The organism is Williamsia soli, assembly GCF_017377795.1.
Taxonomy (GTDB): Bacteria; Actinomycetota; Actinomycetes; order Mycobacteriales; family Mycobacteriaceae; genus Williamsia; species Williamsia soli.
On record NZ_JAFRDR010000004.1, the window covers coordinates 340,756 to 398,426 of the forward strand.

Here is a 57,671-nt window from a genome sequence, read left to right on the forward strand (position 1 = left end):
TGCTGCCCGCGATCACGATGACCGCGACCACCACCAGCTGCAATACGAACGCCTGACCGGCCAGCGAGCGGGGCACCAACTTCGTCATGAACAACTCCGTCTGAACGAAATGAACTAAAGCGTGACCTGGCTCACTTTGGGGAACACCATTCTTTCAGACCCGTTCCTTCCGCATTCACAAAGGAAGTCGATCATGACTACAGCAGAAGATCGTTCGACAGCCGAGCAGCCGCCGGCTCCCAAGAAGCGAGACCGTACGCACTGGCTCTACATAGCGGTGATCGTCGCGGTCGTCGCCGGTGTGGTGGTCGGCCTGGTGGCTCCGGGTGTGGGCGAAGACCTCGGCGTCCTCGGCACCATGTTCGTGAGCTTGATCAAGATGATGATCAGCCCCGTGATCTTCTGCACGATCGTGCTCGGTATCGGGTCGGTGCGAGCGGCCGCAACGGTGGGCAAGGTGGGCGGACTCGCCTTCGGTTACTTCCTGCTGATGTCGACCGTCGCCCTGGCAATCGGACTGGTGGTTGGCAACCTACTCAGCCCGGGCAGTGGACTCACGATCGACCCGTCCAAGATGGGCACCGGCGAAGAGCTGGCAGACAAGGCCCATGAGGCCGGCGGCACCCTCGACTTCCTTCAGGGGATCATCCCCACCTCGATGTTGTCCGCATTGACCGAGGGCAGCGTGCTGCAGACCCTGTTCATCGCGCTGCTCGTCGGGTTCGCCATCCAGGCCCTGCCGACCAAGAGTGGCGACCCCATCCTGCGAGCGATCGAGCTGATCCAGAAGGTCGTGTTCAAGGTCCTCGGTATGATCCTGTGGCTCGCGCCGATCGGTGCCTTCGGTGCCATCGCCAACGTCGTCGGGCAGACCGGCTGGAGCGCGATCACCGAATTGCTGACGCTGATGCTCGGCTTCTACGTGACGTGCGCGATCTTCGTCTTCGTGATCCTCGGGCTGTTGCTGCGCTTCGTGTCGGGCGTCTCGATCTTCAAGCTCGTCCGGTACCTGGCCCGCGAGTATCTGCTGATCTTCGCGACGTCGTCGTCCGAGTCGGCTCTGCCACGACTGATCGCGAAGATGGAGCACCTCGGGGTCGAGCGCACCACCGTCGGTGTGGTTGTGCCGACCGGATATTCGTTCAATCTCGACGGCACGGCGATCTACCTGACCATGGCCTCGCTGTTCGTCGCCGAGGCGATGGGCGACCCGCTGTCGCTGGGTGAGCAGATCTCGCTGCTGGTGTTCATGATCGTCGCCTCCAAGGGTGCAGCCGGCGTCAGCGGTGCCGGACTGGCCACCCTGGCAGGCGGCTTGCAGAGTCACCGTCCAGAACTGCTCGACGGCGTCGGTCTGATCGTCGGCATCGACCGGTTCATGTCCGAGGCCCGTGCGGTCACCAACTTCTCGGGCAATGCCGTGGCCACCATGCTGGTGGGTTCCTGGACCAAGACCGTCGACATGGACAAGGTCAACGGCGTTCTTGCCGGCAAAGATCCGTTCGACGAGCTGTCCATGGTCGATGACGGAGATGACCGGTGGGACAAGGTCGAGACCGACGACAGAAAGCCTGTCGCCACGTCCTAGTCGAACGACTCGCTGCGCCGCGGATTCCCTCGGGTCCGCGGCACAGTGCTGTCTGCGGTTACGTGAGTTCGCCGATCACCGCCAGATGACGCCTGAGCTGCGGTTTACTGACCATCTGGCAACCGAGGGGAAGATGATGAGCACCGACACCGACCGTGTCTCGCACACGAAGCCGGCGATGACGCAGGAACGGTGGATCACCGCCACCGAGTGGCCGATGGCCGTCGTGGGGGTCGTGTTCATCACGGCGTACGCCGTCGAGGTGCTGGACGAACCGGTCGGTGTCTACAGCCGACTTCTCGAACTCACCATCTGGTTGTCTTGGGCGGCCTTTGTGGTCGACTACGTGATCCGATTGATTCTGTCGGACAACAGAAGCCGGTGGTTCGTTCGACATCTGCCGGAGCTGTTGATCGTCGCCCTGCCGATACTGCGTCCGCTTCGGCTGTTGAGGCTGCTGGCGGTGCTGGCAGTGTTGCATCGGGTAACCGGACGCGCAATTCGTGGCCGAGTCCTGATGTTCACGGTGGTGACGGTCCTCGTGTTGATCTTCGTCGCGTCGCTGGCAATCCTCGATACCGAACGCGACCGGGCAGACGCGACCATTCGGACGTTCGGGGATGCGCTGTGGTGGTCGATCACGACGATCACCACGATCGGATACGGCGACTACTCGCCGACGACTATGACCGGTCGGTTCATCGCGGTCGGGTTGATGATCGGTGGGATCAGCCTCATCGGCGTGGTCACCGCGACGATCGCAACCTGGATCGTCGAACGGGTGAGTGAGGACGACGAGGCCAACATGGTGGCGACCCGCAAGCAGATCAACGCGTTGCATGCAGAGATCAGAGAGTTGCGCGCTGACCTCGCCCGCGGACCAGACGCAGGCTCGGCGACGGACGGATCCGCTGCGTCGGTTGCAGATGGTCCCGCGACGTAGTGCGCCGTCGCGGTTTCGACCCGCACGTCTGCGGGTAAGGCTCCCTGGAGCGGCGGCTGTGCCTGACTTTTTTGTGCGCACGGTCGGTGCGCCCGCGGGGACGTCGGCCACAGCCCGAGGACCGGCGGTTCCACCTGAACAACGACGGTCGGAGGCCGATATGCCAGACGAGCAGATTTACACCACCACGGACGCCGGAGCGCCTGTAGGGAGCGACGAGCATTCGTTGACCGTGGGTGCCGGTGGGCCCATCGTGCTGCACGACCATTATCTGATCGAGCAGATGGCACAGTTCAACCGCGAGCGGATCCCGGAGCGTCAACCGCACGCGAAGGGCAGCGGCGCCTTCGGTTCGTTCGAGGTGACCGGAGACGTATCGGGCTACACCAGTGCCGCTGTGTTCCAGCCGGGGACCACCACCGAGATGGCCGCGAGATTCTCCACCGTCGCCGGCGAGCGCGGTAGCCCCGACACCTGGCGTGATCCGCGCGGTTTCGCGCTGAAGTTCTACACCACCGAGGGTGTGTACGACATGGTCGGCAACAACACGCCGGTCTTCTTCATCAAGGATCCGCTGAAGTTCCAGCACTTCATCCGATCCCAGAAGCGTCGCGCCGACAACAACCTTCGCGATCACGACATGCAGTGGGACTTCTGGAGTCTGTCGCCTGAGTCGGCACACCAGGTCACCTGGTTGATGGGTGATCGCGGAATCCCGCGCACCTGGCGGCACATGAACGGCTACAGCTCGCACACCTATCTCTGGGTCAATGCCGAAGGCGTCAAGCACTGGGTGAAGTACCACTTCATCACCGATCAGGGTCATCAGTTCTTCACGCAGGACGAGGCGGATCAAATGGCCTCGGCCGATACCGACTATCACACGCGAGATCTGTACGAGCACATCGACAAGGGCGAATACCCGTCGTGGACCATGAAGGTGCAACTCATGCCCTTCGACGACGCCGCCTCGTACCGATTCAATCCCTTTGACCTGACGAAGGTCTGGCCGCACGGCGACTACCCGCTGGTCGAGGTGGGAAAGATGACGCTCGATCGGAACCCGACCGATCACCACACCCAGATCGAACAGCTTGCCTTCGAGCCGAACAATCTGGTCCCGGGAATCGGGCTGAGCCCCGACCGGATGCTCCTGGCCCGCGGATTCGCGTACGCCGACGCGCACCGGTACCGCATCGGTGTCAACTACAAGCAGATCCCGGTCAACGCCTCCAAGTCTCCGGTGCATTCGTACTCCAAAGACGGCGCGATGCGGGTCCAGAACGTCTCCGATCCGGTGTACGCACCGAACTCCAAGGGGGGTCCTGCCGCCACGCACGCATTCCAGGTCGATCCCGGCTGGGCCGCCGACGGGCAGATCGTGCGCAGCGCGTATGTCGACCACCCCGAGGACGACGACTTCGGGCAGGCGGGCACCATGGTGCGGGAAGTGCTCGATGATGGTGAGCGAGAGAGGTTGGCCGACAACATCATCGGCCACCTCCTGAACGCTGTCAGCGAGCCGGTGCTCGAGCGGGCCTTCGAGTACTGGAACCGCGTCGACCCCGATCTCGGCAAGACGATTCAAGAAGGCGTCCGGGCCAAGGCCAACGAGACCGATCCGAAGGCAGCGGATCAAGGGAACTCGGCACGGAGCAGCATGCAAGAGAAGGCGTAGTAGTGGGCGAGCAGGTCGCGATTCTCTTCGATGTCGATGGCACACTCGTCGATTCGGTGTACGCGCACGTGATCGCGTGGCGGGATGCCCTGTCCGATGTCGGCTTGACCGTACCCCTGTGGGAAGTTCACCGGCGGATCGGTATGGACGGGTCGCTTCTCATCGACGAACTGCTGCAGATCGCCGGGGTGAACGACGATGCCCCCGGGCGTTCGGACATCGCGGATGCGGCGTCGTCGAAGCACAAGGAGTTCTATCTGGCCCACGGCGACACTCTCGCGCTCCTACCCGGAGCGCGAGAGGTGGTTCGGCGTAGCAAGGAACTCGGATTCGTCACGGTGCTGGCCACCTCGGCGCCGGAAGACGAGCTCAAGCTTCTTCGGGACCTGCTCGATGTCGAAGAACACATCGATGCAGTGACTTCGGGAGAGGATGTGGATACCGCGAAACCTGATGCGACCGTCGTGAAGATCGCGATCGAGCGCGCGGGCGTCTCACCCGCGAACGCCGTCATGGTGGGCGACGCGACCTGGGACTCGATCGCCGCCACGAAGGCTGGGGCACGGTCGGTGGCGGTACTCACCGGCGGGATCAGCGGCGACGCATTGCGCGGCGCCGGAGCAAAGCGGGTATTCCAGGACAGCCTGCATCTCGCGCACGATCTCGAGGCGACAGTGGAAAGCCTGACCGGTCAGCCCGGACGAAGTTCGCGCTGATGGACAAGGGTCGAAGACCTGAGAAGATCGTCGTCGTGGTGCCTGCTCACAATGAGCAGGCACTACTGCCCTCCTGCCTGGGGTCGATCGCGGCCGCCTCCGCTGAGATCAACTGCCCCGTCGAGGTGATCGTCGTGCTCGATGACTGCACCGACGACACCGCGGCGTGCGTGTCACCGCCGATGACTGCGATCGCGGTGTCGGGACGATCGGTGGGACAGGCCCGGAAGGTCGGCTTCGAGTCGAGCACATGGGATGAGTCGACATGGTTCGCGACCACCGATGCGGATTCGGTTGTTCCGGCCGATTGGCTCGCCATCCAGATCGCCGCGGCGGACGGCGGTGCTGACGTGTTCGTCGGCACCGTCGTCGGTGACGACTGGGCGCGGTGGCCCGCCGAAGTGGCGGAACGCTTCTCAGCGGAATACCAGGCGAGCGACGGACACCGCCATGTCCACGGTGCCAACCTCGGCATGTGGGCGGCGGTGTACTTCGGTGTCGGCGGTTTCGCCCTCGTCGACCACGACGAAGACGTGGACCTCGTGAACCGGTTGCGTATTGCCGGGATGTCGATCGAGTGGAGCGCACGGGCGCCGGTGATCACCTCGACGCGTCCGTACGGTCGCCTGACCGGTGGTTTCGCGGACCATCTGCGGGGTCTGGAGAGAGGTGAGGCATCGTGACACCGTCGGCGGCGTACCGGGCCCTGCAGATCGTCGACTCGGGCGAGCTCGCGGCACCCCTGCCGGGTCATGGTGACACCGGGACCCGCTTCCGCACCCTGGCAGGTCTCACCCGATCGGACATCAGCGTCGGGCGGATGGTCGAAGCCCATCTCGACGCCGACGCAATCCTCGCCGAGATCGCCGGGGCCAGGACCGGCAGCGGCGAGTTGTGGGGTGTCTGGGCCGCAGAGCCTCCGTCTCACGTGCTCAGCGCTCATCGATATGGCGACCGGTGGCAGCTGTCGGGAACCAAGCCGTGGTGTTCAGGAGCTGTCGGCTGCACACACGCGCTGGTGACCGCCCGCGACGGTGAGCGACGTCGACTCTTCGCCGTGGACTTGGCCCAGCACGGCGTCCATCCACAATCCGGCGGCTGGCAGAACGTCGGTATGTCCGCAACCGACACCGAGACAGTCGAATTCGAGAACGCGGCTGCACAGGCAATCGGTGAACCGGGCGACTACCTCGAGCGCGCAGGGTTCTGGCACGGCGGAGTAGGCGTCGCGTCCTGCTGGCTCGGAGGCGCGGCGAAGGTCGCAGATACCCTTTATGACAAGGCCGATCCCGACAGCGACGACATCCTGATGATGCACCTCGGTGCGGTCGACGCACTGCTCGCCGACGGCTGGGCACAGTTGCTGTGTGCCGCTGATGCCATCGACAAGGCCCCGACTGACGCCCCCTTGGCGCAACGTCGGGCTTTTCGCGTGCGGTGGGGCATCGAGCAGATCGCGACGGCAGTGATCGATCGGGTGAACAGGGCGCTGGGACCGGCGCCGCTGGTGCGCTCTCGTGACCACGCGCAGGCGGTCGCCGATCTCGCTGTGTACATCAGACAATCGCACGCGGACCACGACCTCGCCGCGCTGGGTCGGCTTGTCGCAGGCAGCACGCCAGACGTCTTCGGAGACCGAACATGACCAGTACCGAGCGATTCGGGGCTGCCCCCGTAACCGACGTCGGCACCAGCGAAACGCACTGGCAGCAGTGGTTCTCGAGAGGCGCTGAGATCCCGGGGCTCGAGACCGACGTAGAACGGCTCGTGGTGCTGGCCGCGCACCCGGACGACGAGATCCTGGGTGCGGGCGGCATCATGATCGCCGCTGCCGCGGCCGGTATCGAGGTGGTCACCGTGTGCCTGTCCGATGGCTCGGGATCGCACCCGGGGTCGCCTACCCACTCTCCTGAGGATCTGGCGACCATCCGACGCGGCGAATTGGACGCGGCCACAGACATCCTGGGGTTGGAGCGTTCGGTCTGGGGCGGGTTGCCCGACGGCGCGCTCACCACCGCGGATGCCGCGATGACGCGTATCGTCGAATCGGTGCTCGACGAACGGCCGGAGATGATCAGCGGGGTGTTGTCGGTCTGGGAGCACGACGGCCATCCCGATCACGAGGCGGTGGGGCGGTGTGCCTCCCGGATCACCGCGCAGCGTGGGTTGCCGCTGTGGCAATACCCGATCTGGATGTGGCACTGGGCGATTCCCGGCGAGGACACGATCGACTGGGACGCGTTGCGCTCCCATCGCCTCGACGACGGCGCGATGGCCACCAAAAAGGCAGCGGTGGAAGCCTTCACATCGCAGATCCACCCGCTGTCCGACGCAGCGGCTGATCAGGTGGTGCTGCCCTCGCACATACTCGAACGGCTGCTTCGTCGCGACGAATACGTGTTCACGCGGTGACGCAGATGGAGGAGAGCTACTTTCACGAGATGTATCGCGACAGCGACGATCCATGGGGTTTCACCAGTCGGTGGTACGAGCAGCGCAAATATCAGATGACATTGGCGGCCTTGTCAGCTCCGCGGTACGGCGCGGCGTTCGAGGCGGGGTGTTCGATCGGGGTGCTCAGTGAGCAATTGGCGGCTCGATGCGACCAGTTGCTCGCGGTGGACCTCAGCGACAAGGCAGTGCAGATCGCCGCCGAGCGCCTGGAGCCGTTGGGCGGACGAGTAGTCGTCGAGACGCGGGATTTCGTAGCCGACTGGCCAACCGGAACGTTCGACCTCATCGTTCTCAGCGAAGTCCTCTACTATCTCGACCCCGCACAACTCGACACCGTCATCGCGAATGCGACGGCAGGGCTGTCCGATGACGGTGAGTTGATCGCGGTGCATTGGCGCTGGCCGGTCGAGGAGTATCCGCAGACCGGCGACCAGGTGCACAACCGGCTGCGAGACTCGGAATTGGCCCACACAGCCGGATACCTCGACACCGACTTCCGTCTCGATGTCTTCTCGCGGGTGTACCGACAATCGGTGGCGCAGCGCGAGGGTTTGGTCTGACCGGTCGGCAAAGATGGCGGCGGCAGAGGGGAGATCTCAGGCGTTGCGGTAGCGGTCTGCGATCTTGAGGTGATGGTCGGCCAAACCGGCGCATTCCTCGCGGAGTTCGGCGGGCCCGATCACGGTGAAGTCGGCGTCGAATGCATAGAGCCACCGCGCTATCGAGCTGACGGATTGCCCGAAAAGTGACACTTCGCAACTGTTCACATCACCCGACTCGACCACACCCCAATCCGCGTCGACCATCTCGGCCACCCGTTCGAGCGGGCTGTGGATCTCGACGCGCGCCGTGGCCTGCCGATACACCGAACCCAGGCTCCGGGCGACGTACGCAGCAGCGCCACCGTCGGGCAGCTCCCGTGGAACGAATCGGGGTCCGGTTGGGGTCTTCGGCGTGAGTCGGTCGACGCGGAACGACCGCCAGTCGTCGCGACCGAGATCCCACGCCACGAGGTACCACCGTAAACCGCTGCGCACCAGTCGATATGGTTCGACCTCGCGGCGACTCTCCGCGCCACCGCGTGCCCGGTAGTCGAAGCGAAGTCGCTCGTGCCGGTGGCAGACCGCAGCGACGTCCGACAGCACCGCGGCCTCGACTTGGGAGACCGGGGTCCGCGTCGGGGTGGCGTCGACCTGGAGTGAGTCGAGCCGGTGCCGCAGGCGCGACGGCATCACCTGACGGAGTTTGGACATGGCTCGCACCGATGCCTCGTCGAGTCCGGCCACTGAACCGGTGGCTCCTGCACCCAGCCCGAGGGCGACGGCCAGCACCTCCTGGTCGTCGAGCAGCAGCGGCGGCATCTCGGCGCCGGCGCCCAGCTGATACCCGCCGCCGACTCCGACGCTCGCCTCTACGGGGTACCCGAGCTCGCGTAACCGGTCGATGTCGCGGCGCACCGTTCGCGTCGTGATGTCCAGTCGCTCCGCCAGATCTGCGCCTGACCAGTCCTTGCGAGTTTGCAACAGGCTCAGTAGGCGGAGCAGTCGCGCTGAGGTGTCCAACATGTTTTCCACAATGTCAGAGATTGAGGACGGAATCTGTCCTCAATGGGTCATAGCTTCATGTCAATGCATTTCACGGGCACCTAACGGAGGGAAATCATGACAATCACATCCAGCACCACCACACCTGCCATCGAGGTCGCCGGACTGACCAAGACCTTCAAGCAGGGCAAGAACACGGTGGAGGCCGTGAAGGGCATCGACCTGGCGGTGGCGGAGGGGGAGTTGGTGGCATTCCTCGGCCCCAACGGCGCCGGTAAGTCGACCACACTTCGGATGATCACCACGTTGCTCCGGCCCACCTCGGGGTCAGCGTGGCTGGCCGGGCACAACATTGCGGAGGACCCCGATGCCGTCCGCCGCAAGATCGGTTACGTCGGCCAGGGTAACGGCGGCGGAAACAATCAGCGCGTTCGCGAAGAGTTGGTGACCCAGGGGTTGTGCTACGGCATCAAGAAGTCCGAAAGTGCCTCGCGTGCTGACGAACTCATCGCCGCGCTGGACCTGACGGGGATGGAGAGTCGCAAGGTGAGCACGTTGTCGGGTGGTCAACGTCGCCGCCTGGACATCGCGCTCGGCATCGTGCACCGGCCACCGGTGATCTTTCTCGATGAACCGACCACGGGAATGGACCCGCAGAGTCGGGCGAACCTGTGGACCCACATACAGCGACTGCGCACCGAGACGGGCGCAACGATCGTCCTCACCACCCACTACCTCGATGAGGCGGACGCGATGGCCGAACGGGTGGTGGTCATCGACAAGGGCACGGTGATCGCCGACGACTCCGCGGCAGCGCTGAAGGACAACCTGGCGGGCGACCGCGTCGAATTGTCTGTGGGCTCGGTCGCCGACGCCGACGAACTGGTGCGTCTGACCGCCGGCTTCGACAATGTCCATGGCGCAGACATCACCGGAACCTCGGTGGATCTGCAGGTGGCAGGCGCCGATATCATGCTGCCGATCCTGATCACCGCGGCTGCGGAGCGGGGTATCACCATCAGCTCTGCCCGGTCGTCGCGGCCGACTCTCGACGATGTCTTTCTCACCCTCACCGGTCGCAGTCTGCGTGAAACCGCAGTGGCCTGACCACCCACCCCATTCGACCCCAAAGACTCAGGAGAGCCCCCATGGCAACCACCCTTGTTCGAGACAGCTTCATCGTCCTGGTCCGCGAACTGCGGCCCACCATCCGCGACCCGTTCACCGTCATCTTTTCGCTGGTACAACCGCTCATCCTGCTGGCACTGTTCGGCCCACTACTCAAAGATGTTCCCGGCGCCGGTGATTCAGGCAACGTCTGGAACTGGTTCATCCCCGGAGTCCTCGCCATGATCGCGATCTTCGGGACCTCGATGACGGGCGCGAATCTCCTGGACGAGATGCACACCGGGTCGCACGAACGCATGCTGGTGACACCACTGAGCCGCAGTTCGCTCTTGCTCGGCCGAGCCCTCAAAGAAATGGTGCCGCTGGCTGCCCAGGCAGTGATCATCCTGCTCATCGGACTACCGCTGGGCTTCGACATCAACCTCGGCGGCGCGGCGATCGGCATCATCATCCTCGGAGTGTTCGGCGTCGGCCTCGGCGCCTTGTCGTACAGCCTCGCACTGGCTGTCCGCGAACAGGATTGGGTGTTCTGGACCGTCCAGCAGACCCTGATGTTCCCGCTCCTCATCCTCTCGGGCACGATGTTGCCGCTCGATGACGCGCCGCGGTGGATGCAATTCCTCGTCGACATCAATCCGCTTCACTACGTCGTGGAAGCCGAACGAGTCCTGTTCGTCGGAGACTTCGACACCCAGACGGTACTGAGTGGTGTGTTGGCCGCGGTGCTGATGGCGTGCGGCGGCCTCGCGGTCGGTGTCCGAGCGATGGGCAAGGCGTCCCGCGCCTGACCCCGTCCCCCGATAGTGGGGCCTTTTGGCGAACAAATGCCCAGGTGGGCGTCGCCAAAAGGCCCCATTATCGGTGTCAGGGGAGGATGTTCGCGCGTCTGGCTGCGGTGAGCCAATCGGGGAACTCAGAGAGCAGGCGTTTGTAGAGTTCGTCATCGGATACCTGATCGATGTCGTCGAGGGCAAAGAACCCGGCGTTGTCGACGGCGCGGCCCTCCATCTCGTCGAGTTGTTCGAGCACACCGTAATTGGCTCTGCCGATACCGACGAACTGCCAGAACACCGGAGCTGTCGACGCCGCGCGCATCAACTGACTGATCGGCCCCTTCTTGCGGAAACCGCCATCGGTGAAGAAGAGAACAAGCATGGGTCGACCGGGAACCGCCGAGTTCAAGATCTCGTTCATGATCGGCAGCTCATCGTTGGAGAGACCGATCGAGTCATAGTCGAATCGCCCATGAGTGCCGGACAGGTGCAGATATTCCTCGGTCCACGACTCCACGTTCTCCACGCTGATGTCGGGCACCTTCGCGAATCCGCGGGCGTACATGTACGGCTCGAGTTGACCGTCGTCGTCGATCTGGGTGGCGACGGCCAGCATGCGCTCGACCACCCGGTGCACCACCTTGCGGGAGTACTGCTGGGTCATGCTGCCGGTCTTGTCGATGACGATGATCACCCGGGCGCGCACTCCGGTCGCATTCTTGCTCAGCAGGACCTTATGGACCTCACGCTTCCGCATGTCGAGGCGCTGACGCTTCTCGAGGGAGAGTTTCTCCTCTCCGGCAACACTTCTCACTGCCGGTTCAGATGACGGCGACGCTGCCGCGGCAGGCGCTGGGTCGTCATCGACGCTGACACCGTGCTCACGCACCAAATCCGCGAACCCCCGATCCCACCCGGCGCTGACGTTGCGGACCTTCCACTCGCCGCCACGCCGGTAGATCTCACCCAGCACCGCTGCCCGCTCGGTGGTCAGACCGCCGGCCGGCAACTCGACCGCCACGCCGCTGCCACTGAGCGACGCGCCCAGCCCCGGGAGCGCCGCCAACGTCGAGCTGAAGCCCTCGTCGCAGGCGACCGCGAACGCGATGCAGTCGACGTCCGCAGGGACTCGCGCGAGATCGACCGCGAGCGTGGTCCCCGAGGACAGCACGACGCCACCCTCCGGCGACCGTGGCTGATTGAAGAAGATGAAGTCGGCGTCGGTGCGAGTCTTGCGGTTGCCCGCCAACTGGAACGCCATCACGTCCACAGAACCAGGCGCGGCGCCCGACACCGCGACACTGAGCAAACCGGTGGGAATGGTGGCGTTGGCGCCGCGCGTCAGTGAGACCATCGCCCCATTATCTATCGGACGTCGGCCGCCGCACCGGCGATGTCATTCAGGCGGCAGGCAAACCCGCGAGCGGTTGCACCGTCTTCGCGATGCCGTAGCCCGCGCTCCACGGATAGTGGCCCGCAGCATCCGGCCACACCAGCTGCAACGCAGACACCGACCCGTACACGGAATTGGCAACCCGTAGATCGGACGTGGTCAGGGCTTCGATGACCATCAGATCCCGCTCATCATCGATGAACCCGGCGAGTAGCTCACCGACCGCAAGACGTCCACCGGCACGGGCGATCCGATGCCCGACCGTGTTGAGGATCGACCCGGCGACACCGGGCTCGAGACCATAGATGATCAGCTCGGGATGACCGAGTGAGGTCAGCCCGGTGGTGTAGGCAAACGACGGGAACCCGACCCGCTGAGCCGCGCGGACAGCGGTGACGGTCCAGTAACGCTTGGCGATCGCCCGATGAGCGAACTCGACCGGGTCGGACTGTGTGCGCATGATGCCCCCTTGTGGCTGGTGGTGCAGAAATCGATTGTGACGGGACCCTAGCCAACGGCACCGACAGTGTTTGATTGTTCGCTCCGTCGTGGGCCCTAGTGCGCGTTCTTCGCTCGTCACGTGGCCGCTTCGCGTCCGCGTTCCTCTCTGCATCACGCGCGGCCCACCCCTGCGCTCACGAGCGCTGCGCGTCCGCGTTCCTCTCTGCATCACGCGCGGCCCACCCCTGCGCTCACGGGCCTATACAGTTTTCTGATGCGCGATGTGGCGGTGGTGGTCGGGCTGCTGGCACTGATCAACGTGCTGGCGCACTTCACCGTCGAGCATGCGATCTCGGTCGTGGTGCCGCTAGGGGCACTCGTAGCCCTGCTTTACGCACGCCGGCGCGGGTTCTCGTGGGCCGAACTCGGTCTCGCGCGCAGTCAGCACCGCCGAGGCCTGAGGTACGCGGCGGTGATCCTCATACCGGTGGCGGTCATCGCTATCGGTGGTGCGCTGCTGCCGCTGACCAGATCGCTGTACCTGTCCGACCGGTACGACAGCGTGTCGGTCGCATTGTGGGGCGCGCTGGTGATCATCCCGCTGCAAACGGTGATACCGGAGGAACTGCTCTTCCGCGGTGTCCTCAACGCGACGCTCGTCCGCGTGGCGTCGGTACGGGTGGTCTACCTCGCGGGCGCCGGCCTGTTCGGGCTCTGGCACGTTGCGTCGTCCCTCGGGCTCACGGCGGGAAACGGTGGTCTGACCGATCTGCTGGGCTCGGGGATCGCTGCCCAAACCGCGGGGATCGTGGGGGCGGTGGTGCTGACAGGCACGTCCGGCCTGCTGTTCATCTGGCTCCGACGACGCAGCGACAGCTTGCTCGCCCCGATGGCACTGCACTGGGCAGTCAACGCAAGTGGGGCGTTGGCCGCGGCGCTCGCCTGGCACCTCTCAGGTTGACCCAGTGCGCGGGCCGGTCAACACCCGGGCCGTCGCAACCCAGCCTTCGCGAGCACTCGGGTACGCGGGACGCCAGCCGCTCTCGTCGCGGAATCGGGTGTTCGAGGCCCGCACCGACCTGGTCAGCGAGGTGAGCCGGTGGCCGGCCAACAATCCTGCGCGTCCCGGTCCCCGTATCCACATCGCCGCGCCTGCGGCATCAGCGCAGGCCCGAGCGTGGTCGAGCTTGGTCAGTGGCTCGTCGTCGACGACGTTGTAGGTGCCCGCGCGGGCACCGAGCGCGGCGGCGACCGCATCGGCGCCGTCAGAGACGTGGATGCACGACAGATACGAATCCGGCCGTCCGGACACGAGCCCAATGTGCCGGCGGGCGAGGGCGAAGATCTGCTCGCTGTGGGTTGCGCCCGGACCGTAGAACAGCCCGAACCGCAGGATGATCGGCGTCCCACCGGTGTGCGCAAAACCTCGGATGTTTGCCTCCGCGGACAGATTCGTGCGTGCAATCGGATAAGCCTCGACGGGCGCGTCCTCGTCGGTCCAGTTCGCGCCGTTGTCGCGATAGATCATCGTGACCGATTCCTGGATGATCCGCTCGATCCCGGCCACCGCTGCGGCCGCCGCGACAGTCGCCGAGCCCTCACCGCGGATTCGGGTGCAGTCGCGCCATGCCCTCGAACTCGCGAAGCGCATGGTGCTGGGTAGTGCGGACGCGAGATTGACCACGGTGTCATGTCCGTCGAAGGCTCGGGCGAGAGCTTCGCGGTCGAAGAGGGAGACAGCGATGGGCGTAGCGCCTTGGCGTCTGAGCCAATCGGCTTTCTGAGTTGACCGTGCCAACGCGGTAACCGCATGTCCACCGCGGATGAGCGCCGGGACGGTGTATCGCCCGATGGCCCCGGTGCCGCCGGTGAGGAACACGCGCATCAAGTTCCCGAGTTCGCCGTGCGAGCGGCGGCCTCTGCCGGATACCACTTCGCGAAGACGTCGGGGTGAGCGCGGGTCCGGCTCTTCCAGGTGTTCTCGCCGTACGTGGTGAACAGGGGATTGGCCGGATCCTGTTCGACGCCACGGGCTTTGTCTGCCAACGTCTTCGGCAACGCGATGGTCGGGATCACAGCGTCGAGGGCCGGGCTGAAGAAGTAAGGGATCGACAGGCGTTCGGCGGCACCCGGTGGGGTGACTACCCGGTGTTTGGTCGCCCGCAGGTAACCGCCGGTGGCCACTTCGAGCATCTCGCCGACGTTCACCACAAACGCCCCCGCACGCGGCGGGGCGTCGAGCCAGCTGCCGTCGGTGGCCTCCACCTGTAGTCCTGCCGACCCCGGTTCGAGGAGCAGGAGTGTCAGTACGCCCGAGTCCTTGTGCGCCCCCACACCCTGATCGCCTGCCACCGCTGCCCCCGTTCGCGCGGGGTAACGAACGAGTTTGAGCAGGGTTGCGGGGGCCTCGGCGAACGCGCTGTCGAAGATGTGCGGGTTGGCGCCGAGGCCTGCCGCCCAGTTCTGCAGGAGCCGCAGAGCGACGCCGGCAAGCGCATCGTTGTATTCGCCGACCGCACTCCGTAATTCGGGAAGTGCAGCAGGCCACTGATTGGGGCCCTGCAGGCGCATGTACCCGTCGGCGCCGGGAACGGGCTCGCGTTCGGGACCGATGTCTATCTGCTCTCGCCAATCGATCTTGCCATTGGTGAACTCGCCGCCGAGCCGGTTGTATCCACGGAAATGCGGACTGTTGATCATCGCGATCGAGAGCTTGTCGTGCTCGGGCAGTGCGAAGAACGCCCGGGCGGCGGCGCGCACCCGTGAGATCAACTCTTCGTCGACGCCATGGCCGTCGAGATAGAAGAAGCCGACCTCGTGCGTCACGTCACGAAGGCGTGCCCGCCCCTCGGCGGTGGCCAGCTCATCGAGTTCTATCACTGGAAGCACGGTTTCCACCGTAGCCGCCTCACGGCCGATCAGTCCCGCAGGACCTTCCCTGCCGCAGCGAAGCTGCGCACCTTGGGATCGAGCCAGACCTGTGCGGGGACACCACCAAGGAGATTGCGCGTCAGCGCGGGGGAGTCGCCGAACGGCACGTCGCTGCCCGCGATGACGATGTTGCCGTAACGCCGGCCCTTGAGCATGGCGGGATCGGCTATCACGGTCAGCTGTTCGAAAACAGCGCCGAGGGTCGCGGCTTCGGAGCGGGCGAGCGAGAGATCTCGCGTGTCACCGCAATTGATCACATAGATGCCGCCGGGGGCGAGGACCCTGCGAACCTCCTGGGTGAACTCGAGAGTCGTCAGGGCCTGTGGGGTCCGGGTGCCGGCGAAGACGTCGCGGATGATCAGGTCGCGGGTGGACTCGGTCAGCGACTCCGTGACGGCGCGGGCGTCGCCGACCCGCAGGCGCAGCAATGGGGCACGTGGCAGGTCGAACCACTCACGGACGAGTTCGGTCAGCCGCTGATCGATGTCGACTGCCACCTGCCGTGCAGCGGGATACGTCGCAGCGAAGTACCGGGCCAGCGTGCATGCTCCGGCGCCGAGATGCAGGACCCGTAACCGGGCGTCGGACTCCCAGTGTTCCTTCGCGATTTCCGCGATCCACTGCATGTACTCGAAATCGAGCTGGGCCGGGTCTGCGAGGTTGATGTGTGAACTCTGCGCCCCGTTGACGGTGATGATCCAGCCGTCGGTGAGGTGGTCGCGGATCAGCTCGCAGGTACCGGTGTCGATCGGATAGACACCGGGCTCGGGCCCCGTAGCCGCCTCGCTGCCGACAGAGGCGTTCCGCGATCGCGTGTTCCTGCGTCCTTTCGCCACCGAGAAACTCAGTACACGTCGCGCAGGTAACGCTTTTCGCGTTTGAGCGTGTTCACATAATCTTCCGCGGCTTCCTCGTCGAGGCCGCCGTACTCGGCGATCACGTCGTGGAGCGCGGTGTCGACGTCCCGAGCCATCTGCGCGGCGTCCCCGCACACGTAGAAGTAGGCGCCGACGTCCAGCCAGCGGAACAACTCCTGCCCGTGCTCCCGCATCCTGTCCTGCACGTAGATCTTTTGTTTCTGATCGCGCGAGAACGCGAGGTCCAGACGGTGCAGGACACCGTCGCGCTGGAATTGCACGAGCTCGTCTTCGTACATGAAATCTGTTGCGCGGTATTGGTCTCCGTAGAACAGCCAATTGGTTCCGGTGGCTCCGCGGGCCTTGCGCTCGTAGAGGAACGAGCGGAAGGGCGCGACGCCGGTCCCGGGGCCGACCATGATGACCGGCGCCGCGTCGTCTGCGGGCAGGCGGAACGAGCGGTTCTTGGACAAGAACACACCGGCGGTGTTGCCTGCGCCCACCCGATCAGCGAGATACGTCGAACACTGTCCTCGTCTGTCGCGCTGCGCGGAACGATGCCGCACCGCGGCCACCGTCAGGTGCACCATGCCCTTGTGGGTGAGTGGCGACGACGAGATCGAGTACACGCGGTGTGCCAGCGGTCGCAGCAACTCGAGAAGTTGGGCCGCGTTGATCTCCAGATTCGGATCCAGGTCCAGCAGGTCGAGGACATCTTTGCCCCACAGCCAGCCTTCGAGGGCTTCGCGTTCTTCGGTGGAGAGCACGTGTACCAATTCGGCGTCGCCGGTCCGGTCGGCGACGTGGTCGATGAGCTCGCGGGTCGGTAGCGAGATCTCGTACTCGTAGGTCAGCAGATCGATGAGTGTCGACTCGCCCGTGCGAGTGGTGATCGACTCGCCGGGATCGGCGCCGATGCGCTCGATCAGCGCGGCGACGAGCTCGGGATCGTTGACCGGCCGGACACCGAGCCCGTCGCCTGCCTCGTAGTCGATGTCGCTGTCGCCGAGGTCGAACACCACGTGCCGAACGTCTTTGCCGGATTCGGAACCACGCAATGGCCGGTTGGCGACGAGCTTGGCGCTGTACGGATTCTTCCGGGTCCAGGGTGATCGTTTCGGTTTGTCCGACTTGCCCGGAGCTTCCTGGGCAGGACGCACTTCAGGAGCGGTGACGGTGTCGAGTTCGCGGAGTGCCTCCAGCGCGGTGGCCAGCACGTCGTCCCGCGTGGTCCCGGCGACGGCTGAGTCGAAACCTGCCAGGAATCCCGACAGCCACAACCGCTGGTCCCCGGTGTACTGGGCATCGCCGGGCAGATTGGAAGTTTTCATATGCCTGTCATTGTTCTCGATGTGCTCGCCCGCATCTGCAGTGGGCCGGGCACCGCTGCGACGTTGAAGCGGCACCTGGCGAGGATGAGGGTACCCTCACCAGCTGCCGGTCCCGTTCGCACCCGTGGCGGTCGTGGCAGGTGGTCGGTGTCTGAGATATTGACCTACATGGCATCAGATGTGTGGACGCGGGCCGCGGGCCTGAGCGCCGGTTACCTGCTGGACCACGTATTCGGTGATCCCGTGCGCCTGCATCCTGTTGCCGGCATGGGAAACGTCGCCGGCTCCCTCGAAAAACTGATCTACCGCGATTCGCGCTGGGCTGGTGCGGCTTTCACCACAATCTGCGTAGGCGGGGTCATCGGAACCGGCTACCTGGGTCGACGCGGCGGAGCCGTGGCCGTGGCGGTGGCGACGTGGATCGCCCTCGGCGGAACCTCGCTGACCGCGGTCGGCGAGCGCCTCGGTGAGGCGCTCGCGGCCGACGACGTCGACTCTGCCCGTGCACTCATCCCAAGTCTGTGTGGGCGCGATCCGGCCAGCCTGGACAGCGCAGGAATGGCGCGGGCGACCGTCGAGTCCGTTGCAGAAAACACCTCCGACGCTGCTGTCGCACCGCTGTTCTGGGGTGCTGTCGCCGGTGTGCCGGGACTGCTGGGTTACCGGATGGTCAACACCCTCGACGCGATGGTCGGCTACCGAAGTGACCGGTATCTCCGCTTCGGATGGGCCAGTGCCCGACTCGATGACGTTGCCAACTACCTGCCGGCCCGGCTGACCGCAGTCCTGGTACTCGCGATCGGGCCCGACCGCCGGTCCGGGGCGGCAGCCGTCCGACGCGATGCCGCGGCCCATCCGAGCCCCAACGCCGGGGTGGTCGAGGCGTCGTTCGCCGGTGTTCTCGGGGTGAGTCTTGGAGGGATCACCGTCTACCGGCACGGCACGGATTCGCGACCCGTCTTGGGCCGTGGTGCGCCGCCGACCGTCCGCGATGTGACGCGGGCGACGACGCTGTCGCGCCAGGTGCAGCTAGGTGCGCTCGCGGCCGTAGCGGTCGGTCAGTTTCTGGTTCGAACCGTTGTCGCCCGTAGGACCTGAACCGATGACACCCCGCGCGGACGCACTCTCGCGGTGCGTCGACGAGGCCGCGAGCGCCTCCCTGGTCTGCTTGCCCCGTTCGCGTGGCCTGCGGGGTGGCACGTCGGTACCGCTTGCGTTCGCCCGACGCTGCTTGATCTCCGACCACGCGAAATAGCCCAGCCCGAGGGGGGCCATCAACCCGAAGGCCAGCCATTGCAATCCGTATGACAGATAGGGGCCGGTCTCGAGCTGCGGCAGTGAGATGACTCCGAGCGCGCCCGGCTGCCCATCGGTCAACTGCAGATAACCGGCGGCCAGCGGTACGTCCACCGTGCGGCTGATCAGCACGGGATCGATCGAGTAGACCTGAATCGCCCCGGCTTCGGTGCGGGGTTCGCGACCCGGCATGGTGCTCTCCGACGCCCGGATCCGGGCCTGGACGGTCACCTGTCCGGTCGGCGCCGGCGTGATAGGTGGCAGCGCGGTGCCCTGTTCCGGGGTCACATACCCCCGGTTGACCAGGTACGTGCTGCCAGAGGTCTCGGCGAACGGCGTGAGCACCTCGTAGGCGGGGGAGCCGTCCACCGAACGCAGCCGGACGACAACTTCCTTGTCGGGCAGATACGAACCGGTGAGCTGGACCCGGCTCCACTCGGCGTCCGTGATCGGCCGACCATCTCGATACAGCTCGTCCACCGGTACCGGCTCGGCCGATTCGGCTCGCTTGATCAGATCATTCTGGTGCTCGTTCTGCGAGTTCTTGCCCAGCTGCCAAGGCGCCAGCACCCAGAAGCACGCGGCAGCGAAGCCCACGACCACCAGCGCGAGCGCAATCCAGCCCGGACGTAGGAAGTTCCGCAGGATTCGCACACCCATACGGTACCGAGCGCCGCGAGATGAAGTTCGCCGGTGGCCGCGGCAGCGACGTCGGATGCGCGGGAGAGCATGGTTATTGTTGACCGCAGAGGGGCGGTCGAGAAGCTGCGGTCCCCAGGCGGCGGGCCTTCGCCGCGCCGCCCATCATCATCTGATCGGAGAGTCCTCATGCGCGATCTGGTCTGCCGCAAATGTGGCCAGAAGTTGTCGTTCGAAAACACCCTGTGCCTCAATTGCAAGAGTCCGCTCGGGTTCCACCTTCCCGCCCGAACCATGTACGTGCTCGACGAGAATGCCACCACGGAAGTCGACGGCGAGACTCTGGTGCGCTGCGCCAACTTCGACCTCATCGCCTGCAACTGGCTGATCCCTCCGGTCGAACCGGGCGCGAGTACTCCTGCGGGAGAAGAGGATCCGTCGGAACTGTGCGAGTCGTGCCGATTGACCCGCACCCGTCCGGCCGACACCGATGTCGATGCGATCGCCGTATTCGGGGACGCCGAGACCAACAAGCGCAGGGTGATCCTCGAACTCGACGAGCTGGGACTGCCGATCCGGGGACGTGACGTCGACCCGCAGACGGGCCTGGCGTTCGATCTGCTCTCGAGTGCGAACAACCCGGTGATCACCGGACACGCGGACGGGGTTGTCACGCTCGACCTCGCGGAGGGCGACGACGTCCACAGGGAGCAGCTGCGGGTGTCGATGGATGAGCCCTATCGCACCCTCATCGGGCACTTCCGCCACGAGATCGGGCACTACTACCAGATGGTGCTGGTCGGAACCGGCGAACACCGCCCTCGCTTCGAGGAACTGTTCGGCAACCCCGACGACGACTATCAGGCCGCGCTCGATCGTCACTACAGCGAAGGGCCGCCCGACAACTGGAAGAGCGATTTCGTCTCGTCATACGCCACGATGCACCCGGCGGAAGACTGGGCCGAGACCTTCGCGCACTACCTGCACATCCGCGACACCCTCGACACCGCCGCTGCGTTCGCGATGGCACCCAGCGGGGCGACACTCGACAGTGTGCTTCTCGGCGACGTGGGCTTCGACCAGATCATCGATCTCTGGCTACCGCTGACCTGGGCGTTGAACCAGATCAACCGCTCGATGGGTCACCAGGACCTGTACCCGTTCGTTCTGCCGGCGAAGGTGCTCGACAAGATGCGGTTCATACACGGCCTCATCTCACCGGCGATCCTCTGACCGACCACGAACCCACTCGTTGCAGGCACAGCCAGGCGTTGCAGCCGCTGGGTGTGCCGCGGGCGGGTGGGTTTGTCGGCGGCGGGTCTACCGGCGGGTACGGACCCACTCGATCAGGCCGGGCATCGCGGCCTCGATCTGCAGGCGGACATCGGTGAAGTCTGCGTCCGACCCGAAATAAGGGTCGGCGACGTCGTCGCTGTCGGCATCGGGATCGAAGCTGCGCAGAAGCGCGGAACGATCGGCGACACCGGCGTCACGCAGCGCGGCGAGATGACCGGCGTCCATGGCGAGCAACAGATCCGCGGACAGATGCTCGCTGCCGAGCTGGGCCGCAACGTGTTCGTCGTCGTATCCGGCCGAGGTCAATTCGGTACGGGCACGCACATCGGCAGCCTCGCCGACGTGCCAGTCACCCGTCCCGCAGCTGCTCACGCGGACCTGGTCAGCCAGGCCCGCGTCGTCGAGGGCGCGCCGGAAGATGTTCTGGCCCATCGGTGATCGACAGATGTTGCCGGTGCAGACGAAGGTGACGTGCAGACGTTCAGGCATGTACGAGCTCCCGCAGCGCCGACACGGACTCGACGGTCCAGGCCGCGTCGGAATCTTCGTTGTCCAGTGCGTATCCCCAGGTGACGAAGACCGCCGGGATACCGAACTCCGCGGAGCCGTGTACATCGTGGTGGCGATCGCCGATCATGACGACCGGTCGCTTCGCCACGTCGGTGATCCCGAGCGAGCTCAGTGCGTGTGCGATCACGTCGGATTTCGTTCGTCGGCTTCCGTCATCAGAGGCGCCTGCGATGTACTGGAAGTGACGGTCGAGCCCGAAATGCTCGAGGATCCGGCGGGCTGTCGTCTGGTTCTTGGACGTGGCCACGGCCATCGGCCGGCCGGAGTCGGACAGGTCGGCCAAGAGCGCCGCCATCCCCTCGAACACCGAGTTCTCCAGCCATCCGGTCGCGACATACCGTTCGCGGTAGGCGAGCATCGCCGCTTCCACGTCGGTGTCGGAGAGATGCATGCCACGCAGGCTGTCGACCATCGGCGGGCCTGCGATACCTGCGACCAGCGCGCTGTCGGGCTCGGGTGCCCCGACCGCGGCCAGCGCGTGACGGAAGCTGTTCTCGATGCCTGTGAACGAATCGGTGATGGTGCCGTCGAGATCGAACAACAGGACGGTGGCGGGGTCGGCGGGGTCGGGTCGGGGAGAAACGTTGGGCGAGCTCACCTCGTCCATCCTGCCCGTAGGCTCGACAACTGTGAAATCAGGAATCCGAACCGTGGGATCGGAATGGACGCAGGCTTCGCTGGCGGACCTCGGACGGCACGGCGACGTCGACGCCGAACCTGGGTTGGTCGATTTCGCGGTGAACGTTCGCGGTTCGACGCCCCGCTTTGTCCGGGACGTACTCGCCGGCCGCCTCGATGACCTGGCCGGGTATCCCTCCGCCGACGACGAACGCAGAGCGGTCGCGGCCGTCGCACACCGCCATGGGCGCGACCCCGCCGAAGTGTTGCTGCTGTCCGGTGCCGCGGAGGGGTTCGCGTTGCTGCCGCAGCTCGCACCCCGGCGGGCCGCCCTGATCCAGCCGTCGTTCACCGAGCCCGAACGTGCGCTGCGGGCGGCCGGGATCGAGATCGAGCACGTTGTCCTCCCGGAGCCGTGGGAACTCGATCCGCACCTGGTGCCCGGCACCGCAGACCTGGTGGTATTGGGGAATCCGACGAATCCGACGTCGGTGCTGCACCCGCGTGTGGCCATCGAGTCACTCGTGCGGCCGGGTCGGGTCGTGGTGGTCGACGAGGCCTTCGCGGACGTCGTTCCAGGCGAACCGGAGAGCTTCGCCGGCGTCCGACACAGAGGAGTGCTGGTGGTGCGCAGCATCACCAAGACCTTCGCGCTGGCCGGACTGCGTGCCGGGTACCTGCTCGGGGATCCGGCTCTGCTGCAACAGTTGTCGGCCCGCCGTCCGCACTGGCCGCTGGGGACCCTGCAGCTGGCGGCCCTGGAACTGTGTGCGGGCGCGCAGGCGTCGCAGTACGCCCATGAACAGGCGGTATCGGTTGACAGGCAACGGACCTCGATGATCGAGGCGTTGCGATCGGTCGGTCTCGACGTGATCGGGTCACCGCGGGGTTCCTTCGTGATCGTCGCCGTTGCCGACGGCACCGCCATCAAGAACAGACTGCGTGAACACGGTTACGCGGTGCGCAGTTGCGCCAATTTCGTCGGATTGGACCCGGACCACCTCCGACTCGCCGTTCGAGACGAGGACACCGTCGCCGGATTGATCGAAGCATTGAGGAAGGTGATCTGATGACCACACTCGCCGAGGTGATCGACGTTCTCGAGCGCGCCTACCCGGCTCGGCTTGCCGAGGGCTGGGATTCGGTAGGCCTGGTCTGCGGCGACCCGGCCGAATCGGTCGACTCGGTGCTCTGCTGCGTCGACGTCACCGATGAAGTGGTCGACCGTGCGATCGCCGACGGCGTGAGACTCATCGTGGCGCATCATCCGCTGTTGCTGCGAGGTGTGGACACCGTGGGCGTTCACACCTCCAAGGGGCGCCTGGTGCACCGCCTGATCCGGGGCGGGTGTGCGCTGTACACGGCGCACACCAACGCGGACTCGGCCAATCCGGGAGTATCCGACGCGTTGGCCGACGTGCTCGGACTGACCTCGCTGCGGCCACTCGAACCCAAACCTGCTGTCGCGATGGACAAGTGGGCTGTGTTCGTGCCGACCGCCGATGCCGGCACCGTGCGCGAGGCGATGTTCGAAGCCGGGGCCGGTCGGATCGGGGACTACAGCCACTGCTGTTGGAGTACGGCAGGCACCGGCCAGTTCTTGCCGGGAGCGAGCGCGAATCCGACGGTGGGATCGACCGGCGAAGTGACCCGGGTCGCCGAGGACCGCGTCGAGATGGTGGCGCACCGTGCGGTCCGTCAGGACGTTCTCGCCGCGCTGCGCAGCGCGCATCCCTACGAGGAGCCCGCCTTCGACCTCGTGGAGATGGCCGCGGCCACCAGCGATGAGGGGTTGGGCCGGATCGGCGAACTCGCCGAGCCAGTGACGCTCGCCGAGTTCACCCACCTCGTGTCCCGCTCACTGCCGGCAGCGCCGGTCGGCATCCGTGCCGCGGGCGATCCGCAGCAGGTGGTCCGGACGGTCGCGGTGTGCGGTGGGGCGGGCGATTCGCTGCTCGACACTGCGCGCGGCAGCGGTGCCGACGTCTATGTCACCGGTGATCTCCGGCATCACCCGGTGGACGAACACCTGCGCGGCGGTCCTCCGGCGCTGATCGACGCCGGGCACTGGGCCACGGAGTTCCCGTGGTGTTCGCAGGTGAGCCGGTTGCTGGCGGCAAACCTGCCCGGATTGCGGACCGACGTGTTCGGCCGCCCGACAGACCCGTGGACGATCCATGCCCATCCGGGGTCCTGACGTGCGCCGCGAGCGCCGCGGTGATCGGACGGAGGCACAGACCGCGTACCGTTGCACAATGTCATCCTGGCGATAGATGTCGGACTTGGCGACGATCCGGCCACGGGGCCGGACAGCAGAGGAATGAAGACACTGGTGAAAGCAGACCCGGCCGCCCAACGATTGATGTTGGACATCGCCGACATCGATTCCGAACTCTTGCGTATCGATCACCGACGGGCGATGTTGCCCGAGAACGCCGAATTGGCGGCGCTCGGTGAACAGCTGCAGACGCAGCGCGACGAAGCGGTGCGTGCGCAGATCGCGGCCGAGGACCTGCTTCGCGAGTCGCGCCGGCTCGACAACGAGATCACGTCGATGTCGTTGCGTGAGCAGAAAGACAACCAGCAACTCGCCGCGGGCAACTTGCCGGCGAAAGCGTTGAGTGAGTTGGAACATGAGGTTGCCGGGCTGATCCGGCGGCGCTCCATGCTCGAGGACGAGATGCTCGAGGTGATGGAGCAGCAGGAGGCGGTGTCGGCCGACGAGCAACGTGCCTCGGCGATGACCAACCACTCGGAGCGGCAGATCGAGGACGCCACCGCGCGCCGCGACGTGGCGCTGGAGAAGATCGCCCAGGACGAGGCCGAGGCGAAGGCCAAGCGCGCGGCTCTGATCGCGAACGTCGACGAGGCGCTGCTGGCGATCTACGAACGCCAGGTGAGTCATGGACACGTCGGGGCAGGACTACTACGCGCGGGTCGCTGCGGCGCCTGCCGGATGGAACTGGACCGTGGTCTGATCGGTCGTATCACCGCGACTGCGGACGACGAGGTCGTCCGGTGCGACGAGTGCGGCGCCATCCTGGTCCGGACCCACGAATCCGGTCTGTCGTCGAAATGAGAGCCGTGGTCGAGGCCGATGGCGGCTCGCGGGGTAACCCCGGCCCGGCCGGGTACGGCGCTGTGGTCTTCTCCGGCGATCGTTCAGCGGTCCTGGCCGAGCGCAAGGAAGCCCTGGGAATCGCGACGAACAATGTCGCCGAGTACCGCGGCCTGATCGCCGGCCTGACAGCCGCCGCCGAGGTCGGGGCCGACGAGGTGCAGGTCCGGATGGACTCCAAACTCGTGGTCGAGCAGATGTCGGGCCGATGGAAGATCAAGCATCCGGACATGATTCCGCTTGCGGCGCAGGCCAAGCAGTTGGTCGGCAGGTTCGCGAGCGTCGACTTTCACTGGATCCCCAGAGCTCAGAACTCGCACGCCGATCGGCTGGCGAACGAGGCGATGGATGCGGCGGCAGGATTGGGCGTGAGTCCTTCGGCCGATCCGCAGCCGGAAGAGAAGGTCAAGCCCTCGCCGGGGTGGACCGGGGCACGCGGCGAGCCCACACGATTGCTTCTGTTGCGGCACGGTCAGACGCCGCTGTCGATCGAACGACGCTATTCCGGCCGCGGCAATCCGGAGCTGACGGAGCTGGGTCGCGATCAGGTGGCTCGCGCAGCGAAGCGATTGGCCGCACGCGCGCAGCGCGACGCCGGTGGCCCACGCATCGCCGCGGTCGTCTCCTCTCCACTGTCCCGCGCTCTCGCGACGGCTGAAGCCGCCGCTGCCGAACTGGGACTGCCTGTGCAGATTCACGAGGGCCTCACCGAGACCGACTTCGGCGCCTGGGAGGGCTTGACGTTCGGTGAGGCGGCAGAGCGCGATCGTGAGCTGCACACCACGTGGATGGGTGACACCGCGGTGGCGCCCCCGGGCGGCGAGAGCTTCGACACTGTCACGCAGCGCGTACTGGACGCTCGATCCGAACTCGTCGATCGCTACGCCGGCGGCGAAGTGCTGGTCGTCTCGCACGTCACGCCGATCAAGGTGACGCTGCGTGATGCACTCGGTGTCGGTTCCTCGTTCCTCTATCGCATGCATCTGGACCTGGCGTCGCTGAGTGTTGCCGAGTTCTATCCCGATGGTGGCGCGTCGGTCCGCCTCGTGAACGACACCAGCCACCTCGGCGACTTCTGAACCGGTGAATCCACAGTTCGGCGCGCCACACCTGAGGGTCTCCTCGGGTGTGACGCACCGCAATTGAGTGTTGGGGTTCAGCTCGCCTTGGCCTGGCGTCTGGCCTCCGATTCCACTTTGTCCGCCTGCGCGAAGCCCGGCCGATCAGAGCCGATGAAAGCGAACAGCCACGAGGCGATGGCGGCGAACCGGTTGCGGAAACCCACCAGATAGAACAGGTGCACGGCCAGCCAGGTCAGCCACGCGATGAAGCCACCGAAGCGAACCCGTTCGTTGAGCGCGACAACCGCGCTGAACCGGTTGATCACCGACATGCTGCCCTTGTCGAAATACTCGAAGGCGGTGCCCGGTAGCTTCTTTCGGCTGATCACATCTGCTGCGTGACGGGCCTGTTGCATCGCGACCGGGCTCTGTCCCGGGTATCCGTTCAGCGAGGTCATGTCGCCGATCGCGTACACGTTGGCGTATCCGCCCACGGTCAGATCCTGGTTGATCAGGAGTCTGCCCGCCCGGTCGGTCTCGCTGCCCGTCGCCTTCGCGAGTACTGCTGCGAACGGGCTGGCCTGCACGCCGGCCGACCAGACGACGGTGTCGGCGGCGATACGTCGAGTGGCCGCGCCACCGACCTTGATGGTCACGCCGTCTGAATCCATCTCTGTCACCAGCGAATCGAGCAGTACCTCGACGCCGCCGCGTTCGAGGGCCTTCTTCGCGTAGGCCGAGAGCGAGCCGCCGTAGACGGGCAGGGCGTTGCCTGCGCCTTCGACGAGATACACCGACACATCGTCGAGCTTGTAGTAGCGGGTGGCGAGTTCGCGGATCTGGCCCGCGACCTCGACGCCGGTCGGACCCGCCCCGACGACGACGAAGCTGAGCAGGCGGCGACGCAGGTCGGCGTCATCGGTCCTGGCTGCTTCCTCGAAGCATCGGCGGATCTGTGTGCGCAGGTTCGTGGCGTCGTCGATCGTCTTGAGAGAATACGAGTAGTGCGCGAACTCGTCGCGTCCGAAGTACGACTGCGTGGCACCGGTCGAGGCGATCAGGTAGCGGAACGAGATGGTCTGCGTCGGTCCGTCGTGGCGGTAGCGCAGAATCCCGGCATCAGGGTCCACCTCGGTCACGGTGCCCAGGATGACCTCGACGTTGTGGTGCTTGCGCAGGATTCCTGCAACATCGGGTGCGATCTCTTCACTGTTCAGTACGCCGGTCGCCACTTGATAGAGCAGCGGCTGGAACAGATGCTCGGGGGTGCTGGAGATCAACGCGACGCGCAAGCCGGTCTTGGCCAGCTTCTGAGCAGCTGTCAACCCGCCGAATCCCGATCCGACGATGGCCACGTCGACGTCCAGGTGGGTGGGCACGCTGAGAGGTGCGGGCATTGTGTTCATGATCCTTTTATCTCCTGTTGGCGACTACTGCCTAGTACAGCGCGCACCTAACAACAAGTAATCCCTTATCAGCGCCTGATCAAACACATAGTTTAGATAGAACTTATCTGCATCGCTCATATATCCTGGTCACGTGGAACTACGTCAGCTGACCTACTTCGTCACCGTCGCCGAGGAGCTGAGCTTCAGCAGGGCCGCGGCGCGCTGCTTCATCTCGCAATCGGCGATCAGTCATCAGGTGGCGCGCCTCGAGCACGAACTCGGCGCAAAGCTGATCGAGCGTTCGACCAGGCTCGTGCGACTCACCGACCTGGGCGCCCAGGTGCTTCCGCTGGCGCAGCAGATGCTGCAGATCGAGTCGATGATCACCGCCACCGCCCGGACCCCCAGCGGACGCGTCCGGATGGCGGCGAACATGTCATTCGCCCAGCAGTCTCTTGCGGCCATCGCGCAGTTGCGGAACGAGCACCTCGACGTCGAGATCGAGTTCATCATCAAGAGCTTCGATCAACGGATCGAAGCGGTCCTGGGCGGCGACGTCGACCTCGCACTCATCCGCGGTGGCCTCGATCGGCCCGGTCTGGCGGTACAGCAACTCTGGGTCGACGACCTCGTGGTGGCGATGTCGCAGAGTCATCCCCTGGCCGGTGCTGACGAGGTGGGGCTGGCAGAGCTCGGCGACTACCCGTTGCTGTTGCCCTCGGCACGCGACCAGGTGTTGTTACACAACGTGATCCGCGATGCTTTTGACCGGCATGGGCTGGAACGCCCGCGGCAGGCACCGCCGTTGCCGGTCGATCACACCGCGACCATGGAGCTGCTCAATCACCCCGAGGAGTGGACGGTTCTCTATGAGCGCACTCCGTTGGCGGGGATCGCATTCACCCGCGATCGGGAGCGAGCATTGCGGGTGTCGGTGTCCGCGGTCGTGAGATCGCCTGCCGCGCACTCGGAGATCGTCGGAGACCTCATCGCGGCGCTGCAGTCGGTGCGAAGCGCGATGCCGGGTCACGACTGATCCACACCTAGGTCACGGCCCACAACGCGACCACCGACATCACCAGGGTGACCGGCACGGTGACCAGCCCGACCATCGTGAACTCGCGCGCGGTGACCCGCTGTCCGTCGTGCTGAACCAACTTAAGCCACAGTAGATTTGCCAGCGAGCCCAGGTAGGTCAGGGAAGGTCCGATGTTGACCCCGAGGAGCATGGCCAACACCAGCGGTGCTGGGGCGCCCGACCCCAACGCGGCCAGCATCAGCAGTGCCGCGGGGATGTTGTTGATCAGGTTGGCGACGACCGCCGCGATCGCGGCGACGACGAGAAGATCCGCCAACCCGGTGCCGCCTGGCAGGATGTCGGCGAGCCCACTGCCGATCCCGCCGTCGGAGATGCCCGCGACCAGGACCCCGAGCGCGAACACGAACAGCAGGAAGCCGGGCTTGGCCGACAGGGCAAGTGCCAGAGGTGAACTCGTCCCCGCGTGTAGTGCCAGGGCGGCCATCACGACGGCTCCGACAACCGCACACCACACCGGCTCGATGCCGACCACCGAGCTGAGCCCGAACGAGACGAGGGTGATGGCCAGCAGCGCCAGTGGTAACCGGGGCGCGGGACCGGGATCCTCGATGTGGTCGGGGTGCGGGTGTTCACGGAGATCGCCGCGGAAGAAGATGCAGAACAACACGAACTCGACGACGAGGGTGATCAGCCATGGCAGTGCCATCAACAGGGTGAATTCGACGAAGCCGAGTCCGGTCGCCGCGAATGCGAGCAGATTGGTGAGGTTGGAGACGGGCATCAACGTCGACGCCGAATTGGACAGGGTCACTGTGGCGTAGCTGTACGGCCGCGCCGACACGCGCAGGGTCCGGGTCATCGACAACAGCACCGGGGTCAGTAGCAGCACGGTCGCGTCGAGACTCAGCGCAGCGGTGGTCAGCGCTGCAGCGCCGAACACCAGGGCCAGCAGCCGATGACGATTCGGCTGCGTGTCGCCGGCTGACGGCGAAGCCCGCCGGGCGATCACCGCCGCGAGCCACGTGAACACGCCCAGGACCGAACAGGCATAGGACAACACCAGCAGCGCCGCGAGGAACAGCACCGTCGACGAGAGCGCGGTCACCTCGGACCAGGCTCGATCGACATCCACGACCCCGACAGCGACGACCATGAGGGCCGCCGGGACGGCGACGGTGGCTTCGGGGAGGCCTCGTGGACGCCATACGGCAAATCCCAGGGCCGCCATCAGCAGGACCAATGACACGACATCCACGCGTCGATTGTTCACTGCGCCGGGTCGCGGGTGCGAACCGCAGTCGGCGAGAACGTAGAGTGATGGAGCGAACGAGCCGGCCGGGCGGCCGCGATCGCGGGGACAGTCGCTCACGCGCACCTGCCCACGGTCGAGGAAAGTCCGGACTCCACAGAGCAGGGTGGTTGCCAACAGCAACCCGGGGTGACCCGCGGGACAGTGCCACAGAAAACAGACCGCCGGTGCAAGCCGGTAAGGGTGAAACGGTGCGGTAAGAGCGCACCAGCACCACGGGTGACCGTGGTGGCTCGGTAAACCCCACCCGGAGCAAGGTCGAAGGCCGCACCTACCCGGTGCGGCTGCGCAGGCGTTCGAGGGCTGCTCGCCCGAGCCTGCGGGTGGACCGCTCGAGGTACCCGGCGACGGTGTGCCCAGATGGATGGCCGCCACCGCCCACCGTGAGGTGGGCGGCACAGGATCCGGCTTACAGGCCGGCTCGTTCGCCCGGGGCCGATTCTGCGCCCCGATAGTCTGGGGCTTGTGCAACGCAGACTCCTCCGTGCCACAGACATTGATTTCGGCACCATTCGGACCGACCTGGGGCTGTCCGAGGAGTTCGGTGCAGCGGCCCAGCACGAGGCCGAGACCGCGCTTGACCGCCTGGCCGACGCTCGGATCGATCGCACCGACCTCGCGTTGGTGACCATCGATCCGCCTGGTTCGGTGGACCTCGATCAAGCCGTGCACATCGCCCGGGACGGCCACGGCTTCATCGTGCACTACGCGATCGCAGATGTTGCGGCTCTGGTCGTTCCGCAGGGCGCACTCGACCAGGAGACCAGGCGACGCGGACAGACCATCTATTTCCCGGACGGCAACGTGCCCCTGCACCCGCGGGCGTTGTCGGAGAACACCGGTTCGTTGCTCCCCGAACAGATCCGGCCCGCAGTGCTCTGGCGCATCGTCGTCGATGCCGAGGCGACCCCGGTGTCGGTGGAGCTGACCAGGGCCCGGGTGAAGTCCGTGGCACGACTCGACTATGCGGGCGTCATGGCCGACCACGCCGCCGGCACCCTGCACCCCTCGATCGCCGCTCTGCCCGATTTCGGTGAGTTGCGGCAGAGGCTGTCCATCAATCGGGGAGCCATCGAGCTCGGTCTGCCCGAGCAGGATGTGATCCGCGACGCCGCCGGCAACTGGGAGCTGTCGGTGCAGCCGAGAACCCGTGCAGACATGTGGAACTCGCAGGTCTCATTGCTGACGGGCATGTGTGCGGGTGAACTCATGCTCGACCATGCCGTCGGCCTGCTGCGAACGCTGCCCGATGCGCAGGACGGCGAGGTCGCGGCTCTGCGCACGTCGGCGGCCGCCTTAGGGGTGTCGTGGCCCGAATCGGTCTCTCCCGGGGCATTCCTGGCCGGGCTCGATCCCCAGGCCCCCACCACGCTCGCGCTGATGTCCGACGCCACCACGTTGCTCCGCGGCAGTGACTATCTCGCTCTGCTGGGGGAGGTCCCGGCCGACGCGGTGACCACTCACGGCGGAATCGCCGGGGTCTATGCCCACGTCACCGCGCCGTTGCGCCGGTTGGCGGACCGTTTCGCGACGGAGGTGTGTCTGGCGTTGCATGCGGGAGAACCGGTGCCCGAGTGGGTGCTCGCGGCATTGCCGACCCTGCCCGAGATCATGCGCAGTTCGGGCTCCGTTGCGGGGCGGGCGGACCGGGCGGGACTCGACCTAGCCGAGGCGATCCTCCTCGCAGACCGGGTGGGCGAGACTTTCTCGGCCACCGTGCTGCACCCGAAACGAGGTAAGCGCCCCGCCCAGATCTTCATTGCCGAACCCGCCGTCTTCGCGACCTGTATCGGGGACCCTGCCGAGGGCAGTCAGATCTCGGTGCGCCTGACCAGTGCCGATACGCATGGTCCGAATCTGGTGTTCACAGTCGAGACTTCGCCTTGAGGTAATCACGCATCGCGATCTGGGCGGCCGCCTGCTCGCGGGCGTCCAGACGGCCGTAGACGAAGGCGTCGGCGACCGAGATGCCGGAACCCGCGGCCAACTGAGCGAGGTGTTCGCGACTGACCTCGGCGTCGTGGAAATCGCCCAGTGCAGCCTGCTCCTGCTTGGCCTGCTTTGCGATCTTGCTGTACTTCTTGGTGCCCAGGCGGTCAGCCGAATCTGTGGTGTAGCGCAACTGTTTTGCCCGTTTGCGAATGGTGTGCAACTGCTCGATCCACTCCGCGGACTCGACGGTGAGCCCTTCGAGCTTGCGCTGGGCCTTACGAACTCGCTTGGCGCTGCGTGCCACCGCCTCGTCGAGGGCTTTCGTCGCAGTGAGATCGGAGTCGGGTCCGGGCTGTGGTTCGGCCACGGTGCTGTCGAGTTCGTTGAGCAACTCGTAATACCTGGTGGATCTGAGGTAGTCGAGCACCACCTCGACCGTGGAGCCACAGGTCTTGATCTGGTCGTCGACCAATGCCGCGATGATGGTCGCGGGCGCGGACTCACCTTCGAGCAGGTGGCGGTTGCGTTCGAGTTGCACCTCGGCGTCGCGCGCATCACCGAGAATGCCCGCCAAGTATTTCAACTCGCCTTCGAGGTGTCCGATCACGTCGCCGTGCAGAACTTCTGGGAACGACCGTAGGACGCTGCGGGCGCGCCGGGTCGCGACCCGCATCTGGTGCACCGAATCAGGCGCGTCGACACGCACCAGCGGGTCCTGGGCGATGAGATGGTCACGGTGCTCGGCGAGTTCTGCGATCACCAACTCGAGCGCCGACAGCTTCTTCGCCGCCGCCGACTTTTTCGCAGCCGACCTCTTGTCTCCGTGCTTGGTCGAGTCGCTGCCGGTCGGGGTCGGTCCGATGGCGCGAGCCAGTTTCGACGCACTCGACGCGGTACGGGCGCCGCTACTGCGCAGTACCTTGTCCGCTGCTTTCAGCAACTTCTCGTCGCCTGCCACCAGTTCGAGTTCCCACTCGTTCCATGTCTGGGCGTGACCACCCGGCAACAGCGACTGGGTGGCGACGCTGTCCTCACAGAGAACGGCGAGAACCTGGCCTGCAGAATCGTGCAGTTCGGTGATCCGGCGGACGGTCGAGATCGTGGCGATAGGGGACAGCCTCCGACCGCGCACATGGACTTGGACATGGTCGGTGAGTTCGGTCGGGACCAGTACCTCGGAAAAAGGATCGGCGGCAGTTTCCAATCCGACCTGCATCTCTCGGCGTCCGGGCCCCGCGGAGGTGGCCGGGCGTTTGAGATGCCACCCTTCGTCGTGGCCGCCCTCGCGGCGTCGGAGGGTGATCTTGTTGCCCGCGAGGTCGAGGGCGTCGGTGTCGTAGTAGGTGGCATCGAGATGCTCGACGACCGGACCGGTCACCGAATGCACCGCTTCGAGCACGGTCAGGTCCGGCACCGACGCGCCGGCGTTCAAGTCGTACTTGAGCTCGATCTCGAGGGCCTCGTGCGCGGTCAACTCAGTGTCCTTTCTCAGCGGCGGCAAGACCTGCAAAGTGGTCCGTCGCCTCGATCAGATGGTGGCGGATCCCAATCTCGAACGACGCATGCCCGGCGTCGGCCACGATGTGCAGGTCGGCGATGGGCCACGCGCGGTGCAGGTCCCACGCGCTGCGCGCGGGGCACACCACGTCGTAGCGCCCCTGCACGATGACACCGGGGATGTCTTTGATCAGGTGCGCATCGGCGAGCAGCTGTCCTTCGTCGAGGAAGCCACGATTGTAGAAGTAGTGGTTCTCGATTCCGGCGAACGCCAGTGCGTACCGATCGGAGTCCGACCCGTCGTCGTCATCGGCTTGCGGCAGAAGATAACTCGTCGACTTCTCCCAGGTCGTCCAGGCCACTGCGGCACGGGTTGCCGCAGCCCGGTCGCTGCCGGTGAGCAGTCGGTGATAGACCTCGACGAGATCATCCTCACGGTCGGCGGCCGGGATGGGCTCGAGATAGCCCTCCCAGAGATCGGGGTAGATGTTGGCAGCGCCTCCGTTGTAGTACCAATCGATCTCGCTGCGGCGCAGCAGGAAGATCCCGCGTAGCACGAGCTCGGTGACCCGCTCGGGATGCCGTTGAGCGTAGGCGAGACCGAGAGTCGAGCCCCATGAACCGCCGAAAACCTGCCAGCGGTCAATGGAGAACTCCGCGCGAAGCTTCTCCATATCGGAGATCAGATGGTCGGTGGTGTTGACCGAGAGGTCCGCGCCGTCGGCGATGTGGGGCGTGGACTTACCGCAGCCGCGCTGGTCGAAGAGGATGATCCGATAGGCGTCTGGGTTGAAGAATCGCCGTTGGGCCGGCGCGGTGCCGCCGCCCGGTCCGCCGTGCACGAAGATCGCGGGCTTACCGGCAGGGTTGCCGCTCTGTTCCCAGTAGATCTGTTGTCCGTCACCGACATCGAGGTGGCCGGCGGCAAAGGGCTCGATCGGTGGATAGAAGTCGCGCATGTGTCCACTATGCCCGTCCCGTGGCCCACGGACCCGAAAGTGGTGGGTTCTGGCGACGTCGAGCAGGGTGAATGCTCGCCAGAACCCACCAAGATGGGGCGTATGGTCAGTAGCTGTGCTCGGGTCCCGGGAAGGCCCCGCGACGCACCTCGGCGTTGTATTGTTCTGCTGCACGGCGCAACTCGCCGCCGACGTCGGCGTACCGCTTGACGAATCTGGCGGTCTTGCCGTGGGTGAAACCGGCCATGTCCTGCCACACGAGAACCTGGGCGTCGGTTTCGTTGCCCGCGCCGATGCCGACCGTCGGGATGGTGAGCTTGCGGCTGATCTGGCCGGCGAGATCGGCGGGGACCATCTCCATGACAACGGCGAAGGCGCCCGCTTCCTGCACGGCGATCGCGTCGTTGATCAGCTGGTCACCGGCGTCGCCGCGGCCCTGAACCCGGAAGCCGCCGAGGCCGTTGACACTCTGCGGGGTGAAGCCGATGTGGGCCATGACCGGGATACCGGCAGCGGTGAGGGTCGCGATCTGATCGGCGACCCGTTCTCCACCTTCGAGCTTGACGGCGTGGGCGCCGCCTTCCTTGAAGAAGCGGATGGAGGATTCGAGGGCCTGTTGCGGGCCTGCTTCGTAGCTGCCGAAGGGCAGGTCGGCCACGACCAGCGCGTGAGGAGCGCCCTTGACGACGCCGCGGACGAGCGGAAGCAGTTCATCGATGCTGACGGGGATGGTGGTGTCGTACCCGTAGACGACGTTGGCGGCCGAATCTCCGACGAGAAGGACCGGGATCTGTGCCTCGTCGAAGATCCGAGCACTGGAAAAGTCGTAGGCGGTGAGCATGGACCACTTTTCGCCCTCGGCCTTCATCTGGGCGAGATGGTGCACGCGGGTCACGCGGCGTCGGGGGGAATCGGCTGCGCCGGCCGAATCGTTCGCCGAATGCGCAGCACCATAAACCGAATTCTCAGACATCGTTGTCTCTTTCGTGCCTCGAGTCCTGCGTCAGCAGGTACCCGGGTGGGTGGATGACCCCACCAGTCTGGCACCGGTATCTCTGCCGGGAAACAGCAGGTAGCTGTGGAATTTGTCACATCAAGGGACGTGTTCCGCGGACTGCGGCGGCGGGCCTCGTGGCACGATGTGCCTGGTGAGCAGGCGAAGGCGACCGCGGGTGCGGCGATGGTTCGGCGTGATCGGTGCTTTGCTGGTGCTGGTGCCGGCGGGGACGGCCTGCACCGAGAGCGTCGACGGGCAGCCCGAGGATGCCCCGTTCAGTGTCGGCGCCGGGCCGGCCCCGAACCTCGACCGGTTCTACGGCCAGACGATCCGCTGGGAGTCGTGTGCCGACTACGCCGACCAGGAGACGACCGGCTACCCGGAGGACCGCAGTGACTGCGCGACGATCACCGTGCCCGTGGACTACGAGAACCCCGACGGCGACGCCGCGGAGATCGCGATCTTCCGGGTCCGCGCGTCCGGTGACAAGGTGGGGTCCCTGCTGATGAATCCCGGTGGTCCCGGCGCGTCTGGAGTCGAGTTCATGGCGGGGCAGGCACAGACTTTCGGCGCTCTCGATCTCGCGGATCGATTCGACCTGATCGGCTTCGATCCTCGAGGGATCGGCAAGTCGACGCCGCAGATCCGTTGTTTCACAGCTCAGGAGCGCGATGACGAGCGAGCCGAGACGCTGGTCGACATGAGCCCGGCCGGCATCGCGAAGATCGAGGCGAAGAACAAGGCAGACGCCGACGCGTGCGCGCAGCGGGTCGGTACCGACTTTCTCGCGCACGTCGGAACGGTGGATGTGGCGAAGGACTTGGACGTGCTGAGGGCCGCGCTCGGCGACGACCAACTCAACTACCTCGGTTATTCCTACGGCACCAGGATCGGGTCTGCGTACGCCGAGCAGTTCCCGACCAGGGTCAGGGCGATGGTCAACGACGGTGCGGTCGACCCCTCGGCGAACCCGGTCGACGAGAACATCCGGCAACTCGCCGGATTCCAGTCGACGTTCGACGCGTTCGCGGCCGACTGCATCACGCGCGGCGATTGTGCCCTCGGCGACGACCCTGCGACTGCGACCACACGGTTCCAGGAATTGACCAGGCCTCTGATCGACAAGCCCGCGCCCACGTCGGACGGCCGCCGTTTGACCTACGACGACGCGATGACCGGTGTGGCGCAGGCCATGTACTCGGGCGTGCTGTGGGAGCCGTTGCGGGAAGCGCTGACCGAACTCGAGGGCGGTCGCGGCGACACCCTGCTGCGATTGGCGGACCTCTACGAGGGACGCGACGCGGCGGGCGAGTACAGCAACAGCTCGGACGCGTTCACGGCGATCCGTTGCGTCGACGACCCGCGAGTGACCGATCAGGCCGAGATCGACCGGCTCGAGGTCGAGGGTCGACGCGCCGCTCCGTTCACCGATGACGGGCGCGGCACCGGCACGGGCGCGCGCGATGTGTGTGCATTTTGGGCCGTACCGCCCACCAGCACACCGCACGACCTGAACATCCCGAATCTGCCCACGACTGTTGTCATCTCGACGACCAACGACCCCGCGACCCCTTACCAGGCCGGTGTCGATCTCGCAGCGCAGTTGGGGGCCCGACTGATCACTTTCGAGGGTGCTCAGCACACAGCGTCCCTGGAGGGTCACGAATGCGTCGACGACGCAGTCACCGACTACTTCGTGAATCTCACTCTGCCGGATGAGGGCCTCAAATGCTGAGATTTTTGCCAGAAATGCGCAGGATATTCTGGTTGAAGCGCGCTCGTAACATGCATTTAACAGGGCGCTCCTAGGCTCCGATGTCATGGATCGCCAAAAAGAATTCGTGCTCCGGACGCTCGAAGAGCGCGACATTCGTTTTGTTCGGCTGTGGTTCACCGACGTACTCGGATATCTGAAGTCGGTTGCCATCGCGCCGGCCGAGCTCGAAGGCGCTTTCGCCGAGGGCATCGGCTTCGACGGATCCGCCATCGAGGGCTTCTCGCGGGTCTCTGAGGCGGACACCATCGCCAAGCCCGACCCTTCGACCTTCCAGATCCTGCCGTGGACGACGAGCACGGGTCGGCATCACTCCGCCAGGATGTTCTGCGACATCGTGATGCCCGACGGGGAACCGTCGTGGGCGGACTCGCGGCATGTGCTCCGCCGCCAGCTCAACAAGGCCGCCGATCAGGGCTTCAGCTGCTATGTCCATCCCGAAATCGAGTTCTTCCTGCTCAAGAATCCGCCGACCACCGACGGTTCGGTCCCGATTCCCGCCGACAACGGCGGTTACTTCGATCAGGCCGTCCACGACTCGGCACCGAACTTCCGTCGGCACGCCATCGAGGCCCTCGAGTCCATGGGCATCTCCGTCGAGTTCTCCCACCACGAAGGAGCGCCCGGCCAGCAAGAGATCGACCTCCGCTACGCCGACGCGCTGTCGATGGCCGACAACGTGATGACCTTCCGCTACGTGGTCAAAGAGGTCGCGATCGCGGAGAACGTCTGGGCGACGTTCATGCCGAAGCCTTTCAGCGAATACGCGGGATCGGCAATGCACACCCACATGAGCCTGTTCGAAGGCGACACCAACGCCTTCCACAACCCGGACGATCCGATGGCGCTGTCGGACACCGGCAAGCAGTTCATCGCGGGCATCCTGCATCACGCCGACGAACTGAGCGCCATCACCAACCAGTGGGTCAACAGCTATAAGCGGCTGATCCACGGTGGAGAGGCCCCGACTGCGGCCAGCTGGGGCGCCGCGAACCGTTCGGCGCTGATCCGGTTGCCGCTGTACACCCCGAACAAGGCGTCGTCGCGGCGCATCGAGGTCCGCAGCCCGGACTCGGCCTGCAACCCCTATCTGACCTTCGCGGTCCTGCTCGCCGCCGGCCTCAAGGGCATCAAAGAAGGTTACGAACTCCCCGAGCACGCCGAGGACGACGTCTTTTCGCTCACCTCGGCCGAGCGGCGGGCGATGGGTTACAAGGAACTGCCGGGCTCCTTGGCAGAGGCGCTGACCAAGATGGAGAAGTCCGAACTGGTCGCCGAGGCGGTGGGCGAGCACGTCTTCGAGTACTTCCTGCGGAACAAGTGGGCGGAGTGGACCGAATACCGTAGCCACGTGACCCCGTTCGAGCTGAAGAACTACCTCTCGCTGTAGTCGCTGCGTCCCATCTGATCGCTGTCTCCCTGGCGGGAACGAGCCCGGCCGGGTTGGTGGGTTGATGGTGCTCGTCAGAACCAGACCAGTACCTTTACATCTGTGACACCACCTGCGTCCCGATCTCGCGTACCCGGCGTCGGCCGGTTGGGTCTTCTCGAGTCGACCGCTCCGGATGACCTGGCCACCCTCGGTTGGAACGGAGAGAAGTGCGTCGACCTGCTGTGGTCGCTGTCGCGGGCCCCCAGCGCAGACATCGCGTTGCGTGCGCTGGTCCGATTGCGGGCGGCCGTGGGGCCCGACTGGAACGACATCGACGACCTCCTGCGGACCGATCGCCGATTCCGCGGGCGGCTGTTCGCGGTACTGGGTTCCTCAACCGCACTGGGTGATCATCTGGTCGCCGAAACCCACGCGTGGCGGTTGCTGACCCGTGAAGACCTGCTCGATGTCGCCGAAGTGCGGAGCACGATGCTGGGCGCGGTGTCGGCACAGCCCGAAGCGGGCCATGAAGACAACGACAATTTGATCTACCGGGCAGAACTGACCGGCCCCAAAGCCGTCATCGCGCTGCGACTGGCCTACCGCGACCTGCTGCTGCAGGTCGCTGCCCGGGATCTCGCGCCCACCGTCGAGGACGAACCCGTGCTCCGGTTCGGCGAAGTCAGCAATTTCTTGGCCGAGCTCGCCGATGCGGCACTCACCGCGGCGCTGTCGGTGGCGATCGCCGAGGTCTGCGGCGACAAACCGTTGACGGCCAGGCTTGCCGTCATCGCGATGGGCAAATGCGGTGCACGCGAACTCAACTATGTCAGCGATGTCGACGTCATCTTCGTCAGCGAACCGGCCGATGGCCAGACCAGCCGCATCGCGGGCGAGATGATGCGAGTCGGATCGATGGCGTTCTTCGAAGTCGATGCGGCGCTACGACCGGAGGGCAAGGCCGGGGCCCTGACCCGCACCCTCGAATCCCACCTGACCTACTACCGGCGCTGGGCCAAGACCTGGGAGTTCCAGGCGTTGCTGAAGGCCCGCCCGATGACCGGTGACATGGAGCTCGGCCGCGCCTACGTCGATGCGGTGAGCCCGATGGTGTGGGAGGCCTCCGAGCGCGAGGACTTCGTCATCGACGTGCAGGCGATGCGTCGTCGCGTCGAGGAGATGCTGCCCGAAGACCTCCGTGAGCGCGAGATCAAGCTCGGCCGGGGCGGCCTACGCGACGTCGAGTTCGCGGTCCAGCTCCTGCAGATGGTGCATGGCCGCGTGGACGAGACTCTACGGGTGAAGAGCACCGTCGAGGCGCTGACGGTCTTACGTGACGGCGGTTACATCGGTCGTGACGACGGTGCCAATCTTGTTGCCTCGTATGAGTTCTTGCGCCTACTCGAGCACTGCCTGCAGCTCCAGCGGCTCAAACGGACACACACCCTGCCCGAGTTCGACGACATCGAGGCAATGCGGTGGCTCGCTCGTGCGGCGCACATCCGGCCCACCGGCGACCTCGATGCGGGCGGCGTCCTGCGGGAAGAGATCCGCAGGCAATCCCACCGGGTCCGACGTCTGCACGAGAAGTTGTTCTATCGGCCCCTGCTCGAGGCTGTGACCCGTTTCGACAAGGACGAACTGCGACTATCCGACACCTCAGCGATCCGCCGGCTGGGGGCCCTCGGCTACGGCAAACCGGAAAATGCGCTCGGACACCTCAAGGCACTTGTCTCCGAGGCGGGCCGAAAAGGCCAGATCCAGGAGCTGTTGCTCCCGACCTTGCTCGAATGGCTCAGCCGCACACCCGATCCCGACGCAGGATTATTGAACTACCGCAGGCTCTGTGATGCCGCGGCCGACCGGGACTGGTTCCTGCGACTGCTGCGCGACGAAGGCGTTGTCGCCGAACGGCTCATGACCGTGCTCGGAACATCGGCGTATGCTGCCGAGCTTCTGATGCGTTCGCCGGATGTGATCCGGCTGTACGCCGACGGGGCAAGGGGCCCGAAGCTCGTCGAGGTCGATCCGCAGGACGTCGTGGGCGGCATGGTCGCCTCGGCCATCCGCCAGCGCGACCTCAAGGCGTCCATCGCGGTCGCGCGTTCACATCGGCGTTTCGAACTCGCAAGGGTCGCCTCCGCGGACATCCTCGGCATGCTCGATGTACCCGAGGTCTGCCGCGCCCTGTCGCTGGTCTGGGCCGGCGTGCTCAACGCCGCCCTGACCGTCGTCACGAACGCCTCTGTTGCCGAACGTAAATCGCCCGCACCGGCCACGATGGCCGTGATCGGGATGGGCCGTCTCGGCGGCGGCGAGCTCGGCTACGGATCCGATGCCGACGTGCTCTTCGTCTGCGACCCCGTCGAGGGCGCCGACGACGCCGAAGCTGTTCGCTGGGCCAACACCATCGCCGAGCGGGTGCGGTCACTGCTCGGAACACCTAGCTCCGATCCGCCCCTCGAGGTCGACACCGGCCTGCGGCCGGAAGGACGCAACGGACCGGTGGTGCGCACGTTGGCCGCCTACGCGGCGTACTACCAGCAGTGGGCGCAGGCGTGGGAGATCCAGGCACTGTTGCGGGCACACCAGGTCGCGGGCGACGAAGACCTCGGACTTGCGTTCTTGCACATGGCCGATCAGATTCGTTACCCGGCGGGGGGAGTGTCCGCGGACGCGGTGCGCGAGATCCGCCGCATCAAGGCCAGGGTCGACTCGGAACGTTTACCGCGCGGCGCAGATCCGGCCACCCACACCAAACTGGGCCGCGGGGGCCTGGCCGACGTCGAATGGACCGTGCAGCTCCTTCAACTACGGCACGCACACAGGTTGCCGTCGCTGCACAACACTTCGACCCTCCAATGTCTCGACGCGATCGGTTCGGCTGAGCTGCTGGCCCAGGACGACGTCCTCTTGCTGAAAGAGGCGTGGCTGACCGCGACCAAGGCGCGCAATGCGCTGGTCCTGGTGCGTGGCAAGCCGGTCGACCAACTACCTGCGCCCGGCAAGACGTTGCGAGCGGTGGCATTCGTCGCCGGCTGGCATGACGATGACTCGGGGGAGTTCCTGGACAACTATCTGCGGGTCACCCGCAGAGCCAAGGCAGTGGTTCTCAAGGTCTTCGGCGGGTGAAGCAGCGTCTCGCACAGCGCGGAGCTGCGTTCAAGGTCTTCTACTTCCTTGCGGTCGTGCTGGGATGGGCGTTGCTCGCCGCGGTCATCGTCGCGATCTGGTTGCACTACTACCCTGGTAAAGGGCGGGCGTCGACGGCGTTCGCCAGCGCGGTGCCCTGGTTACTGCTGGCCGCGATCCCGGCCGTGATCATCCTGGCCGTCACCAGACGCTGGATCTCCACAGCACTGGCGGTGATCCTCCTCGGCGTCGGGATCTGGACGCAGGCACCTCTGCTCAAGGCCACCGACGCGCCCGCCGGTGAGCGCATCACCGTGGTCACGTCGAACATCACTCTGGGTGAAGGCGACGTCGATGACGTCGTCGCCGAGGTGTCCTCACGCGGCGCCGACGTGCTCACGGTGCAGGAGATCACTCCGGAGGCGTTGGCCCGATTCGAGCAGACCGAACTCCGGAGCATGCTGCCGTATGAGTTCGTGGTGCCGGACAGCGGCGGAGTGGGTACGGGGATCTTCAGCCGCTTCCCGCTGCGTAATACCGCGGAGCTCAACGGCTTCGATCTCAACAATCTGCGAGCGGAGGTCGATCTGCCCGGTGCGCCGTCGACGACCGTGTACGCGGTGCATCCGATTCCCCCCTACCCGTACGATCCCGATCGGTGGGTGGGGGAGATGAAACGCCTGCGACAGACCCTCCATTCCACGACCACCGACCGGGTGATCGTCAGTGGTGATTTCAATGCGACGTGGGACCACGCCCAGTATCGGGCGTTGCTGGAGAAGGGCTTTCGGGATGCCACCGAACAGGCCGGTGGCATGTGGAAGATGAGCTACCCGGCCGATCGCACTTTCCCGCCAGTCATCGCGATCGATCACGTGGTCTCGCGCGGTTTCACAGCGGCAGAGTTGAACACTTTCGGGATCGGCGGCTCAGATCACCGTGGGCTTGCCGTATCTCTGGTGCCGACCGGTCGGTGAGCTGCGCCGCGATCAGCCCTGCGCCGACAAGATCTTGATGGCGAAAATCAGGCTGTCGCCTGCGTCGATGCCGGCGGCGGGGTTACCGGAGGCGTACCCGTCTGCCGACGTCATCGCCACCCCGACCGTGGAGCCGACCTTCTGTCCGGCGATGGCCTTCTGGAAGCCGGGAATGACACCCGTCAGTGGGAAGTCGACGGGCGAGCCGGTCTCGTAACTGCTGTCGAAGGTCGAACCGTCGCGACCGTTGACACCCACGTAGCAGACGGAGACCTCGGCCGTCTCGGGCACAACCGCGCCGGTGCCCTCGGTCAGCGTCTGCACCTGGGTGGCGTCGACCGAGAACGGAGAGGCCACGGTGACCTTGGGCGCGGCGGAATCTGTGGAACCGGTGACCTCGACCGACCCGGTGGTGCCCTGGAGCGTCCATTCCGGGGCGACGTCGCCCGCGGGAGCTGCGGTCGGGCAGGATTCCGCTGCGGCGGTGCTGGTGGCACCTGCGGTGGTCGACTCGGCGGCGTCCGAGGAATCGTCGGATCCGCAGGCGGCGAGGAAGAGCGCCGAGGAGGCGACGATGGTCAGGGACAGGCGCTTGAGAGTCATGATCGCAACTTACTTGAGCGTCCGTTGCCCGAACCAATCGCAGTCCCCGGCGATAGTGTTCTCCCAGATGGCTGTCGTCGATGCGGTCCGGTGCGCGAGAGGTGAGCATGTACGAGTGGTTTGACCGCACCATCGTCGATACCGGCCGCCTGCCGCTGTTCTTTCTGTTGGTCGCGTTCGTCCTGACGTTTTTGTTCATCCGGTTCAGCGTGCGCATGATCCGCGCCCAGGTGTCGTGGTGGCCGGGCAACGTGACACCCGGCGGCGTGCACATGCATCACGAGTTCTTCGGTGTGATCATGATGATGATCTCGGGGTTCTGTTTCGTCGCACTCGCCAGCTTTCACACCCCGATCGCCAACTGCGTTCTCGCCTCGATCTTCGGTATCGGCGCAGCTTTGGTTCTCGACGAGTTCGCGCTGGTGCTGCATCTGCGGGATGTGTACTGGGAGGAAGAGGGCCGTTCGTCGATCGATGCGGTGTTCGTCGCGATCGCCGTGATCACCTTGTTCCTGATGGGTCTGCGGCCCTTCGGGTTCGGTGGCGAACTCAACGACTACGAGAATGCGCCGGATACTGCCGCCAGAGTGGTGGTGATCGTGGTGCTGGCCTTGTCGGCGGTGTTGGCGGTCATCACGCTTCTCAAAGGCAAGCTCTGGACCGGTCTGATCGGTCTGTTCGTTCTGCCGCTGCTGATCGTCGGATCCATCCGGATCGGCAGACCGGCGTCACCCTGGGCCCGGTGGCGATACAGCACCCGACCAGGGAAGCGAGAGAAGGCAATCCGCCGCGAGCAGCGTTATCGCGAGCCGATCGTTCGTTGGAAGATCGTCGTGCAGGAGGCGGTTGCGGGACGGTTCGGAATCCCGGACCACCCTGCGCCGATTCCGATCGATGTGGTGGTGCGCGAACCGGGTGCTCGGGCCCCGAACCGAATGGCCACCGCGATCCGGTGGCGGCGCACCCGACACCGACTGGGCATGATCCCGGTCTGGCGACTTCCCGCGGTGTTGGTCTCGTTGTCCATCCTGACGGCGCTGGTCGTCACGACCGTCGACGACACGTTTGTGATCGAGGGGATGGATGCCGGTTCGACGTCGACACTTCTCGGTGTGATCGCCGGCGCCATGGCCACCCTGACGGGTCTGGTCTTCACCGCTATCACCTTGGCCATGCAATTCGGTGCCTCGCAGATCTCGGTCCGGGTGATCCCGGTGTTGCAGCAGGATCCCATCATGCGGTGGTCGATCGGAACGTTCCTGGCCACGTTCGTCTTCACCCTCATCACCGCCCTCGACATCGCCGAAGACAGCAATGACGTTCCGGCACCGGGGCTTTCGACCCTGTTGGCGCTCATTGTCACGATCTTGAGTGTCTTCATGTTCATCGCACTCGTCGTCAAGGTGGGCAGTGTTCTGAACTCGTCGCAATTGTTGCGATGGATCGCCAACGAGGGACGCGGTGCGATACGGCGGGTGTATCCCGTCGAGGCGGCAGGCGATGCGGGCGACGAACCACCGGCGGCGGTCGAACCAGAACCCGGTTTGCACACAACCGTGATTCAGCTTCGCGAGATACCCAGTCAGGGAAGGGTGTTGATGGCGGTCGATCTGCCGAGGCTGCAACGGTTCGCCGTCGACTGGAATGTCCGCGTCGATCTGTTGATCGGCATCGGAGATTTTGTCGCGCACAATGCCGATGTGTTCGAGGTGCATGGTCCTGGCGATCGAGTGCGACCACACCACCTGCTGGCCACCTTGCTCTTCGGGGACACGCACAGGCCTTCCGTCAGTCCAGCTGCTGCGCTGCAGTCGATCTCGGACATTGCGCTCAAGGCGCTGTCCCCGGCAATCAATGACCCCGGTCGTGCGGTGCAGGCACTCGATCACATCGAGGATCTCCTGCTGATGCTCGCACCGCGGATGCGCGTCGACCAGAAGTACGCGTCGTTGACACTCATCGGGGGCTACCGACGTACGTGGGGACGACTTCGTCGCCGTGGGCACGGACGAGATCCGTCATTACTCGTCGAATGCGGCGCAGGTGCAGCGCCGGCTTCGCGCGCTTCTGCAGACTCTGCGGGAGCAATGTCCGCCCGACCAGCACGAACCCATTGACAGCAGACTCCAAGCACTCGATGAGCAGGTGGAACGTGACTGGGCATCCCCGTTCGATCGATGGCTGGCCAAAGCTGCCGATCGGCAGGGGTATGGCTCTGAGGCGGGATCGTCGTCGACCCGGAAGAGGTTGATCATCAATACCGGGAATCCTTCGCAGCCGTAGAAATCCGTCGCGCAATTGGCGCTGCGTCTTGTGTGCATGACAAATTTATTCGCTACTGTGTATCTGCACGCCCGAAAAGCCGGAAAAATCCCTTTTCAAAGAATGGAGATCGTGTGTCGCTGCCCAAGCGAGTCCTGTCGTTCGTGGTGGTTTCCGGTTTATTGGCGGTCGCGATGGCCTGCGGTGACCCAGGCGGCGGTTCGGACGTCGCGGGCCGAGGATCGATCCTCGTATATTCGGGACGGGATGAAGGTCTGGTCGCCCCGATGATCGATTTGTTCAGCGGTGAACTGGATTTCACAGTCGACGTCGACTACACGGGCAACACCCATGCGCAGGTGGGAAGGATGCTTGCCGAAGGCGACGACACACCCGCCGAGGTTTTCTTCGGTCAAGACGCGGCGGCCCTCGGGCTGCTGGACGACAACGAGATGCTCGAGCCGTTGCCCGAGGACATCCTCGCCCTGGTCCCTGCGCGCTATCGCTCCGGTAACGGGACCTGGATCGCGACCTCGGCACGTGAGCGGGTCCTCATCTTCAACTCTGCGCGGGTGACCGACGCCCAGTTGCCGGAAGGGATCGATGGACTGCTCGATCCGCGCTGGCGAGGCCAGATCACCTACGCGCCGACGAACGCGTCGTTCCAGTCATTCGTCACCGCGCTGCGGGTGACCCGAGGCGACGAGGCGGCTCGCCGATGGCTGACAAACTTCTTGGCCAATGACCCGATTGCTCTGCCCGACAACGGGTCCGTGGTGCAGGCCGTGACCTCTGGACAGGCAACCTTGGGGCTCACGAACCACTATTACTGGTACCCGCTCGTCCTCGCCGGTAGCGCTTCGACAGTTGGCCTCCATCGTTTCACCGCCGGAGATCCTGGCGCCCTGGTCAACGTCGCCGGTGCTGGAGTCGTCAAGTATTCCGACAACAAACCCCAGGCAATCGAGTTCCTGCGGGAGCTGCTGTCAGAGGGCGCGCAAGCCTACTTCGCGGACGAGGCGGCCGAATACCCCGTGGTGTCCGGCGTGACATCGACGACCTACGAGCTGCCCCCGCTGGCAGAGGTCGCCGGCCTCGACATCGATCTCGACGAGTTGGCGTCCGTGGCCCAGACCCGGACCATGTTGTCCGAGGTGGGAATGGTGTGACCTCGGCGAAGCCACGCTGTGCTCAGTAGAGTTGCCGGGCCTGCAGAACGAGCCAGGGGCTGAAAGCCCATGGCGCGGCGTCGATTGCCGTGCGCAGGGCCGCCGTGTGCACCCACCGGGTTTCCACGACTTCGTCCGGATTGGGCCGGAGGTCGCCCACCAGGTCCGATCGGTAGACAGGACAGATCTCGTTCTCGACGATTCCGGACCCGTCGACCGCGCGATACCGAAAGTCGGGCAGTGTCAGAGCGATCCGGTCGGTGTGAATACCCAATTCGAACGAGGCTCGACGCACGACCGCATCCTCCATCGCTTCTCCCGGACCGGGATGCCCGCAGAAGGAATTCGTCCAGACCCCGGGCCAGGTGCTCTTGGCCAGAGCCCGCCGCGTCACGAGGACGCGACCTTCCTCGTCGAACACATGGCACGAGAACGCAAGGTGCAGGGGAGTGGCGCCGTCGTGGACGGTCGCTTTGGGGGCAACACCGATCGGCGTGCCGTCATCGGACACCAGGACGACCTGTTCGGCGGCCTGCATACGGTTGCACCTCTATCCGTTCGGTGATCGGTCCGGCCGTCCCATCCGGTGATCGCCCCCCTGGATACCCACCGTAGCGATGTCGGCACGCTCGTGCTCCGGGCGACTCCGTGAAGAGGTCAGTTGGCGATCCGCCGCGAGATCTGGAGAAAACAAATCCGCCCGCCTGGCCGAAGCCAAGCGGGCGGATTGTGTCTGGTCTACTGCAGATCAGACGTCCTTCGCCGGAGGCGGATCAGACGTCCTTCGCCGGAGGCGGATCAGACGTCCTTCGCCGGAGGCGGATCAGACGTCGTAGTAGAGGGAGAACTCGTACGGGTGCGGGCGGATCTGCACCGGCTCGATTTCGTTCTCACGCTTGAAGGAGATCCAGGTCTCGATCAGGTCCTCGGTGAACACCCCACCTTCGGTGAGGTATTCGTGATCTTCTTCGAGGCGGTCGATGACCGCACCGAGTGAGGTCGGGGCCTGGGGGATGCCCTTGGCCTCTTCCGGCGGGAGCTCGTAGAGGTCCTTGTCGACAGGCTCGTGCGGCTCGATCTTGTTCTTGATGCCGTCCAGGCCGGCCATCATCATTGCGGCGAACGCCAGGTACGGGTTGCCCGAGCTGTCCGGGCAACGGAACTCGAGGCGCTTGGCCTTCGGGTTGTTGCCGGTGATCGGGATACGCACGCAGGCACTGCGGTTGCGCTGGCTGTAGACCAGGTTGATGGGTGCCTCGTAGCCGGGCACCAGACGCTTGTAGGAGTTCACGGTGGGGTTGGTGAACGCCAGCAGCGACGGCGCGTGGTGCAGGATGCCGCCGATGTAGTGGCGGGCCAGATCCGACAGACCCGCGTAGCCGGCCTCATCGTGGAAGAGCGGCTTGCCGTCTTTCCACAGCGACTGGTGGGCGTGCATGCCCGAACCGTTGTCTCCGAAGAGCGGCTTCGGCATGAAGGTGACGGTCTTGCCGTTCTGCCATGCGGTGTTCTTCACGATGTACTTGAACAGCTGAACGTCGTCGGCTGCGTGCAGCAAGGTGTTGAACTTGTAGTTGATCTCGGCCTGTCCGGCGGTGCCGACCTCGTGGTGGCCGCGTTCGAGGATGAACCCCGCGGTCTGCAGGTTGGTCGAGATCTCGTCACGTAGGTCCACGTAGTGGTCGTACGGGGCGACCGGGAAGTAGCCACCTTTCTGGCGAACCTTGTAGCCGAGGTTCGGGCTGCCATCCGGGTTGGTCTGCGAGCCGGTGTTCCACCAGCCCGACTCCGACTCGACGCGGTAATGGGTCTCGTTGATCTCAGAACTGAACGAGACGGAGTCGAAGATGTAGAACTCGGCTTCGGCACCGAAGAAGCAGGTGTCGGCGATGCCGGTGCTGGCCAGGTAGTCCTCTGCCTTGCGCGCGATGTTGCGCGGGTCGCGGCTGTAGGCCTCGCGGGTGAACGGGTCGTGCACGAAGAAGGTCACGTTCATCGTCTTCGCTTTACGGAAAGGATCGATGCGCGCGGTCGCGGGGTCGGGCAGCAGCATCATGTCCGACTCGTCGATCGACTGGAATCCGCGGACAGACGATCCGTCGAATGCCAGTCCGTCTTCGAAGACGCTCTCATCGAACGCCGATGCCGGGATCGAGAAGTGCTGCATCACTCCCGGGAGATCACAGAACCGGATGTCGACGTATTCGACTCCCTCGGCCTTGATGCCCTCGAGCAGTTCTTCCTTTGAGTTGTACACCTGCGGGTGGCTCCTTCACTTGTGCCCAATTGCTGCCAGCACCCCATGTTGATGGATGTTGCAAGGCCTGGCGATTGTCCGTCTCCACTCTAGAGTGGCGGATCATCAACGCTGACCGTATTGACGCCAGGTTGCTGGCCAGATACTTCGGTGTTTCGCCTGTGTTACGTACGCAAATCGCCAAGGCAACGATTGTGAGATCGGGCACCAGGACATCGCGGCGTCTCACTCTGTGCGACACCTATCATTGACGGCATGGGAAGAATCACCGGATCGTGGCTGTCAGGTCCGCAGGCGGCGCTGCAAGACGGTGCCGACGTCGGCGAGTACCGCGGAGAGAAACTCGGTCTGCCCGAATCCGGCGCGGGCGCGCTGGCCTCGTCCTGGCACCGCTGTCTCGGACTCCTCGCGGACTGGTTGATGTGTGGCGGCATCTCGCTGCTGTTCGTCCAGGACCTGCAGTCGTCGTCTCTGTCGACGGTTGTGCTGGGCGTCTGGTTCATCATCGGCGTCGGTACCGTCACGACCTTCGGCTTCACGCCGGGACAGTTTCTGACGGGTATGCGCGTCGCCCGCGTGGACGGAGGGGAGAGGGTCGGGTTTGTGCGGGCATTGATCCGCCAGGCACTGATCGTCTTCCTGGTGCCACCGCTGATCAACGATCAGGACGGTCGCGGCATGCACGATCGGGCGACCGGTACAGCGCTCATCCGCACACGCTGATTCTCGGCACAGAAACACCCGTTCGGGTCATATGCACACGTCGCAACGTGTGCCTATGACCCGAACGGGTGTTTTTGCGTGGAGGTGCTACCGGCGACGGGCGGTGCGCTGAATGTTGCGCATTTTCGCACCCGCAGGCATCGGGCCCTTCGGCATACCGGCGCCGGGGCCCTTGCCGCCGAGGGCCGCGAGCCGTGACTCGAGGCTGTCGATGCGGGCCTTGTTGATGTTGTTCGGCAGCTTGTTCAGGTGCCGTTCGAGTTTCTTGAGGGGCACCTGTCCCTCGTCGTTCCCGACGATCACGTCGTAGATCGGTGTGTCGCCGACCACGCGAGCGATCTTTTTCTTCTCCTGCGCGAGCAGTGTCTTGACCCGGTGTGGGGATCCCTCGCCGACGAGGATCACGCCGGGCTTGCCGATGACGCGGTGAACCGCATCGAGGTGGGTGGTGCCTGAGACGGCCTGCTTCACCCGCCACTGACCGCGCATGTTGTCCAACGCCCAGGCGGCGGCGCCGGCCTGACCTTCGGCTTTGGTGAACACTGTCTTCTGCACCCGGCGACCGAAGATGATGAACGCGATCAGCACACCGAGGACGATGCCGAGCGGGAGAACGAACACCAGAGAGCCGGTCAATAGACCGATCAAGACCGCGAGCCCGGTGAGCAGGACGATCGATCCGATCATCAGCGGCAGAAGCAGCTTGTCTTCTTTGCGCTGCATCTGGAATGCCTGCCACAGCTGTTTGCGGCGGGCGCGCGACGCCTCTTTACGAGCGGCTTTCGCAGCCGCCTTTGCCTCTTTGCTCGCCTTTGCCTTCGCCATGTGTCCAGGATACTGGCCCACCTCAAGGCCTCGGCAGGCCGTGCCAGGTTGGGTCAGCGAAGGGCCTGCGGTCTCCGGTGGATGCTCAGCGAGCCAGGCGAGCCATCAACGACGATGCCTCCTGGGAGGCGTCACCACCGTCGGTCAGGTGAGACATCGACTCGGGGAGTTCACGCCCATGATGAGCCATCGCCTGCGCGTACAGACGTCCTGCTCGATACGACGATCGCACCAGCGGACCGGCCATGACGCCGGCGAATCCCAGATCCTCGGCGAACTTCGAATGCTCGACGAACTCTTCGGGTTTGACCCAGCGGTCCACGGGATGGTGCCGCGGCGACGGACGCAGGTACTGCGTGATGGTCAGGATGTCGCAACCGGCTTCGTGCAGGTCTGTCATCGCTTCACGAACCTCGTCCGGTGTCTCGCCCATGCCGAGGATCAGATTCGACTTGGTGACGAGTCCGTAGTCGCGGGCAGCGGTGATCACGTCGAGACTGCGTTGATACCGAAACGCGGGGCGGATCCGTTTGAAGATGCGCGGAACGGTCTCGACGTTGTGGGCCAACACCTCGGGCCTGGACGCGAATACCTCCGCGAGCTGTTCCGGGTTGGCGTTGAAGTCGGGAATCAGCAACTCGACACCGGTGGTCGGGTTGAGCTCCTTGATGTACCGGACGGTCTCCGCGTAGAGCCAGGCGCCACCGTCGGCCAGGTCGTCGCGGGCGACGCCGGTGACGGTCGAGTAGCGCAGGCCCATGGTCACGACACTCTCGGCAACCCGCCGCGGCTCATCACGGTCGAGGTCCTCGGGCTTTCCGGTGTCGATCTGGCAGAAGTCGCACCGTCGGGTGCACTGTTCACCGCCGATGAGGAAGGTGGCCTCGCGGTCTTCCCAGCATTCGTAGATGTTCGGGCAACCGGCCTCTTCACACACCGTGTGCAGGCCCTCGCTCTTGACCAAAGCCTTGAGTTCGGTGAACTCCGGACCCATCGTCGCGCGCGTCTTGATCCACGACGGCTTGCGCTCGATCGGCGTTTCCGCATTGCGGGCTTCGAGCCGGAGCAGTTTGCGTCCGTTGGGGCCGACCGACCCCGGGGCGCTGGACTGGGTGGGTGTGTCTTGCTGAACGGTCACTGGATCAACCCTACGCCCGTACCATCCGCTGCGACGATCTGCGGCGTTTCGACCGGAGGTGGTCGATGTTCTGTGACTTCAAGTGTGCCGTCGAGCGCGTCCGAGATGGCTTGACCGAGCAGCGGATGCACGTCCGCGACGGTGACCGAACGGCCCAATTCGACTGTGAGAGAACCGGCCCCGGCATCAGGGATACCGCACGGGATGATCGAGGTGAAGGCACTCAGGTCCGGGTCGCAGTTCACCGCGATGCCGTGCAAGGCGACGCCCCTGGCGACTCGGATGCCGATCGCACCGATCTTCCGATCCTGCCTCACCCCGTCTCCCAGCACCCATACGCCGGACCGGCCGTCCACACGGTAGGTGTCCAGACCCAGTTGGTGGGTCACCATGATCATGGCCTCTTCGAGGCGTCGGACGTAGTCGACGACGTCGACCGGGTGGGCCAGCGCGACGATCGGGTAGGCAACCAATTGTCCGGGTCCGTGCCACGTGAGCTTTCCGCCGCGATCGACGTCGATCACCGGTGAACCGTCCGTGGGGCGATCGGCATCCTCGGTTCGGCGTCCGGCGGTGTACACCGCGGGATGTTCGAGCAGCAGGAGTACGTCATGGTCGAGGACGCCGTCGGCGCGCTCGGTGGCCAGCCGGTGCTGCAGGTCGAAGGTGTCTTGGTACTCGACACTGCCCAACCAGCGGATCTCGAGCGGGTCGGTGGACAGACGAGCGCTGCCCATCACGCCTCCTTGCCCACGGCATGAGCCAGGGCTGAGTCTAAGGTCGGATGCCGGAACACGAAACCACTCTCGTTCAACACACCAGGTACAACGTTCTGACCCTGCAATAACATTTCATCGGCCATCTCACCGGCGGTCTTCGACAAGACCGTCGCCGGGATGGGCCATGGGGCCGGGCGGTGCACGGCGCGGCCCAATGCTCGGGTGAACTCGGCGTTGGTCACCGACACCGGCCCGCACATGTTGACCGGACCGCTGACCGGGTGATCCATGACGAACTCGAGCACCCTGACAGCGTCGGGCAGGCTGATCCATGGCAGGTACTGACGGCCACTTCCCAGCCGCCCACCCAGACCGAGCTTGAACAGCGGGCGCAGTTTGCCGAGAATCCCCCCGGAGCGGGACATCACCGGCGCAGTGCGGATGAGCGCAACCCTCGTCGCACTGGGTGCGCCGCTCAGTGCCGCGGCTTCCCAGTCGAGGGTCAGGTCCGCAAGAAATCCGGCGCCCGCAGCATCTGCCTCGGTGACCTCGGACGCCCCGGTGTCGCCGTAGTAACCGGTCGCGCTGGAACTGATGAAGGTCGGAACCTTCGCAATGCGAACGGCTTCTGCGAGTACCTGGGTGGGGATGATGCGACTGTCCCGCAACTGCTGTTTGACGTGCCCGGACCATCGGCGATCGCCTATGCCGCGTCCGCAGAGATTGACGACGACGTCGACGCCGGCCAACGCCGCGGGATCGATCCCGAAAGACTCCGGCTCCCAATGGACCTCGTTCTCCGAGGTCGTCGGTCTGCGAACCAGCCGCAACACCTGATGGCCGGCCCCGGTGAGACTATCCACCAGGGCCGTGCCGATCAGGCCAGATGATCCCGCGACGGCGATCCGCATGGGCTACAGGCCCAAGTCCGCCTCAAACGCCGCCTCTTCCAGACGGTGCTTCACGGTGGTCAGGAACCGTCCCGCGTCGGCGCCGTCGATCAGTCGGTGATCGTAGGTCAGCGGCAGGAACGACATCGACCGCACGGCGATCGATTCGGAACCGTCATCGCCGGTGAGGACAACCGGACGCTTGACGATCGCACCCGTGCCCAGCATCGCCGCCTGCGGCGGGACCAGGATCGGGGTGTCGAACAACGCGCCCTGACTGCCGATGTTCGTGATCGTGAAGGTGCCACCGGTCAGATCGTCGAGCTTGAGCTTGTTGCTACGCGCTCGGCTCGCGATGTCGGCGATCGCCCGCGCCAGTCCGGCGATGGACAGATCGTCGGCGTTGTGGATCACCGGGGAGAGCAGACCCTGTTCGGTGTCGACCGCAATACCAAGATGCACCTTGGAGTAGTAGGTGATCTCCTTCGCCTGCTCGTCGATCGAGGCGTTGACGTTGGGGTGCGCCTTGAGGGCTTCCACCACGGCCTTCGCGATGAACGGGAGGAACGTCAGGTTGACCCCCTCGCTCGTCTTGAAGCCTTCCTTCGCCGCCTTGCGCAGGGTCACGATCTTGGTCATGTCGACCTCGAACACCTGCGTGAGCTGCGCGCTCTCCTGCAGCGACTCGCGGGTCTTCTTGGCGGTGATCTGCCGGATCCGGTTGATCTTCTGCGTTGTGCCGACCAGTTGCGCCAGCTCGCGGCTGGGCGCAGCGGGTGCAGACTTCTTCTCTGCCGCAGCCGGTTCCGATGTCGACGGAGCAGGCTCGGTGGGAGCCTTCGCGGCCTCTGCCGCAGCCAGCACGTCCTGCTTACGGATACGTCCGCCGACACCGGTGCCCTTGACGGAGCTCAGGTCGACGTCGTTCTCGGCGGCCAGCTTGCGCACCAGTGGCGTCACGTAGGGGCTGGAGCCGCTGTCGTCCGACTTGGCCGCAGGCGCCGACTCTTTCTTCGGCTCGGCCTTCGCCGGCTCGGGCTTCTTGTCGGGCTCCGGCGTCTCGACCGGTGACAGTTCTTCCTTGGCCTCGGGTTCGGGCTCGGGCTCCGGTTCTGGCTCGGGTTCCGGCTGCGCTTCGGCTTTGGACTCTTCCGGTTCCGACGGTTCGACGGTCGGGGTCGCATCGGCGGAGCCGACCACGGCCAGCCGTCCGCCGACCTCGACGACGTCGTCTTCGGCCGCGACGATCTCGAGCAGCGTGCCGGCAACGGGGGACGGGATCTCGGTGTCGACCTTGTCGGTGGACACCTCGAGGAGCGGCTCGTCGGCCTCGACGGAGTCGCCGACCTCCTTGAGCCAGCGGGTCACTGTGCCTTCGGTGACGGACTCGCCGAGTTCGGGCATGGTGACGTCGGTGCCATCACCCGATCCGGACGACGAAGGCTTCCTCGGCTCCGGCTCCGGCTCCGGCTCCGCTGCGGGCTCCGGTTCCGCTTTCGGCTCGGCCTGCGCCTCGTCCTCGGCGGGGGCCTCGTCGGAGCTGCTCGTGTCGTCGGAGTCATCGGCGGACTCGCCGGCCTCACCGATCTGGGCCAGCTCACCGCCGACCTCTACGACGTCGTCTTCCTGCGCGACGATCTTGGTGAGCACGCCCGAGGTGGGAGCCGGGATTTCGGTGTCGACCTTGTCGGTCGACACCTCCAACAACGGCTCATCGGCCTCGACCGTGTCACCCTCCTGCTTGAGCCACCTGGTGACTGTGCCCTCGGTGACGCTTTCACCCAGGGCGGGCATTTGGACGGAGAAGGCCATCGTTGTCGACTCCTCGATTTCGAGATCCGGTGTGCGGTCTGAGGTCTGGGCCGGGTCGCCGGTATTGGTGACCCGGAGTGGGGGGTGGGGCGCGCCCGGTAGGGCAAACCGCCGGTTCAAACCCTACCTTCCGAGCTAGCCTTCGGCAGCGATCTCCTCCAGCAAGGCGTAGATGGTCCTGACCGGGACGCCGGTGCCACCCTTACCGGTATAGCCCCACGGCCCTCCGGTGTTGAAAGCAGGTCCGGCGATGTCGATGTGCGCCCACTCGACGCCGTCCGCGACGAACTCACGGAGGTAGATCCCGGCCGACAACATGCCACCCCAGCGGTGGTTGGTGACGTTGGCCAGATCGGCCACTCGGGAGTCCAGGTCGGAGCGCAGCTCATCGGGAAACGGCATCGGCCAACCCGATTCACCCTCGGCCTGCGAAATCGCCGCGACGCGGTCTCGGAAGTCGTCGGTGCCCATCACCCCGGGGGTGCGGGTTCCGAGGGCAACCATCTGGGCTCCGGTCAGCGTCGCGGTGTCGATCAGGTAGTCCGGGTCGTCCTCGCAGGCGCGCACGATGGCGTCGGCAAGGATGAGCCTGCCCTCGGCGTCGGTGTTGATGACCTCGACAGTCTTGCCGCCGTACTGGGTCAGCACGTCGCCGGGCCGTTGCGCCGTACTCGACGGCATGTTCTCTGCCATCGGCACCGTTGCGATCACGGTGACCCCCACCTTGAGCTCGGCCGCCAGGATCGCGGTTGCGATGACCGCCGCGGCGCCACCCATGTCCGAGGTCATGTTCTCCATCCCGGCCGCGGGTTTGATCGAGATGCCACCGGTGTCGAACGTGATGCCTTTGCCGACGAGCGCGACGGTCTTCGCCTTGCGGCCGCCGCGGTGGGTCAGCCGGACCAGACGCGGCGGGCGCGAGGAGCCTTTTCCGACACCGATGATGCCGCCGTATCCACCTTTCTCGAGGGCCACCTCGTCGAGGATCTCGACCTTGAGGCCGGCTGCCGACCCGAGGGCTTTGGCACGGTTTGCGAACTCGTCGGGATAAAGGTGGCTCGGTGGGGTGTTGACGAAGTCGCGGGCGATGGCGACTGCTCGGGCGATGGCTTCTGCGCGTTCGAGTACTGCTTTCGTGTCCTTGTCCGCCGCAGGGACCAGCAGGTGGACAGCGCCGAGGGGGGCCTTCTCCGGCGGCGTCGAACGGAACTCGTCGAACCGGTAGGCGCCGAGGAAGAATCCCTCGGCGGCGGCGGTCAAATCCGCGGTCGACAGGGTGGTGACGGCGGCGTTCACACCCGCCAGGCTGCGTGCTGCGACACCGACCTGCCGTCGGATGTGTTCGGCGTCATCGAGTTTTGCCGGCGCGCCGAGGCCGACGGCGAGAACCGACGTGACGTCGAGGCCGGCAGGTGCGGGCAGTCGGGTCAGCTCTCCGGCGGACCCTTGTGCGCCGAGGGCGGCCAGCGCGGAGTCGAGGGCCGAGCCGACAGCGTCGTCGAACAGGCCCTCGCCGATGACGAGGTTCGGTGTCCCGCCACCGTCCGCCTCGTCTGCTGTGGTCAGTCCGATCACCAGGACGTCGTCGTCTTCACCGATGCCGGTGGCCAGCGACAGCTCCGGACCCAGACGACGATTCGCACTCGACTTGCTCACGTTTGTACTCCCACTCGTAGCCGTAGTCATGCCTGCGGGTCAGCTTAGATGGCTGCCCGGTGGCGCCGGAGGGGTGCGCATCGGCAGCGGCTTCTGACGTCGTCGGGGTGCCGGGCGCGATAGCGTTGGCGCCATGAGTGAAGGTGAATTGCTGGCCGGTCCCATCGAGGCGTCGCATCGCGCGCTCGGCGCAAGCTTTGCCGCGTTCGGCGGCTGGAACATGCCCGTGTCGTACGCGGGCACGGTGGCCGAACACACCGCGGTCCGGGAAGCGGTGGGCATCTTCGACGTCAGCCACCTCGGCAAGGCGTCGGTGACCGGCCCGGGCGCCGCAGATTTCGTCAACCGCGCGCTGACCAACGACCTGGGCAAGATCGAGCCCGGCAAGGCGCAATACACGATGTGCACCAACGACTCCGGCGGCGTCATCGACGACCTGATCGCCTACTTGGTGTCGCCGGACGACGTCTTTCTGGTTCCCAACGCCGCGAATACCGCCGCAGTGGTCGCGGCCCTCGCCGCCGTCGCGCCACCGGAGATCGAGGTGACCGACCGGCACCGCGACTTCGGGGTCATCGCCGTGCAGGGACCCAAGTCGGCGCAGGTGCTGGACGGTCTGGGTCTGCCGACCGAGATGGAGTACATGTCGTTTGTCGATGCCGAACTGGCGGTGGACGATTCGAAGTATCCGGTCAGGGTGTGCCGCACCGGTTACACCGGCGAACGTGGATACGAGTTGCTGCCGGCCTGGGATGACAGCGCGGGGGTCTTCGACGCATTGCTGACGGCGGTGACCGCCGCCGGTGGACAGCCCGCCGGTCTCGGAGCCCGGGACACCCTCCGCACCGAGATGGGCTACCCCCTGC

The 57,671-nt window shown here is 65.4% G+C and carries 51 protein-coding genes, 1 other RNA gene and 1 pseudogene (2 of these 53 only partly in view); 28 read left to right on the forward strand and 25 right to left on the reverse strand.

The genetic code is table 11. The annotated features are described in order from the left end of the window. Positions 1-88, reverse strand: the start of a protein-coding gene (locus J3S28_RS13595; protein WP_207841264.1) for a sensor histidine kinase. Its footprint begins 1,478 nt before the window's first position; only the first 88 of its 1,566 coding nucleotides appear in the window; the start codon lies at positions 86-88; the stop codon falls past the left edge of the window. 105 nt (positions 89-193) lie between these two features. On the opposite strand from J3S28_RS13595, the gene J3S28_RS13600 reads away from it, so the two are divergent. The 8 genes from J3S28_RS13600 (at position 194) to J3S28_RS13635 (ending at position 7,939) form a co-directional block, all read left to right on the forward strand. Further along, positions 194-1,588 (forward strand): cation:dicarboxylate symporter family transporter, encoded by a 1,395-nt coding sequence (locus J3S28_RS13600; RefSeq protein WP_207841265.1) that lies wholly within the window; start codon positions 194-196, stop codon positions 1,586-1,588. A 136-nt stretch (positions 1,589-1,724) separates the two neighbouring features. Further along, complete coding sequence (locus J3S28_RS13605; RefSeq protein WP_237341499.1) at positions 1,725-2,531, forward strand: potassium channel family protein; 807 nt, start codon at positions 1,725-1,727, stop codon at positions 2,529-2,531. Positions 2,532-2,691: 160 nt separating this feature from the next. Beyond that, on the forward strand, positions 2,692-4,209 hold the full coding sequence (locus J3S28_RS13610) for a catalase (protein WP_207841266.1): 1,518 nt from the start codon (positions 2,692-2,694) through the stop codon (positions 4,207-4,209). A 2-nt stretch (positions 4,210-4,211) separates the two neighbouring features. After that, the gene (locus tag J3S28_RS13615; protein WP_207841267.1) at positions 4,212-4,925 is read left to right on the forward strand and encodes an HAD family hydrolase; all 714 of its coding nucleotides are present in this window, start codon (positions 4,212-4,214) and stop codon (positions 4,923-4,925) included. Then, positions 4,925-5,608, forward strand: coding sequence for a glycosyltransferase family 2 protein (locus tag J3S28_RS13620; RefSeq protein ID WP_207841268.1), 684 nt, complete (start codon positions 4,925-4,927; stop codon positions 5,606-5,608). Before J3S28_RS13615 ends, J3S28_RS13620 begins: the two co-directional genes overlap by 1 nt. After that, positions 5,605-6,570 carry an acyl-CoA dehydrogenase family protein gene (locus tag J3S28_RS13625; RefSeq protein ID WP_207841269.1) on the forward strand — a complete coding sequence of 322 codons (966 nt, stop codon included), beginning with the start codon at positions 5,605-5,607 and terminating at the stop codon, positions 6,568-6,570. The genes J3S28_RS13620 and J3S28_RS13625 overlap by 4 nt, the downstream gene beginning before the upstream one ends. Continuing rightward, positions 6,567-7,337: a PIG-L deacetylase family protein gene (locus J3S28_RS13630; RefSeq protein WP_207841270.1), complete on the forward strand. Its 771-nt coding sequence runs from the start codon at positions 6,567-6,569 to the stop codon at positions 7,335-7,337. The genes J3S28_RS13625 and J3S28_RS13630 overlap by 4 nt, the downstream gene beginning before the upstream one ends. 5 nt (positions 7,338-7,342) lie before the next feature. After that, positions 7,343-7,939, forward strand: a complete 597-nt coding sequence (locus J3S28_RS13635; RefSeq protein ID WP_207841418.1) for a class I SAM-dependent DNA methyltransferase — start codon at positions 7,343-7,345, stop codon at positions 7,937-7,939. A gap of 36 nt (positions 7,940-7,975) precedes the next feature. Here J3S28_RS13635 and J3S28_RS13640 read toward each other — a convergent pair whose 3' ends face one another. Further along, positions 7,976-8,944: a helix-turn-helix transcriptional regulator gene (locus J3S28_RS13640; RefSeq protein ID WP_207841271.1), complete on the reverse strand. Its 969-nt coding sequence runs from the start codon at positions 8,942-8,944 to the stop codon at positions 7,976-7,978. Positions 8,945-9,040: 96 nt separating this feature from the next. Here J3S28_RS13640 and J3S28_RS13645 point away from each other — a divergent pair, with 96 nt between their 5' ends. Together J3S28_RS13645 and J3S28_RS13650 are read left to right on the forward strand one after the other, a co-directional pair. Then, a complete protein-coding gene (locus tag J3S28_RS13645; protein ID WP_207841272.1) occupies positions 9,041-10,030 on the forward strand; it encodes an ABC transporter ATP-binding protein in 990 nt (329 codons plus the stop codon). Positions 10,031-10,071: 41 nt separating this feature from the next. Continuing rightward, positions 10,072-10,839 (forward strand): ABC transporter permease, encoded by a 768-nt coding sequence (locus J3S28_RS13650; RefSeq protein ID WP_207841273.1) that lies wholly within the window; start codon positions 10,072-10,074, stop codon positions 10,837-10,839. A gap of 76 nt (positions 10,840-10,915) precedes the next feature. Here the strand turns inward: J3S28_RS13650 and J3S28_RS13655 are convergent, their stop codons facing one another. Together J3S28_RS13655 and J3S28_RS13660 are read right to left on the reverse strand one after the other, a co-directional pair. Next, complete coding sequence (locus tag J3S28_RS13655) at positions 10,916-12,178, reverse strand: vWA domain-containing protein (protein ID WP_207841274.1); 1,263 nt, start codon at positions 12,176-12,178, stop codon at positions 10,916-10,918. 46 nt (positions 12,179-12,224) lie between these two features. After that, on the reverse strand, positions 12,225-12,677 hold the full coding sequence (locus J3S28_RS13660) for a DUF4262 domain-containing protein (RefSeq protein ID WP_207841275.1): 453 nt from the start codon (positions 12,675-12,677) through the stop codon (positions 12,225-12,227). A gap of 255 nt (positions 12,678-12,932) precedes the next feature. Between J3S28_RS13660 and J3S28_RS13665 the strand changes: the two genes are divergently transcribed. Next, positions 12,933-13,619, forward strand: coding sequence for a CPBP family intramembrane glutamic endopeptidase (locus J3S28_RS13665; RefSeq protein ID WP_207841276.1), 687 nt, complete (start codon positions 12,933-12,935; stop codon positions 13,617-13,619). On the opposite strand, the gene J3S28_RS13670 is transcribed toward J3S28_RS13665, so the two are convergent. Genes J3S28_RS13670 through J3S28_RS13685 form a run of 4 tightly spaced genes read right to left on the reverse strand, consistent with a single transcriptional unit; the run spans position 13,611 to position 17,777 of the window. Beyond that, a complete protein-coding gene (locus J3S28_RS13670; protein WP_207841277.1) occupies positions 13,611-14,543 on the reverse strand; it encodes an NAD-dependent epimerase/dehydratase family protein in 933 nt (310 codons plus the stop codon). The two genes, J3S28_RS13665 and J3S28_RS13670, sit on opposite strands and share 9 nt — an antisense overlap. Next, on the reverse strand, positions 14,543-15,547 hold the full coding sequence (locus tag J3S28_RS13675; protein WP_207841278.1) for an isopenicillin N synthase family dioxygenase: 1,005 nt from the start codon (positions 15,545-15,547) through the stop codon (positions 14,543-14,545). Before J3S28_RS13675 ends, J3S28_RS13670 begins: the two co-directional genes overlap by 1 nt. A gap of 29 nt (positions 15,548-15,576) precedes the next feature. After that, positions 15,577-16,425, reverse strand: a complete 849-nt coding sequence (locus J3S28_RS13680) for a spermidine synthase (RefSeq protein ID WP_207841279.1) — start codon at positions 16,423-16,425, stop codon at positions 15,577-15,579. Positions 16,426-16,433: 8 nt separating this feature from the next. Beyond that, positions 16,434-17,777: a sulfite reductase subunit alpha gene (locus tag J3S28_RS13685; RefSeq protein ID WP_207841280.1), complete on the reverse strand. Its 1,344-nt coding sequence runs from the start codon at positions 17,775-17,777 to the stop codon at positions 16,434-16,436. Between the two features lie 168 nt (positions 17,778-17,945). Here J3S28_RS13685 and J3S28_RS13690 point away from each other — a divergent pair, with 168 nt between their 5' ends. Then, entirely contained in the window at positions 17,946-18,875 is a 930-nt protein-coding gene (locus J3S28_RS13690) for a cobalamin biosynthesis protein (RefSeq protein ID WP_207841419.1), read from the forward strand. Here the strand turns inward: J3S28_RS13690 and J3S28_RS13695 are convergent. Then, complete coding sequence (locus J3S28_RS13695) at positions 18,807-19,727, reverse strand: SURF1 family cytochrome oxidase biogenesis protein (RefSeq protein WP_307797109.1); 921 nt, start codon at positions 19,725-19,727, stop codon at positions 18,807-18,809. The two genes, J3S28_RS13690 and J3S28_RS13695, sit on opposite strands and share 69 nt — an antisense overlap. Positions 19,728-19,901: 174 nt before the next feature. Here J3S28_RS13695 and J3S28_RS13700 point away from each other — a divergent pair, with 174 nt between their 5' ends. Continuing rightward, on the forward strand, positions 19,902-20,945 hold the full coding sequence (locus tag J3S28_RS13700) for a zinc-binding metallopeptidase family protein (RefSeq protein WP_207841282.1): 1,044 nt from the start codon (positions 19,902-19,904) through the stop codon (positions 20,943-20,945). An 87-nt stretch (positions 20,946-21,032) separates the two neighbouring features. On the opposite strand, the gene J3S28_RS13705 is transcribed toward J3S28_RS13700, so the two are convergent. Together J3S28_RS13705 and J3S28_RS13710 are read right to left on the reverse strand one after the other, a co-directional pair. After that, positions 21,033-21,497: a low molecular weight protein-tyrosine-phosphatase gene (locus tag J3S28_RS13705; RefSeq protein WP_207841283.1), complete on the reverse strand. Its 465-nt coding sequence runs from the start codon at positions 21,495-21,497 to the stop codon at positions 21,033-21,035. Next, complete coding sequence (locus J3S28_RS13710; RefSeq protein ID WP_207841284.1) at positions 21,490-22,185, reverse strand: HAD-IA family hydrolase; 696 nt, start codon at positions 22,183-22,185, stop codon at positions 21,490-21,492. The genes J3S28_RS13705 and J3S28_RS13710 overlap by 8 nt, the downstream gene beginning before the upstream one ends. A 22-nt stretch (positions 22,186-22,207) precedes the next feature. Between J3S28_RS13710 and cobC the strand changes: the two genes are divergently transcribed. From cobC to J3S28_RS13730, 4 genes are all read left to right on the forward strand, one after another. Then, positions 22,208-23,266 carry an Rv2231c family histidinol phosphate aminotransferase CobC gene (gene cobC, locus J3S28_RS13715; RefSeq protein ID WP_307797111.1) on the forward strand — a complete coding sequence of 353 codons (1,059 nt, stop codon included), beginning with the start codon at positions 22,208-22,210 and terminating at the stop codon, positions 23,264-23,266. After that, entirely contained in the window at positions 23,266-24,393 is a 1,128-nt protein-coding gene (locus tag J3S28_RS13720) for a Nif3-like dinuclear metal center hexameric protein (RefSeq protein WP_207841286.1), read from the forward strand. Before cobC ends, J3S28_RS13720 begins: the two co-directional genes overlap by 1 nt. Positions 24,394-24,528: 135 nt before the next feature. Next, complete coding sequence (locus J3S28_RS13725) at positions 24,529-25,275, forward strand: zinc ribbon domain-containing protein (RefSeq protein ID WP_207841420.1); 747 nt, start codon at positions 24,529-24,531, stop codon at positions 25,273-25,275. Next, positions 25,272-26,393 carry a bifunctional RNase H/acid phosphatase gene (locus J3S28_RS13730; protein ID WP_207841287.1) on the forward strand — a complete coding sequence of 374 codons (1,122 nt, stop codon included), beginning with the start codon at positions 25,272-25,274 and terminating at the stop codon, positions 26,391-26,393. The genes J3S28_RS13725 and J3S28_RS13730 overlap by 4 nt, the downstream gene beginning before the upstream one ends. Positions 26,394-26,470: 77 nt before the next feature. On the opposite strand, the gene J3S28_RS13735 is transcribed toward J3S28_RS13730, so the two are convergent. Next, positions 26,471-27,781: an NAD(P)/FAD-dependent oxidoreductase gene (locus J3S28_RS13735; RefSeq protein ID WP_207841288.1), complete on the reverse strand. Its 1,311-nt coding sequence runs from the start codon at positions 27,779-27,781 to the stop codon at positions 26,471-26,473. Between the two features lie 133 nt (positions 27,782-27,914). Between J3S28_RS13735 and J3S28_RS13740 the strand changes: the two genes are divergently transcribed. Then, positions 27,915-28,799: a LysR family transcriptional regulator gene (locus J3S28_RS13740; protein WP_207841289.1), complete on the forward strand. Its 885-nt coding sequence runs from the start codon at positions 27,915-27,917 to the stop codon at positions 28,797-28,799. A gap of 7 nt (positions 28,800-28,806) precedes the next feature. Here the strand turns inward: J3S28_RS13740 and J3S28_RS13745 are convergent, their stop codons facing one another. Further along, positions 28,807-30,057 carry an SLC13 family permease gene (locus J3S28_RS13745; protein ID WP_207841290.1) on the reverse strand — a complete coding sequence of 417 codons (1,251 nt, stop codon included), beginning with the start codon at positions 30,055-30,057 and terminating at the stop codon, positions 28,807-28,809. 72 nt (positions 30,058-30,129) lie between these two features. Here J3S28_RS13745 and rnpB point away from each other — a divergent pair. Together rnpB and J3S28_RS13755 are read left to right on the forward strand one after the other, a co-directional pair. Further along, positions 30,130-30,539: RNase P RNA component class A (gene rnpB, locus J3S28_RS13750), an RNA gene on the forward strand. A 37-nt stretch (positions 30,540-30,576) separates the two neighbouring features. After that, positions 30,577-31,998, forward strand: coding sequence for an RNB domain-containing ribonuclease (locus J3S28_RS13755; protein WP_207841291.1), 1,422 nt, complete (start codon positions 30,577-30,579; stop codon positions 31,996-31,998). On the opposite strand, the gene J3S28_RS13760 is transcribed toward J3S28_RS13755, so the two are convergent. The 3 genes from J3S28_RS13760 to panB all read right to left on the reverse strand — a co-directional run bounded on the left by J3S28_RS13760 (position 31,976) and on the right by panB (position 35,472). Next, on the reverse strand, positions 31,976-33,517 hold the full coding sequence (locus J3S28_RS13760; protein WP_207841292.1) for a CYTH and CHAD domain-containing protein: 1,542 nt from the start codon (positions 33,515-33,517) through the stop codon (positions 31,976-31,978). The genes J3S28_RS13755 and J3S28_RS13760 overlap by 23 nt on opposite strands. Before the next feature lies 1 nt (position 33,518). Next, positions 33,519-34,499, reverse strand: a complete 981-nt coding sequence (gene pip / locus J3S28_RS13765) for a prolyl aminopeptidase (RefSeq protein WP_207841293.1) — start codon at positions 34,497-34,499, stop codon at positions 33,519-33,521. A 106-nt stretch (positions 34,500-34,605) separates the two neighbouring features. Next, positions 34,606-35,472: a 3-methyl-2-oxobutanoate hydroxymethyltransferase gene (panB, locus tag J3S28_RS13770; RefSeq protein WP_207841294.1), complete on the reverse strand. Its 867-nt coding sequence runs from the start codon at positions 35,470-35,472 to the stop codon at positions 34,606-34,608. A 175-nt stretch (positions 35,473-35,647) separates the two neighbouring features. Here panB and J3S28_RS13775 point away from each other — a divergent pair, with 175 nt between their 5' ends. From J3S28_RS13775 to J3S28_RS13790, 4 genes are all read left to right on the forward strand, one after another. Next, positions 35,648-37,231, forward strand: coding sequence for an alpha/beta hydrolase (locus J3S28_RS13775; protein WP_372436004.1), 1,584 nt, complete (start codon positions 35,648-35,650; stop codon positions 37,229-37,231). 85 nt (positions 37,232-37,316) lie between these two features. Beyond that, positions 37,317-38,660, forward strand: coding sequence for a type I glutamate--ammonia ligase (gene glnA / locus J3S28_RS13780; protein ID WP_084835275.1), 1,344 nt, complete (start codon positions 37,317-37,319; stop codon positions 38,658-38,660). A gap of 102 nt (positions 38,661-38,762) precedes the next feature. Continuing rightward, a complete protein-coding gene (locus J3S28_RS13785; RefSeq protein ID WP_207841296.1) occupies positions 38,763-41,774 on the forward strand; it encodes a bifunctional [glutamine synthetase] adenylyltransferase/[glutamine synthetase]-adenylyl-L-tyrosine phosphorylase in 3,012 nt (1,003 codons plus the stop codon). After that, positions 41,771-42,751: an endonuclease/exonuclease/phosphatase family protein gene (locus J3S28_RS13790; RefSeq protein WP_207841297.1), complete on the forward strand. Its 981-nt coding sequence runs from the start codon at positions 41,771-41,773 to the stop codon at positions 42,749-42,751. Before J3S28_RS13785 ends, J3S28_RS13790 begins: the two co-directional genes overlap by 4 nt. Positions 42,752-42,763: 12 nt before the next feature. On the opposite strand, the gene J3S28_RS13795 is transcribed toward J3S28_RS13790, so the two are convergent. Further along, positions 42,764-43,354 carry an FKBP-type peptidyl-prolyl cis-trans isomerase gene (locus tag J3S28_RS13795; RefSeq protein WP_207841298.1) on the reverse strand — a complete coding sequence of 197 codons (591 nt, stop codon included), beginning with the start codon at positions 43,352-43,354 and terminating at the stop codon, positions 42,764-42,766. A 107-nt stretch (positions 43,355-43,461) separates the two neighbouring features. On the opposite strand from J3S28_RS13795, the pseudogene J3S28_RS13800 reads away from it, so the two are divergent. Together J3S28_RS13800 and J3S28_RS13805 are read left to right on the forward strand one after the other, a co-directional pair. Continuing rightward, positions 43,462-45,637, forward strand: a pseudogene (locus tag J3S28_RS13800) (DUF2254 domain-containing protein). A gap of 113 nt (positions 45,638-45,750) precedes the next feature. Then, entirely contained in the window at positions 45,751-46,785 is a 1,035-nt protein-coding gene (locus J3S28_RS13805) for an extracellular solute-binding protein (RefSeq protein ID WP_307797113.1), read from the forward strand. A 22-nt stretch (positions 46,786-46,807) separates the two neighbouring features. On the opposite strand, the gene idi is transcribed toward J3S28_RS13805, so the two are convergent. After that, positions 46,808-47,323, reverse strand: coding sequence for an isopentenyl-diphosphate Delta-isomerase (gene idi, locus J3S28_RS13810; RefSeq protein WP_207841299.1), 516 nt, complete (start codon positions 47,321-47,323; stop codon positions 46,808-46,810). A gap of 285 nt (positions 47,324-47,608) precedes the next feature. Further along, positions 47,609-49,042 (reverse strand): type I glutamate--ammonia ligase, encoded by a 1,434-nt coding sequence (gene glnA / locus J3S28_RS13815; RefSeq protein ID WP_084835269.1) that lies wholly within the window; start codon positions 49,040-49,042, stop codon positions 47,609-47,611. A 255-nt stretch (positions 49,043-49,297) separates the two neighbouring features. Between glnA (J3S28_RS13815) and J3S28_RS13820 the strand changes: the two genes are divergently transcribed. After that, complete coding sequence (locus J3S28_RS13820) at positions 49,298-49,765, forward strand: RDD family protein (RefSeq protein ID WP_207841300.1); 468 nt, start codon at positions 49,298-49,300, stop codon at positions 49,763-49,765. Positions 49,766-49,852: 87 nt separating this feature from the next. Here J3S28_RS13820 and J3S28_RS13825 read toward each other — a convergent pair whose 3' ends face one another. From J3S28_RS13825 to J3S28_RS13850, 6 genes are all read right to left on the reverse strand, one after another. Continuing rightward, entirely contained in the window at positions 49,853-50,590 is a 738-nt protein-coding gene (locus J3S28_RS13825) for a DUF4191 domain-containing protein (RefSeq protein WP_207841301.1), read from the reverse strand. Between the two features lie 85 nt (positions 50,591-50,675). Then, on the reverse strand, positions 50,676-51,728 hold the full coding sequence (gene lipA / locus J3S28_RS13830) for a lipoyl synthase (RefSeq protein ID WP_207841302.1): 1,053 nt from the start codon (positions 51,726-51,728) through the stop codon (positions 50,676-50,678). Continuing rightward, on the reverse strand, positions 51,725-52,465 hold the full coding sequence (gene lipB / locus J3S28_RS13835; protein WP_207841303.1) for a lipoyl(octanoyl) transferase LipB: 741 nt from the start codon (positions 52,463-52,465) through the stop codon (positions 51,725-51,727). The genes lipA and lipB overlap by 4 nt, the downstream gene beginning before the upstream one ends. Beyond that, positions 52,465-53,358, reverse strand: coding sequence for a TIGR01777 family oxidoreductase (locus tag J3S28_RS13840; protein WP_207841304.1), 894 nt, complete (start codon positions 53,356-53,358; stop codon positions 52,465-52,467). The genes lipB and J3S28_RS13840 overlap by 1 nt, the downstream gene beginning before the upstream one ends. A 3-nt stretch (positions 53,359-53,361) precedes the next feature. Further along, complete coding sequence (gene sucB, locus J3S28_RS13845) at positions 53,362-55,149, reverse strand: 2-oxoglutarate dehydrogenase, E2 component, dihydrolipoamide succinyltransferase (RefSeq protein ID WP_207841305.1); 1,788 nt, start codon at positions 55,147-55,149, stop codon at positions 53,362-53,364. Positions 55,150-55,284: 135 nt separating this feature from the next. Then, positions 55,285-56,805, reverse strand: a complete 1,521-nt coding sequence (locus J3S28_RS13850) for a leucyl aminopeptidase (RefSeq protein ID WP_207841306.1) — start codon at positions 56,803-56,805, stop codon at positions 55,285-55,287. A 133-nt stretch (positions 56,806-56,938) separates the two neighbouring features. On the opposite strand from J3S28_RS13850, the gene gcvT reads away from it, so the two are divergent. Then, positions 56,939-57,671: the 5' portion of a glycine cleavage system aminomethyltransferase GcvT gene (gene gcvT, locus J3S28_RS13855; RefSeq protein WP_207841307.1), read on the forward strand. It continues 386 nt past the right edge of the window; the window shows 733 of its 1,119 coding nt (coding positions 1-733); it begins with the start codon at positions 56,939-56,941; the stop codon falls past the right edge of the window.

Excerpts from the sequence above, each read along its gene's own strand:
- J3S28_RS13600 (WP_207841265.1), top strand. The coding sequence starts at position 194 with ATGACTACAGCAGAAGATCGTTCGACAGCCGAGCAGCCGCCGGCTCCC.
- J3S28_RS13605 (WP_237341499.1), top strand. The coding sequence starts at position 1,725 with ATGAGCACCGACACCGACCGTGTCTCGCACACGAAGCCGGCGATGACG.
- J3S28_RS13610 (WP_207841266.1), top strand. The coding sequence starts at position 2,692 with ATGCCAGACGAGCAGATTTACACCACCACGGACGCCGGAGCGCCTGTA.
- J3S28_RS13620 (WP_207841268.1), top strand. The coding sequence starts at position 4,925 with ATGGACAAGGGTCGAAGACCTGAGAAGATCGTCGTCGTGGTGCCTGCT.
- J3S28_RS13630 (WP_207841270.1), top strand. The coding sequence starts at position 6,567 with ATGACCAGTACCGAGCGATTCGGGGCTGCCCCCGTAACCGACGTCGGC.
- J3S28_RS13635 (WP_207841418.1), top strand. The coding sequence starts at position 7,343 with ATGGAGGAGAGCTACTTTCACGAGATGTATCGCGACAGCGACGATCCA.
- J3S28_RS13640 (WP_207841271.1), bottom strand. The coding sequence starts at position 8,944 with ATGTTGGACACCTCAGCGCGACTGCTCCGCCTACTGAGCCTGTTGCAA.
- J3S28_RS13645 (WP_207841272.1), top strand. The coding sequence starts at position 9,041 with ATGACAATCACATCCAGCACCACCACACCTGCCATCGAGGTCGCCGGA.
- J3S28_RS13650 (WP_207841273.1), top strand. The coding sequence starts at position 10,072 with ATGGCAACCACCCTTGTTCGAGACAGCTTCATCGTCCTGGTCCGCGAA.
- J3S28_RS13655 (WP_207841274.1), bottom strand. The coding sequence starts at position 12,178 with ATGGTCTCACTGACGCGCGGCGCCAACGCCACCATTCCCACCGGTTTG.
- J3S28_RS13660 (WP_207841275.1), bottom strand. The coding sequence starts at position 12,677 with ATGCGCACACAGTCCGACCCGGTCGAGTTCGCTCATCGGGCGATCGCC.
- J3S28_RS13665 (WP_207841276.1), top strand. The coding sequence starts at position 12,933 with ATGCGCGATGTGGCGGTGGTGGTCGGGCTGCTGGCACTGATCAACGTG.
- J3S28_RS13670 (WP_207841277.1), bottom strand. The coding sequence starts at position 14,543 with ATGCGCGTGTTCCTCACCGGCGGCACCGGGGCCATCGGGCGATACACC.
- J3S28_RS13685 (WP_207841280.1), bottom strand. The coding sequence starts at position 17,777 with ATGAAAACTTCCAATCTGCCCGGCGATGCCCAGTACACCGGGGACCAG.
- J3S28_RS13690 (WP_207841419.1), top strand. The coding sequence starts at position 17,946 with ATGGCATCAGATGTGTGGACGCGGGCCGCGGGCCTGAGCGCCGGTTAC.
- J3S28_RS13700 (WP_207841282.1), top strand. The coding sequence starts at position 19,902 with ATGCGCGATCTGGTCTGCCGCAAATGTGGCCAGAAGTTGTCGTTCGAA.
- J3S28_RS13705 (WP_207841283.1), bottom strand. The coding sequence starts at position 21,497 with ATGCCTGAACGTCTGCACGTCACCTTCGTCTGCACCGGCAACATCTGT.
- J3S28_RS13710 (WP_207841284.1), bottom strand. The coding sequence starts at position 22,185 with ATGGACGAGGTGAGCTCGCCCAACGTTTCTCCCCGACCCGACCCCGCC.
- J3S28_RS13720 (WP_207841286.1), top strand. The coding sequence starts at position 23,266 with ATGACCACACTCGCCGAGGTGATCGACGTTCTCGAGCGCGCCTACCCG.
- J3S28_RS13730 (WP_207841287.1), top strand. The coding sequence starts at position 25,272 with ATGAGAGCCGTGGTCGAGGCCGATGGCGGCTCGCGGGGTAACCCCGGC.
- J3S28_RS13735 (WP_207841288.1), bottom strand. The coding sequence starts at position 27,781 with ATGAACACAATGCCCGCACCTCTCAGCGTGCCCACCCACCTGGACGTC.
- pip (WP_207841293.1), bottom strand. The coding sequence starts at position 34,499 with ATGCGCGACTTCTATCCACCGATCGAGCCCTTTGCCGCCGGCCACCTC.
- panB (WP_207841294.1), bottom strand. The coding sequence starts at position 35,472 with ATGTCTGAGAATTCGGTTTATGGTGCTGCGCATTCGGCGAACGATTCG.
- glnA (WP_084835275.1), top strand. The coding sequence starts at position 37,317 with ATGGATCGCCAAAAAGAATTCGTGCTCCGGACGCTCGAAGAGCGCGAC.
- J3S28_RS13795 (WP_207841298.1), bottom strand. The coding sequence starts at position 43,354 with ATGACTCTCAAGCGCCTGTCCCTGACCATCGTCGCCTCCTCGGCGCTC.
- idi (WP_207841299.1), bottom strand. The coding sequence starts at position 47,323 with ATGCAGGCCGCCGAACAGGTCGTCCTGGTGTCCGATGACGGCACGCCG.
- J3S28_RS13820 (WP_207841300.1), top strand. The coding sequence starts at position 49,298 with ATGGGAAGAATCACCGGATCGTGGCTGTCAGGTCCGCAGGCGGCGCTG.
- J3S28_RS13825 (WP_207841301.1), bottom strand. The coding sequence starts at position 50,590 with ATGGCGAAGGCAAAGGCGAGCAAAGAGGCAAAGGCGGCTGCGAAAGCC.
- lipB (WP_207841303.1), bottom strand. The coding sequence starts at position 52,465 with ATGGGCAGCGCTCGTCTGTCCACCGACCCGCTCGAGATCCGCTGGTTG.
- J3S28_RS13840 (WP_207841304.1), bottom strand. The coding sequence starts at position 53,358 with ATGCGGATCGCCGTCGCGGGATCATCTGGCCTGATCGGCACGGCCCTG.
- sucB (WP_207841305.1), bottom strand. The coding sequence starts at position 55,149 with ATGGCCTTCTCCGTCCAAATGCCCGCCCTGGGTGAAAGCGTCACCGAG.